The organism is Microbacterium sp. NPDC064584 (genome assembly GCF_040687315.1).
Classification (GTDB): Bacteria; Actinomycetota; Actinomycetes; order Actinomycetales; family Microbacteriaceae; genus Microbacterium; species Microbacterium lacus.
In genome coordinates this window covers 57,672-113,171 of record NZ_JBFBMZ010000011.1, presented here as the reverse complement: position 1 = coordinate 113,171, position 55,500 = coordinate 57,672, and the positions used below count along the sequence as shown (strand labels likewise).

At 69.7% G+C, this 55,500-nt stretch carries 61 protein-coding genes and 1 tRNA gene (2 of these 62 running past the window's edge); 43 read left to right on the top strand and 19 right to left on the bottom strand.

Going from position 1 to position 55,500, the window contains the following annotated elements; translation table 11 throughout:
• From AB0P18_RS15175 to AB0P18_RS15110, 14 genes are all read left to right on the top strand, one after another.
• Positions 1–176: the end of a MazG family protein gene (locus AB0P18_RS15175; RefSeq protein ID WP_363360715.1), read on the top strand. 478 nt of this gene lie to the left of the window's left edge; the window shows 176 of its 654 coding nt (coding positions 479–654); the start codon falls outside the window, past its left edge; the stop codon is at positions 174–176.
• Between the two features lie 31 nt (positions 177–207).
• A complete protein-coding gene (gene hisS / locus AB0P18_RS15170) occupies positions 208–1,458 on the top strand; it encodes a histidine--tRNA ligase (RefSeq protein ID WP_363360726.1) in 1,251 nt (416 codons plus the stop codon).
• A 146-nt stretch (positions 1,459–1,604) separates the two neighbouring features.
• The gene (locus AB0P18_RS15165; protein ID WP_363360714.1) at positions 1,605–2,303 is read left to right on the top strand and encodes an O-methyltransferase; all 699 of its coding nucleotides are present in this window, start codon (positions 1,605–1,607) and stop codon (positions 2,301–2,303) included.
• A 52-nt stretch (positions 2,304–2,355) separates the two neighbouring features.
• Positions 2,356–3,636 carry a phosphopyruvate hydratase gene (gene eno / locus AB0P18_RS15160; RefSeq protein ID WP_363360713.1) on the top strand — a complete coding sequence of 427 codons (1,281 nt, stop codon included), beginning with the start codon at positions 2,356–2,358 and terminating at the stop codon, positions 3,634–3,636.
• Positions 3,637–3,678: 42 nt separating this feature from the next.
• Complete coding sequence (locus AB0P18_RS15155) at positions 3,679–4,212, top strand: septum formation initiator family protein (RefSeq protein WP_363360712.1); 534 nt, start codon at positions 3,679–3,681, stop codon at positions 4,210–4,212.
• A gap of 35 nt (positions 4,213–4,247) precedes the next feature.
• Positions 4,248–4,763 (top strand): DUF501 domain-containing protein, encoded by a 516-nt coding sequence (locus AB0P18_RS15150; RefSeq protein ID WP_363360711.1) that lies wholly within the window; start codon positions 4,248–4,250, stop codon positions 4,761–4,763.
• A complete protein-coding gene (locus AB0P18_RS15145; protein WP_363360710.1) occupies positions 4,760–6,028 on the top strand; it encodes a S8 family serine peptidase in 1,269 nt (422 codons plus the stop codon). Before AB0P18_RS15150 ends, AB0P18_RS15145 begins: the two co-directional genes overlap by 4 nt.
• A gap of 52 nt (positions 6,029–6,080) precedes the next feature.
• A complete protein-coding gene (locus tag AB0P18_RS15140) occupies positions 6,081–7,475 on the top strand; it encodes an NAD(P)/FAD-dependent oxidoreductase (RefSeq protein WP_344055846.1) in 1,395 nt (464 codons plus the stop codon).
• Positions 7,476–7,507: 32 nt separating this feature from the next.
• Positions 7,508–7,581, top strand: a tRNA-Leu gene (locus tag AB0P18_RS15135).
• A gap of 63 nt (positions 7,582–7,644) precedes the next feature.
• On the top strand, positions 7,645–8,880 hold the full coding sequence (locus AB0P18_RS15130; protein ID WP_363360709.1) for an alanine racemase: 1,236 nt from the start codon (positions 7,645–7,647) through the stop codon (positions 8,878–8,880).
• On the top strand, positions 8,877–10,190 hold the full coding sequence (locus tag AB0P18_RS15125) for a D-arabinono-1,4-lactone oxidase (RefSeq protein ID WP_363360708.1): 1,314 nt from the start codon (positions 8,877–8,879) through the stop codon (positions 10,188–10,190). The genes AB0P18_RS15130 and AB0P18_RS15125 overlap by 4 nt, the downstream gene beginning before the upstream one ends.
• An 81-nt stretch (positions 10,191–10,271) precedes the next feature.
• Complete coding sequence (locus tag AB0P18_RS15120) at positions 10,272–10,841, top strand: LemA family protein (protein WP_344055845.1); 570 nt, start codon at positions 10,272–10,274, stop codon at positions 10,839–10,841.
• 56 nt (positions 10,842–10,897) lie between these two features.
• A complete protein-coding gene (locus AB0P18_RS15115) occupies positions 10,898–11,743 on the top strand; it encodes a M48 family metallopeptidase (protein WP_363360725.1) in 846 nt (281 codons plus the stop codon).
• A gap of 46 nt (positions 11,744–11,789) precedes the next feature.
• Positions 11,790–12,845 (top strand): crosslink repair DNA glycosylase YcaQ family protein, encoded by a 1,056-nt coding sequence (locus tag AB0P18_RS15110; protein ID WP_363360707.1) that lies wholly within the window; start codon positions 11,790–11,792, stop codon positions 12,843–12,845.
• 3 nt (positions 12,846–12,848) lie between these two features.
• Here AB0P18_RS15110 and AB0P18_RS15105 read toward each other — a convergent pair whose 3' ends face one another.
• Positions 12,849–14,087, bottom strand: coding sequence for a crosslink repair DNA glycosylase YcaQ family protein (locus tag AB0P18_RS15105; protein ID WP_363360706.1), 1,239 nt, complete (start codon positions 14,085–14,087; stop codon positions 12,849–12,851).
• A 51-nt stretch (positions 14,088–14,138) separates the two neighbouring features.
• On the opposite strand from AB0P18_RS15105, the gene AB0P18_RS15100 reads away from it, so the two are divergent.
• The gene (locus tag AB0P18_RS15100) at positions 14,139–15,332 is read left to right on the top strand and encodes an AI-2E family transporter (protein WP_363360705.1); all 1,194 of its coding nucleotides are present in this window, start codon (positions 14,139–14,141) and stop codon (positions 15,330–15,332) included.
• Positions 15,329–16,555 (top strand): threonine ammonia-lyase, encoded by a 1,227-nt coding sequence (gene ilvA / locus AB0P18_RS15095; RefSeq protein ID WP_344054533.1) that lies wholly within the window; start codon positions 15,329–15,331, stop codon positions 16,553–16,555. Before AB0P18_RS15100 ends, ilvA begins: the two co-directional genes overlap by 4 nt.
• Before the next feature lie 22 nt (positions 16,556–16,577).
• Here ilvA and greA read toward each other — a convergent pair whose 3' ends face one another.
• Both greA and AB0P18_RS15085 read right to left on the bottom strand, forming a co-directional pair.
• A complete protein-coding gene (gene greA / locus AB0P18_RS15090; RefSeq protein ID WP_344054531.1) occupies positions 16,578–17,069 on the bottom strand; it encodes a transcription elongation factor GreA in 492 nt (163 codons plus the stop codon).
• A 110-nt stretch (positions 17,070–17,179) separates the two neighbouring features.
• Positions 17,180–17,584: a DUF4307 domain-containing protein gene (locus tag AB0P18_RS15085; protein WP_363360704.1), complete on the bottom strand. Its 405-nt coding sequence runs from the start codon at positions 17,582–17,584 to the stop codon at positions 17,180–17,182.
• A gap of 111 nt (positions 17,585–17,695) precedes the next feature.
• Between AB0P18_RS15085 and AB0P18_RS15080 the strand changes: the two genes are divergently transcribed.
• Positions 17,696–18,001, top strand: coding sequence for a hypothetical protein (locus AB0P18_RS15080; RefSeq protein WP_363360703.1), 306 nt, complete (start codon positions 17,696–17,698; stop codon positions 17,999–18,001).
• A gap of 4 nt (positions 18,002–18,005) precedes the next feature.
• Here AB0P18_RS15080 and AB0P18_RS15075 read toward each other — a convergent pair whose 3' ends face one another.
• Positions 18,006–18,758, bottom strand: a complete 753-nt coding sequence (locus AB0P18_RS15075) for a hemolysin III family protein (RefSeq protein WP_363360724.1) — start codon at positions 18,756–18,758, stop codon at positions 18,006–18,008.
• Between the two features lie 83 nt (positions 18,759–18,841).
• Here AB0P18_RS15075 and AB0P18_RS15070 point away from each other — a divergent pair, with 83 nt between their 5' ends.
• The 3 genes from AB0P18_RS15070 to AB0P18_RS15060 all read left to right on the top strand — a co-directional run bounded on the left by AB0P18_RS15070 (position 18,842) and on the right by AB0P18_RS15060 (position 22,023).
• A complete protein-coding gene (locus AB0P18_RS15070) occupies positions 18,842–19,621 on the top strand; it encodes an isoprenyl transferase (RefSeq protein WP_363360702.1) in 780 nt (259 codons plus the stop codon).
• A gap of 187 nt (positions 19,622–19,808) precedes the next feature.
• Positions 19,809–21,158: a PhoH family protein gene (locus AB0P18_RS15065; protein WP_363360701.1), complete on the top strand. Its 1,350-nt coding sequence runs from the start codon at positions 19,809–19,811 to the stop codon at positions 21,156–21,158.
• Positions 21,159–21,315: 157 nt separating this feature from the next.
• Positions 21,316–22,023: a hypothetical protein gene (locus AB0P18_RS15060; RefSeq protein ID WP_363360700.1), complete on the top strand. Its 708-nt coding sequence runs from the start codon at positions 21,316–21,318 to the stop codon at positions 22,021–22,023.
• A gap of 91 nt (positions 22,024–22,114) precedes the next feature.
• On the opposite strand, the gene AB0P18_RS15055 is transcribed toward AB0P18_RS15060, so the two are convergent.
• The 7 genes from AB0P18_RS15055 to xseA form a co-directional block, all read right to left on the bottom strand.
• Entirely contained in the window at positions 22,115–22,771 is a 657-nt protein-coding gene (locus tag AB0P18_RS15055) for a response regulator transcription factor (RefSeq protein WP_363360699.1), read from the bottom strand.
• A complete protein-coding gene (locus AB0P18_RS15050; protein ID WP_363360698.1) occupies positions 22,768–24,276 on the bottom strand; it encodes a HAMP domain-containing sensor histidine kinase in 1,509 nt (502 codons plus the stop codon). The genes AB0P18_RS15055 and AB0P18_RS15050 overlap by 4 nt, the downstream gene beginning before the upstream one ends.
• 42 nt (positions 24,277–24,318) lie before the next feature.
• The gene (locus AB0P18_RS15045) at positions 24,319–25,713 is read right to left on the bottom strand and encodes a class II fumarate hydratase (RefSeq protein WP_344054514.1); all 1,395 of its coding nucleotides are present in this window, start codon (positions 25,711–25,713) and stop codon (positions 24,319–24,321) included.
• Between the two features lie 58 nt (positions 25,714–25,771).
• Positions 25,772–26,377, bottom strand: coding sequence for a carbonic anhydrase (locus tag AB0P18_RS15040; protein WP_344055843.1), 606 nt, complete (start codon positions 26,375–26,377; stop codon positions 25,772–25,774).
• A gap of 38 nt (positions 26,378–26,415) precedes the next feature.
• Positions 26,416–27,066 (bottom strand): DUF4245 family protein, encoded by a 651-nt coding sequence (locus AB0P18_RS15035; protein ID WP_344054512.1) that lies wholly within the window; start codon positions 27,064–27,066, stop codon positions 26,416–26,418.
• Positions 27,066–27,299 carry an exodeoxyribonuclease VII small subunit gene (locus tag AB0P18_RS15030; protein WP_363360697.1) on the bottom strand — a complete coding sequence of 78 codons (234 nt, stop codon included), beginning with the start codon at positions 27,297–27,299 and terminating at the stop codon, positions 27,066–27,068. Before AB0P18_RS15030 ends, AB0P18_RS15035 begins: the two co-directional genes overlap by 1 nt.
• A gap of 61 nt (positions 27,300–27,360) precedes the next feature.
• Positions 27,361–28,635, bottom strand: coding sequence for an exodeoxyribonuclease VII large subunit (gene xseA, locus AB0P18_RS15025; protein ID WP_363360696.1), 1,275 nt, complete (start codon positions 28,633–28,635; stop codon positions 27,361–27,363).
• Between the two features lie 75 nt (positions 28,636–28,710).
• Between xseA and AB0P18_RS15020 the strand changes: the two genes are divergently transcribed.
• Genes AB0P18_RS15020 through AB0P18_RS15010 form a run of 3 tightly spaced genes read left to right on the top strand, consistent with a single transcriptional unit; the run spans position 28,711 to position 30,880 of the window.
• Positions 28,711–29,769: a 4-hydroxy-3-methylbut-2-enyl diphosphate reductase gene (locus AB0P18_RS15020; protein WP_344054506.1), complete on the top strand. Its 1,059-nt coding sequence runs from the start codon at positions 28,711–28,713 to the stop codon at positions 29,767–29,769.
• Positions 29,766–30,329, top strand: a complete 564-nt coding sequence (locus AB0P18_RS15015) for a DUF6264 family protein (RefSeq protein ID WP_344054504.1) — start codon at positions 29,766–29,768, stop codon at positions 30,327–30,329. Before AB0P18_RS15020 ends, AB0P18_RS15015 begins: the two co-directional genes overlap by 4 nt.
• Positions 30,299–30,880: an MOSC domain-containing protein gene (locus AB0P18_RS15010; RefSeq protein ID WP_363360695.1), complete on the top strand. Its 582-nt coding sequence runs from the start codon at positions 30,299–30,301 to the stop codon at positions 30,878–30,880. Before AB0P18_RS15015 ends, AB0P18_RS15010 begins: the two co-directional genes overlap by 31 nt.
• 5 nt (positions 30,881–30,885) lie before the next feature.
• On the opposite strand, the gene AB0P18_RS15005 is transcribed toward AB0P18_RS15010, so the two are convergent.
• Positions 30,886–31,695, bottom strand: coding sequence for an aldolase/citrate lyase family protein (locus AB0P18_RS15005; protein ID WP_363360694.1), 810 nt, complete (start codon positions 31,693–31,695; stop codon positions 30,886–30,888).
• 149 nt (positions 31,696–31,844) lie between these two features.
• On the bottom strand, positions 31,845–32,873 hold the full coding sequence (gene fbaA / locus AB0P18_RS15000) for a class II fructose-bisphosphate aldolase (protein WP_344054497.1): 1,029 nt from the start codon (positions 32,871–32,873) through the stop codon (positions 31,845–31,847).
• Positions 32,874–32,976: 103 nt separating this feature from the next.
• Here fbaA and AB0P18_RS14995 point away from each other — a divergent pair, with 103 nt between their 5' ends.
• The 6 genes from AB0P18_RS14995 (at position 32,977) to AB0P18_RS14970 (ending at position 39,052) form a co-directional block, all read left to right on the top strand.
• Complete coding sequence (locus tag AB0P18_RS14995; RefSeq protein WP_363360693.1) at positions 32,977–33,684, top strand: FCD domain-containing protein; 708 nt, start codon at positions 32,977–32,979, stop codon at positions 33,682–33,684.
• 95 nt (positions 33,685–33,779) lie between these two features.
• Positions 33,780–35,222: a four-carbon acid sugar kinase family protein gene (locus AB0P18_RS14990; protein ID WP_363360692.1), complete on the top strand. Its 1,443-nt coding sequence runs from the start codon at positions 33,780–33,782 to the stop codon at positions 35,220–35,222.
• A gap of 17 nt (positions 35,223–35,239) precedes the next feature.
• Positions 35,240–36,139: an NAD(P)-dependent oxidoreductase gene (locus AB0P18_RS14985; RefSeq protein WP_363360723.1), complete on the top strand. Its 900-nt coding sequence runs from the start codon at positions 35,240–35,242 to the stop codon at positions 36,137–36,139.
• Positions 36,140–36,177: 38 nt separating this feature from the next.
• A complete protein-coding gene (locus AB0P18_RS14980; RefSeq protein ID WP_363360691.1) occupies positions 36,178–37,632 on the top strand; it encodes a GntP family transporter in 1,455 nt (484 codons plus the stop codon).
• Between the two features lie 106 nt (positions 37,633–37,738).
• Entirely contained in the window at positions 37,739–38,728 is a 990-nt protein-coding gene (glpX, locus tag AB0P18_RS14975) for a class II fructose-bisphosphatase (RefSeq protein ID WP_344054488.1), read from the top strand.
• Positions 38,729–38,842: 114 nt separating this feature from the next.
• Positions 38,843–39,052: a UDP-N-acetylmuramyl pentapeptide phosphotransferase gene (locus tag AB0P18_RS14970; RefSeq protein ID WP_344054486.1), complete on the top strand. Its 210-nt coding sequence runs from the start codon at positions 38,843–38,845 to the stop codon at positions 39,050–39,052.
• 31 nt (positions 39,053–39,083) lie between these two features.
• Here AB0P18_RS14970 and AB0P18_RS14965 read toward each other — a convergent pair whose 3' ends face one another.
• Positions 39,084–40,403 (bottom strand): DNA recombination protein RmuC, encoded by a 1,320-nt coding sequence (locus AB0P18_RS14965; protein WP_363360690.1) that lies wholly within the window; start codon positions 40,401–40,403, stop codon positions 39,084–39,086.
• A 50-nt stretch (positions 40,404–40,453) separates the two neighbouring features.
• On the opposite strand from AB0P18_RS14965, the gene AB0P18_RS14960 reads away from it, so the two are divergent.
• A complete protein-coding gene (locus AB0P18_RS14960) occupies positions 40,454–40,894 on the top strand; it encodes a helix-turn-helix transcriptional regulator (RefSeq protein ID WP_344054482.1) in 441 nt (146 codons plus the stop codon).
• 9 nt (positions 40,895–40,903) lie between these two features.
• Positions 40,904–41,314, top strand: a complete 411-nt coding sequence (locus tag AB0P18_RS14955) for a VOC family protein (protein WP_363360689.1) — start codon at positions 40,904–40,906, stop codon at positions 41,312–41,314.
• A gap of 3 nt (positions 41,315–41,317) precedes the next feature.
• Here the strand turns inward: AB0P18_RS14955 and AB0P18_RS14950 are convergent, their stop codons facing one another.
• Positions 41,318–41,926, bottom strand: a complete 609-nt coding sequence (locus tag AB0P18_RS14950; RefSeq protein ID WP_363360688.1) for a 3'-5' exonuclease — start codon at positions 41,924–41,926, stop codon at positions 41,318–41,320.
• A 72-nt stretch (positions 41,927–41,998) separates the two neighbouring features.
• Here AB0P18_RS14950 and AB0P18_RS14945 point away from each other — a divergent pair, with 72 nt between their 5' ends.
• From AB0P18_RS14945 to AB0P18_RS14930, 4 genes are all read left to right on the top strand, one after another.
• Positions 41,999–42,748 carry a class I SAM-dependent methyltransferase gene (locus tag AB0P18_RS14945; protein ID WP_363360687.1) on the top strand — a complete coding sequence of 250 codons (750 nt, stop codon included), beginning with the start codon at positions 41,999–42,001 and terminating at the stop codon, positions 42,746–42,748.
• Positions 42,749–42,842: 94 nt separating this feature from the next.
• On the top strand, positions 42,843–43,916 hold the full coding sequence (gene ychF, locus AB0P18_RS14940) for a redox-regulated ATPase YchF (protein WP_363360685.1): 1,074 nt from the start codon (positions 42,843–42,845) through the stop codon (positions 43,914–43,916).
• A 163-nt stretch (positions 43,917–44,079) separates the two neighbouring features.
• Positions 44,080–44,289, top strand: a complete 210-nt coding sequence (locus AB0P18_RS14935) for a hypothetical protein (RefSeq protein WP_344054444.1) — start codon at positions 44,080–44,082, stop codon at positions 44,287–44,289.
• Positions 44,290–44,422: 133 nt separating this feature from the next.
• Positions 44,423–44,983, top strand: a complete 561-nt coding sequence (locus AB0P18_RS14930) for an alpha/beta hydrolase (RefSeq protein WP_363360684.1) — start codon at positions 44,423–44,425, stop codon at positions 44,981–44,983.
• Positions 44,984–44,994: 11 nt separating this feature from the next.
• On the opposite strand, the gene AB0P18_RS14925 is transcribed toward AB0P18_RS14930, so the two are convergent.
• Together AB0P18_RS14925 and AB0P18_RS14920 are read right to left on the bottom strand one after the other, a co-directional pair.
• Positions 44,995–45,339, bottom strand: a complete 345-nt coding sequence (locus AB0P18_RS14925) for a hypothetical protein (protein ID WP_363360683.1) — start codon at positions 45,337–45,339, stop codon at positions 44,995–44,997.
• A 3-nt stretch (positions 45,340–45,342) separates the two neighbouring features.
• Positions 45,343–45,687 carry a LysR family transcriptional regulator gene (locus AB0P18_RS14920; protein ID WP_344054438.1) on the bottom strand — a complete coding sequence of 115 codons (345 nt, stop codon included), beginning with the start codon at positions 45,685–45,687 and terminating at the stop codon, positions 45,343–45,345.
• A gap of 96 nt (positions 45,688–45,783) precedes the next feature.
• On the opposite strand from AB0P18_RS14920, the gene AB0P18_RS14915 reads away from it, so the two are divergent.
• On the top strand, positions 45,784–46,278 hold the full coding sequence (locus AB0P18_RS14915) for a YfcE family phosphodiesterase (protein ID WP_363360682.1): 495 nt from the start codon (positions 45,784–45,786) through the stop codon (positions 46,276–46,278).
• Between the two features lie 14 nt (positions 46,279–46,292).
• Here the strand turns inward: AB0P18_RS14915 and AB0P18_RS14910 are convergent, their stop codons facing one another.
• Positions 46,293–46,940 (bottom strand): class I SAM-dependent methyltransferase, encoded by a 648-nt coding sequence (locus AB0P18_RS14910; RefSeq protein WP_363360681.1) that lies wholly within the window; start codon positions 46,938–46,940, stop codon positions 46,293–46,295.
• Between the two features lie 122 nt (positions 46,941–47,062).
• On the opposite strand from AB0P18_RS14910, the gene AB0P18_RS14905 reads away from it, so the two are divergent.
• The 6 genes from AB0P18_RS14905 to AB0P18_RS14880 all read left to right on the top strand — a co-directional run bounded on the left by AB0P18_RS14905 (position 47,063) and on the right by AB0P18_RS14880 (position 53,427).
• The gene (locus tag AB0P18_RS14905) at positions 47,063–48,469 is read left to right on the top strand and encodes an MBL fold metallo-hydrolase (protein ID WP_363360680.1); all 1,407 of its coding nucleotides are present in this window, start codon (positions 47,063–47,065) and stop codon (positions 48,467–48,469) included.
• Between the two features lie 30 nt (positions 48,470–48,499).
• The gene (locus AB0P18_RS14900; RefSeq protein WP_363360679.1) at positions 48,500–49,393 is read left to right on the top strand and encodes a pyruvate, water dikinase regulatory protein; all 894 of its coding nucleotides are present in this window, start codon (positions 48,500–48,502) and stop codon (positions 49,391–49,393) included.
• 23 nt (positions 49,394–49,416) lie between these two features.
• Positions 49,417–51,807, top strand: coding sequence for a phosphoenolpyruvate synthase (ppsA, locus tag AB0P18_RS14895; protein WP_363360678.1), 2,391 nt, complete (start codon positions 49,417–49,419; stop codon positions 51,805–51,807).
• Positions 51,808–51,840: 33 nt separating this feature from the next.
• Positions 51,841–52,701 carry a DNA-formamidopyrimidine glycosylase family protein gene (locus AB0P18_RS14890; protein ID WP_363360677.1) on the top strand — a complete coding sequence of 287 codons (861 nt, stop codon included), beginning with the start codon at positions 51,841–51,843 and terminating at the stop codon, positions 52,699–52,701.
• A 35-nt stretch (positions 52,702–52,736) separates the two neighbouring features.
• Complete coding sequence (locus AB0P18_RS14885; protein ID WP_344054423.1) at positions 52,737–52,859, top strand: hypothetical protein; 123 nt, start codon at positions 52,737–52,739, stop codon at positions 52,857–52,859.
• 106 nt (positions 52,860–52,965) lie between these two features.
• Complete coding sequence (locus AB0P18_RS14880) at positions 52,966–53,427, top strand: hypothetical protein (RefSeq protein WP_363360676.1); 462 nt, start codon at positions 52,966–52,968, stop codon at positions 53,425–53,427.
• Positions 53,428–53,464: 37 nt separating this feature from the next.
• Here AB0P18_RS14880 and AB0P18_RS14875 read toward each other — a convergent pair whose 3' ends face one another.
• The gene (locus AB0P18_RS14875; RefSeq protein ID WP_363360722.1) at positions 53,465–55,048 is read right to left on the bottom strand and encodes an MDR family MFS transporter; all 1,584 of its coding nucleotides are present in this window, start codon (positions 55,046–55,048) and stop codon (positions 53,465–53,467) included.
• A 68-nt stretch (positions 55,049–55,116) separates the two neighbouring features.
• Here AB0P18_RS14875 and AB0P18_RS14870 point away from each other — a divergent pair, with 68 nt between their 5' ends.
• Positions 55,117–55,500, top strand: the 5' portion of a protein-coding gene (locus tag AB0P18_RS14870) for a DUF1345 domain-containing protein (RefSeq protein ID WP_363360675.1). 258 nt of this gene lie beyond the right edge of the window; the window shows 384 of its 642 coding nt (coding positions 1–384); the start codon lies at positions 55,117–55,119; its stop codon lies off the right edge, out of view.

Here is a 55,500-nt window from a genome sequence, read left to right as displayed (position 1 = left end):
GGCTCGGTGCCGCCCCGGTCGACGCGCCGTCGTCGGAGGCGGAGCTCGGGGAGGCGCTCCTCGGGCTCGTCGCGCTCGCCCGCGAGAACGGGTGGGATGCCGAGCGGGCGCTCCGGGAACGTCTTCGTGGGCTCTCGGCGGGGATTCGGGAGGCGGAGGCCGGGCTGAGAGACTAGTCCGGTGGCATCAGTGACCCCGCCGCGCGGCATGCGCGACTTCCTTCCCGCAGACAAGGCCCGGCGCGAGCGCGTGCTCGCCGTCATCCGCGAGCGCTACCGCGCGCACGGATTCGATGAGATCGAGACGCCGGTCATGGAGGAGTACGCGCGTCTGCACGCCGGCATCGGCGGCGACAACGAGAAGCTCGCGTACAACGTGCTCAAGCGCGGGCTGGATGCCGAGGCGATCCGCGCGGCAGCCGAGGACCCGTCCGCGCTCACCGATCTCGGCCTGCGCTACGACCTCACCGTTCCGCTCGCCCGCTTCTACGCCACGAACCGGGGTCAGCTGCCCTCGGTCTTCCGGTCGATCCAGATCGCGCCCGTGTGGCGCGCCGAGCGTCCGCAGAAGGGGCGGTACCGGCAGTTCGTCCAGTGCGACATCGACATCATCGGCGACGCCTCGGGGCGTGCCGAAGCGGAGCTCGCCGTCGCGACGCTGGACACGCTGGACGCGCTCGGGCTCACCGGCGGCAGCATCCGGATCAACGATCGGCGGATCCTCGATGCGATGCTCGAAGGCTTCGGCTTCGCGCCCGATGAGCGTCCGGGGGTGCTCATCACGATCGACAAGCTCGACAAGGTCGGACCCGCCGGCGTGATCGCCGAGCTCACCGGCCGCGGCGCGGATCCTGCGGCCGTCCGTGCGCTGGGGGCGTTCCTGGAGCGTCCGCAGACGCGCGAGCACATCCCGTTCGGATCCGCGCACATCCGCCGCGCGCTGCCGGACGGCATCCCCGATCAGCCGGTCGACGATCTCGCCGCCATCGGCGATGCGGTCGCCGCCTCGCGCGCCGAGCGGGACGTGCCGCTCGTCTTCGACCCGTTCCTCGTGCGCGGCATGGGGTACTACACCGGCACGATCATGGAGCTCGCCCACCCCTCGGTGGACTACTCGCTCGGCGGCGGAGGCCGGTACGACGGCATGATCGGGCGTTTCCTCGGGCAGGACGTCCCGGCGGTCGGGTTCTCGATCGGATTCGAGCGGATCGTGGACCTCGTCGGCGAGCAGACCGCTTCGGCCGCCCCCGCGGTCGTCCTCGTGCATGATCGGGATGCCGATCTCGGCGCGCTGCTGGCGCTCAAGTCCCGCCTCGTGGCCGAGGGCTCCCGCGTGCGGCTCGAGCAGCGCACGAAGAACCTCAAGGCCCTGCTCGAGCGCGCCGCGAACGACGGGTACACCGCCTTCGCTCTGGTCGGCACCGACGCGTCAGATCTCGAGGTCAAGCCCCTCGGCTGACCCCCCGTCCGCCGCTCTCTTCGTGTCGGCTGCACTTCCCTGCGATGGCCCCACGAAACCTGTGTGGCCATCGCAGGTTGGTGCCGCCATCGTGCTGGGGGAGGTGCGGGGTTGACGGGGGCACGGCGGGCGGGTTGGCTGGCCGCATGGCCGACCCCACACCCGAGTCCTGGCGTCGCGTGGACGCTTATCTGACCGACACGCTCGTCGGCCACGACCCCGTGCTGGATGACGCGGTCCACTCGCAGCAGGAGGCGGGACTGCCGGCGATCGAGGTGGCTCCGGTGTCCGGGAAACTCCTGAATCTGCTCGTGCGCATCTCGGGTGCACGGCGGGTGCTCGAGATCGGCACGCTCGGCGCGTACTCGACGATCTGGATGGCCCGCGCGGTCGGCGCGGACGGCCGGGTCGTCACGGTCGAGGCCGAAGAGCGCAACGCCGTCGTCGCCCGGACGAACCTCGAGAGGGCGGGTGTCTCCGACCGTGTCGAGATCCGGATCGGCCGCGCCGCGGACGTGCTGCCCTCCCTCGTGGGCGCCGAGCCGTTCGATCTCGTCTTCATCGACGCGGACAAGGAATCGAACACGATCTACCTCGACTGGGCGGCACGCCTCGGGCGCCCGGGAACGGTCGTCGTCCTGGACAACATCGGACGCGGGGGAGAAGTGGCCAACCCCGCGACGACGTCGGCCCAGGTGATCGGCACGCAGCGAGGTCTGGAGATGCTCCGGCGCGATGCGCGCTTCGATGCCACCGCGCTGCAGACGCTCGACCGCAAGGGCTGGGACGGCGTGGCGATCGCGCTCGTGACGGATCACGTGACGGATGCCGCGTCGCTAGACTGACGGCGGACCGACGACGCTCCCGATCCACCCTCCACCACTCAAGGAGTCCTCTGTGGCACTAATCGAGGCTGTCAACGCGCGCGAGATCTTGGATTCGCGCGGAAACCCGACCGTCGAAGTGGAGGTTCTGCTCGACGACGGCATCGTCCAGCGCGCGGCGGTCCCCTCCGGCGCATCGACGGGCGCCTTCGAGGCGTACGAGCTGCGCGACGGCGACAAGACGCGCTACAGCGGCAAGGGCGTGCTCAAGGCCGTCGCCGCCGTGGTCGACGAGCTGGGTCCGGCGATCGAAGGCGTCGAGGCCAGCGAGCAGCGCATCGTCGACGAGATCCTGAACGAGGTCGACGGCACCGAGAACAAGAAGCGCGTCGGCGCGAACGCGATCCTCGGCGTGAGCCTCGCCGTCGCGAAGGCCGCTGCCGACAGCGCGGACCTCCCGCTGTTCCGCTACCTCGGCGGACCGAACGCGCACGTGCTGCCCGTACCGCTGTTCAACGTCATCAATGGCGGCGAGCACGCCGACAACGGCATCGACTTCCAGGAGTACTTCCTCGCGCCGATCGGTGCGGACACGTACGCCGAGTCGCTGCGGTGGGGCACCGAGATCTACCACGTCCTCAAGGGCGAGCTGAAGGCCGCGGGCTTCAACACGGCGCTCGGCGACGAGGGCGGCTTCGCCCCCGACCTGCCCAGCAACCGCGAGGGCCTGGACTTCCTCATCAAGGCGATCGAGAAGGCCGGGTTCGCGCCCGGAACCGACATCGCCGTCGGCCTGGACGTCGCGGCGACCGAGTTCTTCAAGGACAGCGTCTACACCGTCGAGGGCAAGACCTGGTCGGCCGAGCAGCTCACCGACTACTTCGCCGACCTCGTCGCGAACTACCCGATCGTCACGATCGAGGACGCGCTCGCCGAAGACGACTGGGACGCGTGGAAGGCGCTCACCGACAAGATCGGCACCAAGGTGCAGCTCGTCGGCGACGACCTCTTCGTCACGAACCCGGTCCGACTTCAGCGCGGCATCGACCTCGGCGTCGCGAACGCGCTGCTGGTGAAGGTGAACCAGATCGGCACGCTGTCCGAGACCCTCGACGCGATCTCGCTCGCGACCCAGAACGGCTACCGCTCGATGCTGTCGCACCGCTCCGGTGAGACGGAGGACACGACGATCGCCGACCTCGCCGTCGCCGTGAACGCGGGTCAGATCAAGACCGGTGCGCCTGCTCGCAGCGAACGTGTCGCGAAATACAATCAGCTTCTGCGCATCGAGGAAGAACTCGGCGACGCGGCGGAATTCGCCGGTCGCGGAGCGTTCCCGAGGTACCGCGCGTAGAGCAGACATCCGGGCCGAATGAGGTCCACGTGAGGGGGAGCCGTGCCGAACACGACGGCTCCCCCTTCGCGTGCCCGGCCGATCCGTCGGCCGGCGCGCGGACCCGTCGACGTCCGGGGCTGGCTGGGCGGAATCCGTCTGTCCGGCTTCATGGTGATCATGATGGGACTGGTCGTCCTCGCCGCGTTCGTGCTCGTGCCGACGATCGGCACCTACGTCGATCAGCGCCAGCAGATCGCGGCGCTGCAGGCAGCGGTCGAAGTGAGCCGCGAGGATGTCGCCGACCTCGAGGCGCAGCGGGAACGCTTCACAGATCCCGCGTACATCACGACCCAGGCACGCGAGCGGCTGTACTACGTCAAGCCCGGCGAGGTCGTCTACCTCGTGGACGACGACCTGCCCGCAGCGCTCGTGCCGCAGGAACAGGCGCCCGTGAGCGACGAGGTGGAGCGCACCCGCACCGACTGGATGTCCCAGTTCGTCCGTTCGGTCGTGCAGGCCGGGCTCGCGCAGACGGTGAAGGCCCCGGCGATCGGTGTGCCAGACCCCGCGTCCACCGAGAGTCCCGCGCCCTGAGGGCTCCATTCAGGGCCGGAAGGTACCCTGGCGCGGTGAGCACTCCGCCGTATGCCCCCGTGAGCGATGCCGACCTCGCCGTGCTGCGGGAGCAGCTGGGGCGGCCCGCTCGCGGTGTCGTGGGGATCGCGGCCCGGTGCGTGTGCGGCAACCCGACGGTGGCGGTGACCGCCCCCCGGCTGGACGACGGGACGCCTTTCCCGACGTTCTACTACCTGACCCACCCGGGCGCGACCTCCGCGATGTCGCAGCTGGAGGCGACGCAGGTGATGCGCACGCTCGGCGACGAGCTGGACGACCCCGAGGTGGCCGCGGCCTACCGACGTGCGCACGAGGCCTATCTCGCCGACCGCGTGCAGTTCGGCGTCGTCGAGGAGATCGACGGAATCTCGGCGGGAGGGATGCCGACACGCGTGAAGTGCCTGCATGCCCTGGCCGCACACGCGCTGGCCGCGGGTCCGGGCGTCAACCCGATCGGGGACCGCGCCCTCGCGCTGTCGACGTGGTCGCCCGAGCGCTGCGTGTGCGCGCAGCCGGGAGCGGCCGGATGAGGATCCGGGCGGGGCTCGCCGCGCTCGTCGCCGCCGCGACCGTGCTGCTGGCGGGGTCCACGGCGACCCCGTCCCCGGCGTCGTCGGACCCGGTGCGCGCGGCGGAGTACTGGCTCGACGAGTACGGGGTCACGCAGGCCTGGACGACGACCCGCGGTGAAGGGGTGCGCATCGCGATCATCGACACCGGTGTCGGGCGCGGTCCTGTCGAGTTCGAGGGGGCGGTCGTCGCCGGCACCGACGTGTCGGGGATCGGGTCGCCGGACGGACGGACGCCCGTGGGTGCCGTGGACGCGAACCACGGCAGCTGGGTGGCCTCGCTCGCCGCGTCGCGGGGGACCGGGGCGAACACGGGCATGATCGGCGTGGCCCCGGCCTCGGAGATCCTGTCCGTGTCGGTGGGCTTCGGGTCCTCCGCGACCGTGCCGTTCACGCAGCAGATCGCCGAGGCGATCCGCTGGTCGGTCGACAACGGCGCCGACATCATCAACCTCTCGCTGACCACGAACACCCCGGATTGGGACCGGAGCTGGGACGACGCGTTCCTCTACGCGTACGACAACGACGTCGTCGTCGTCGTCGCAGCCGGGAACCGGGGGAGCGGGACGTCGCGCGTCGGGGCCCCGGCCACGATTCCGGGTGTGCTGACCGTCGGCGGCGTCGACCCGCAGGGTCGGGCGAGCCTCGAGGCCTCGACCCAGGGCATCACGATCGGCGTGTCGGCCCCCAGCGAGAACCTGCTCGGAGTCTCGGCCGATGGCCGCCTCGTGCTCTGGAACGGCACGAGCGGCGCAGCCCCGATCGTCGCCGGCATCGCCGCCCTCGTGCGCGCCGCGCACCCCGAGCTGGACGCCGCCAACGTGATCAACCGGATCATCCGCACCGCCGACCCCGCCGCGGCCGCCACCGACGTCCCCGATCCGCTGTACGGATACGGGCTCGTGGACGCCGCCGCCGCCGTGGCGGCCAGCGTGCCGCTGGTGTCCGAGAATCCGATGGGGAGCCTGAAGGACTGGATCCGGCTGTATCGCCGCGCGGACACCGGGCCCGCGCCGATCCCCACCGCGGATCCGGTGCAGATCCCCGCGCTGCCGCCCGCGGACGCGGCATCCCGTCCCGCCTCGCCGCTGCTGCCGTCGTCCGAGACGCTGCTGTACGGGACGCTTCCGCTGATGGCCGGTTCGGCGGCCGCTATACTGGTGGCGCTCGGCGTCATCGCAGCTGTCCGACGAATCCGATTGGCGTCCCGGACGCCGAGCCGCTGACACCCCAGGAGTACTCCCCACCGTGAGCAACATTGCGTCCGCGAAGAACCGCGTGCCCAGGATCCTGATCGTCGGCGGCGGCTACGCGGGGTTCTACACCGCGTGGAAGCTCGAGAAGCAGCTGCGCAAGGGTGAGGCAGAGGTCACGATCGTCGACCCGCTTCCCTACATGACGTACCAGCCGTTCCTCCCCGAGGTCGCGGCGGGCTCGATCGAGGCCCGCCACTCGGTCGTGGCGCTGCGTCGTCACCTGAAGAAGACGAAGATCGTCGCGGCGAAGGTCACCGGCATCTCGCACGCCGGCAAGGTCGCCACGATCACCCCGATCGTCGGTGAGCCGTACGAGCTCGAGTACGACCAGATCGTCGTGACCGCCGGTGCCGTCTCGCGCACCTTCCCGATCCCGGGCATCGCCGACAACGCGATCGGTCTGAAGACGATCGAGGAGGCCGTCGCGATCCGCGACCGCCTGATGTCCAATTTCGACAAGGCCTCCGTGCTGCCTCCCGGCCCCGAGCGGGATCGCCTGCTCACCGTCGTCGTCATCGGCGGCGGCTTCGCCGGGATCGAGGTGTTCGCCGAGCTCCGCGACTTCGCGTCGGCGCTGGTGGGCAAGTACCCCGAAGTGACCTTCGACGACACGCACTTCCACCTGATCGAGGCGATGGGGCGCATCATGCCCGAGGTCTCGCTCAAGACGAGCGAGTGGGTGCTGAAGGACCTCGCCAAGCGGGGCGCTTCGGTGCACCTGGACACCCAGGTGACGGGCGCGGTCGACGGCAACATCGAACTGTCCACCGGTGAGGTGATCCCGAGCGACCTGATCATCTGGACTGCCGGTGTGATGGCCAACCCGACCGTCGTCCGAGGCGGCGACCTGCCGGTCGAAGAGCGCGGCCGCATCCGCACGCGCGCCGACCTCCGCGTCGGCACCGAAGACGAGATCGTCGAGGGCGCGTGGGCTGCAGGTGACGTCTCGGCGGTCCCCGACCTGAGTGGTGGCGGCGTCGGCGGGTACTGCGTCCCGAACGCCCAGCACGCCGTGCGTCAGGCGAAGCTCCTTGCGAAGAACCTGGTGGCTGTCCTGCGCGGCGAGGAGCCGCGCGACTACTTCCACAAGAATCTCGGCGCGGTGGCCGGGCTCGGCCTCTACAACGGCGTCTTCCAGTCCGGCAAGATCGCTCTGAAGGGCTTCGTCGCCTGGGTCGCGCACCGCGGATACCACGGTCTCGCGATGCCCTCGTGGGAGCGCAAGTTCCGCGTCGTGTGGGGCTGGTGGAACAACTTCTGGCTCGGTCGCGACCTCGTGAACCTGCAGGCTGTGCAGGACCCTCGGTATGTCTTCGAGGAGTTCGCCGCGCGCCCGCGTCCGCCGCAGCCCGCCGAGGCGGCACCGGCGAAGGCTCCGAAGGCCGCGCCGGCCGAGAAGGTCGCCGCCGGCAGCTGAGCGGTACCGTGGTAGCGCCCGCTTCGGCGTGCGCCCCCGTAGCCCAATCGGCAGAGGCAGGCGACTTAAAATCGCCCAAGTGTCAGTTCGAACCTGACCGGGGGTACGGTCCGGGCTCCCGTCGTAGGCTGGTGCCCATGTGTGCCCCGACGCCTTCGAGCGTGATGCCATGACGATCGATCTGCTCGCCGCGAGCGATGCACCGCAGCGCACGCCATGGGCCGATCCGGACTCGTACTGGGGTGCGATGACGGATGCCGTTGCCGGCGTGCCCGCTCCGGCGGCGGCGCTTCATCTGGACGCGCTGCGCTACAACGCGCTGGACATGCTCGTCCGCGCCGCCGGAGTTCCGATCCGCGTCGCGAGCAAGTCGGTGCGCGTGCGCGAGGTCCTGGATGCCGTGCTCCGCCTTCCCGGATATCGCGGCATCCTCGCCTTCACGCTGCCGGAGGCGCTCTGGCTCGCCGAGACCCATGGCGACATCGTCCTGGGCTACCCGAGCGTGGACCGCGCGGCGCTGCGGGTGCTGGCCTCCGACGAACGGGCGGCGTCGCGGATCACGGTCATGGTCGATGACCTCGCTCAGCTGGACGCGTTGGATGCGGTCGCCCCGCCGACCGGGCGACCCGAGATCCGTGTCGCGATCGACGCCGACGCGTCCTGGCGGGCTCCCGGGCTCGGACACGTCGGTGTGCGCCGTTCCCCCGTGCACGAGGCGGCAGAGGTCGCGGCTCTGGCCCGGGCGATCGCCCGGCGACCCGGCGTGCGCGTGGTCGGGCTCATGATGTACGAAGCGCAGATCGCCGGTCAGGGCGACGCGACGGGGGCGGGCGATCCCGTCATCCGGTGGATGCAGCGCCGCTCCGCGCAGGAGCTGCGAGACCGTCGCGCGGCGATCGTCGACGCCGTCCGCGCGATCGCGCCGTTGGAGTTCGTCAACGGCGGCGGCACCGGCTCCCTCGAGCTGACGGCCGCCGACCAGTCCGTGACCGAGCTCACGGCGGGGAGCGGTCTGCTCGCCGGGCACCTCTTCGACGGGTACCAGGCCTTCGACCCGGCACCCGCGGCTGCGTTCGCCCTCGACGTCGTGCGCCGGCCCGCTCCCGACATCGTCACCGTCCTCGGCGGCGGGTGGATCGCGTCCGGACCCCCGGTCGCGTCGCGTCAGCCGCAGCCGGTGTGGCCGCACGGGCTGCGGACTCTCGCGCGGGAGGGAGCCGGTGAGGTGCAGACGCCGCTGCAGGGTCGTGCGGCAGCCGGCCTCGCGCTCGGGGACCGGGTGTGGTTCCGCCACGCGAAGAGCGGCGAGCTCGCCGAGCGTGTCGACGCGTACCACCTCGTCGGCGCCGGGGCGCCGGCGGGGACGGCGCCGACCTATCGCGGCGAAGGGAAGGCGTTCCTGTGACGCGCCCGGGCGACCGCTGGCAGAACTGGGGCCGCTCGGCGAGCGTCCGCCCGCAGCTGGTCGAGTTCCCTGCCTCCACGGCCGCGGTGCAGCGCTCCGTGCGCGCGGCAGCGGCGCGCGGGATGCGTGTGAAGGCGATCGGCGCGGGCCACAGCTTCACCGGCATCGCCGTCGCCCCGGGCGTCCTGCTGGATCTCAGCGACCTCACCGGTCTCGTCGGAGCCGACCGGCGAACCGGACGGGTGACGCTGCGCGCCGGCACGCGCCTGCATCAGATCCCGAGACTCCTCGCCCCGTACGGCCTCGCGATGCCCAACCTCGGCGACATCGACCGCCAGTCGATCGCCGGAGCGCTCTCCACCGGAACCCACGGCACCGGCGCGCGATTCGGCGGCATCGCGACGCAGGTCGTCGGTGTCACGCTCGTCACCGCCGACGGGGAGCTCCTGCGCGTCGACGACGAGCACGACGCCGATCTGCTGCCCGCCGTCGCTCTCGGTCTCGGCGCGCTCGGCATCCTCGTCGAGGTGACGCTGCAGTGCGTTCCGGCCTTCCTCCTTCACGCGGTGGAAGCGCCGGAAGCCCTGGACGAGGTGCTGGACGGTCTCGAGGACCGTGTTGCCGCCGCAGACCACTTCGAGTTCTACTGGTTCGCGCACACCGACCGGGCCATGACGAAGACGAACACCCGGCTGCCCGAGAGCGCGGTGCGCCGGCCGCTGCCGCGGATCGGCAAGTGGGTCGACGACGTCGTGATCGGCAACGGACTGCACCAGATCGCGTGCAGCGTCGCCCGGACGGTGCCCGCCACGATTCCGGCGATCAACCGCGCGTCGGTGCGGCTGTGGGGCGACCGCGAATTCACGGATCTCTCGCACCGCGTGTTCGCGACCGAGCGGTCGGTGCGCTTCCGCGAGATGGAGTACGCGCTGCCCGCGGAGAACGTGCGCGCCGCCTTCGACGCCCTCCGTGCGCTCGTGGCGGACCGCGGCTGGCGTATCTCGTTCCCGGTGGAGGTGCGCTTCGCGGCTGCCGACGACCTCTGGCTGTCCACCGCCTCCGGGCGCGCGTCCGCATACATCGCGGTGCACCGGTACTGGCGCGAGGATCCGACGGAGTACTTCCACGCCGTCGAGCAGATCATGCTGGGCTTCGGAGGTCGCCCCCACTGGGGCAAGATGCACACTCTGGATGCCGCGGCCCTGCGCGACCGCTACCCCCGGTTCGGCGACTTCGTCGCCCTGCGGGACCGTCTCGACCCCGCGCGGATGTTCGCCAATCGGCATCTGGACCGCATCCTCGGTGAGTAAGCCCTGTGAGCGGGCGGACGGCCCTCATCCGGGAGTCCGCCGGTGGTTAGGATGAGTCAAACCTTGAACGGAGTCACCGGCATGTGGGAATGGCTGATCCCGGTACTGATCGTCGTGGCGCTTCTCGTCATCGCCGGCATCTACCTGTGGGCGACGTACAACTCGCTCGTCGCACTGAACGTGCGCGTCGACGAGGCGTGGAGCGACATCACGGTGCAGCTCAAACGCCGTGCCGACCTTCTGCCGAACCTCATCGAGGCGGTGAAGGGCTATGCGGCGCATGAGAAGGCGGTCTTCGAGAACGTGACGCGGGCCAGAGCCGAGACGCTGACCGCCGGCGGGCCCGCCGAAGCCGGAGTCGCCGAGGGCCACATGCAGCAGGCGCTGAAGTCTCTGTTCGCCGTCGCCGAGGCATATCCGCAGCTGCAGGCGAGTCAGAACTTCCTCCAGCTGCAGCAGTCGATCGTCGACACCGAGGACAAGATCCAGGCGTCGCGCCGCTTCTACAACGGGGGCGTGCGCGAGCTGAACACCAAGATCAAGGTGTTCCCGAACAACCTCTTCGCCCGCAACCTCGGCTTCACCGAGCGCGAGTTCTTCGAGGTCGTGGATGGCGCGGCCATCAGCGAGCCGCCCAGGGTCCAGTTCTGATCTGACGTCTTCGCATGTACAGCGCCATCGCGCGCAACTAGCGCAACACCTGGTTCATCCTGGGCGCGTTCATCCTGCTGCTCGGTGCTGTCGGAGTGCTCGCGGGATGGCTCGCGGGCAACAACTGGTGGATCACCGCGTTCATCCTGGTCTTCGCCGCCGGTTACGCGACGTTCCAGTACTTCTTCGCCGACCGCGAAGCGATCGCGATGGCCGGCGCGACGCCGGTCTCGCAGACGGACGCACCTCGCTACTACCGGCTGGTGGAGAACCTGTGCATCGCGACCGGGACTCCGATGCCGCGTCTGTACGTCGTGGAGGACCCCGCGCCCAACGCCTTCGCCACCGGTCGGAAGCCCGAGGAAGCGTCGATCACGGTCACGACGGGGCTGTTCGAGCTCATGTCGGATCGTGAACTCGAGGGCGTCCTCGGGCACGAGCTCGGTCATATCCGCAACTACGACATCCGGGTTTCGCTCATCGTCTTCGGTCTCGTCGTCGCCGTCGGCATCCTCGCCGACATATTCCTGCGCTTCGCGTTCTTCGGCGGCGGGCGCCGCGGCGGGAACGCCCAGGCGCAGCTCCTCTTCGTGCTGTTCGGCGTGGTCGCCGCGATCGTCGCCCCTCTCCTCGCGGGAGCCGTGCAGGCGGCGATCTCCCGCCAGCGCGAGTACCTCGCGGACGCGACGAGTGCGATGACCACACGCGACCCGGACGGACTCGCCTCGGCGCTCGGCAAGCTCGCGGAGTTCGGCGCGCCGTTGCGCAAGGCGAACACGTCCATGGCGCACTTGTGGATCGCCGACCCCCTCAAGCCGAATGCACTGGCGCGGATGTTCGCCACCCACCCGCCGCTCGCGGAGCGCATCGAGCGGCTCCACACCATGGGCGGGCAGTTCTGAGGACTCCGTGCACGAGTTGACGAGAAAGCAGGCGCGCCGGATCGCCGTGACTGCGCAGGCGCTGACAGCCGAACGCCCCGGCGGCATCGTCGAGACCGTCGACGCTCTCTCCGTGGTCAACATCGATCCGACCGCGGCGATCGCACCCAGCGCCGACCACATCCTGTGGAGCAGGATCGGCTGGCCCTACCGCCCCGCCGATCTCACCCGCGCCGTCGAGGTCGACCGGGCGATCTTCGAATGGGCGGGCTTCTACCGCCCGATGACCGACCTTGCGCTGTACCTGCCGGTCATGCGGGCGTGGCCGGTGTACCGCGATCAGCGGGACTGGATGGAGGCGAATGCGCGCTTCGCGGACGACGTGATCGCTCAGCTGCGGGCGTCGGGTCCACTCCGCACCGGCGAGATCCCCGACACGAGTCAGGTGTCCTGGAAGTCGTCCGGATGGACGAACGAGCGCAATGTCACCCAGATGCTCGAGTTCCTCGTCCTCCGCGGCGACGTGGCGATCGCGGGACGAGAGGGCAAGGAGCGCGTCTGGGACGTCGCCGAGCGGGTGTACGCGCTCTCCTCTCCGGAGCTCGGCGACGAGGACGCCGCGCGGGGACGTGCCGAGCGTCGGCTCGGCTCCCTCGGGATCGCGCGGGTGAAGTCGGTGAAGCAGCCCGTCGAGCCGATCGACGTGGGTGAGATCGGCGAGCCCGCGCGCGTCGAGGGCGTCCGCGGCGTGTGGCGGGTCGATCCCGTGGTCCTGCGGGCTGCGGAGTCGTTCACCCCGCGCACGGCCCTGCTCTCGCCGTTCGACCGTCTCGTGTTCGACCGCACGCGCGCCCAGGAGATCTTCGACTTCGAGTACATCGTGGAGATGTACAAGCCTGCGGGGCGGCGGCGGTGGGGCTACTTCGCGCTCCCGATCCTGTACGCCGACCGCCTCGTCGGGAAGCTCGACGCGGCCGCCGACCGCAAGGCGGGACTCCTCCGCGTGCACGCCGTCCACGAGGACGAGCCGTTCACCGCCGAAGTGCACGATGCGGTGCGGGCCGAGATCCGCGAACTCGCGTCCTGGCTCGGACTCGAGGTGGTCGGCATCCCCGCGGAGTGAGCCTCACCGCCGCGTGAGGTCGTGCCTTCTCGCCTCAGGGAGCGTGTCCGCCAGGTCGTCCGTCGCGTCGCCCCAGTGCGACACCGAGAGCGAGGACAGCCCCTGCCAGGAGGCGGCGAGCCGGATCTCGTCCGCAAGCCGTGCGGCGGCATCCGCACCCACGCCGTGTTCCCACCAGGCGGACTGCACGAGGAGCGTCGAGGACGCGCGGTCGGCCTTGAGGTCCACGCGGCCGACGATGTCGTCGCCGATGAGCACGGGCAGGCTGTAGTAGCCGAACCGGCGTTTGGGAGCGGGCGTGTAGATCTCGATCCGGTAGTCGAAGTCGAAGAGGCGCGCGGCGCGGTCTCGGAACCACACCACCGGGTCGAACGGCGTGAGGATCGCTGCCGTGTCGATCCGGCGCGGGAGAGTGGCGTCGCGGTGCAGCCAGGCCTGTGCGGGGCGTCCCGCGACGCTCCAGCCGGCCACGGTGACCGGGCGCAGCTCGCCCGCATCGACGAGGTCGTGCAGCGATGAGAGAACTGCGGCGCGATCCTTGATCCGCCAGTAGTCCGCAATATCGGACGCCGTCGCGACGCCCGACGCCCGGGCGGCCCGGCGGACGAGTTCGCGGATCGCCTCCGCTCGGGGAACCGGCCGGTCGAGCACGTCGGCGGGCAGGACCTGCTCGGCGAGAGCGTAGCGTCGCTCGAAACCGCGTCGGCCGGCGATCGCCACCTCGCCGAAGAGGAACAGGTGCTCGAGCGCGTTCTTGACGACGTCCCAGTCCCACCACGGCCCGCGCCGGGCCCGCTTCGCATCGTGGTCGATCTCGGCCGGACGCAGCGGCCCGCGCCGGGCGAGCTCTGCGAGCACCCATGCGGCGATGTCGCGGTGGCCGTCGAACCAACTCCCCGGTTTGGCGTATTGAGCGCGAAGGTCGTCGCGTCGGAACTGGAACAGGCTCCAGTCGGCCGCGGGGATGAATGCCGCCACGTGCGCCCAGGATTCGACGTACGCCGGACGGCGGGAGAACAGCAGGCGATCCAGGGTCGCCGTGTCGTACGCGCCGAGCCGCGAGAACAGCGGCACGTAGTGCGAGCGCGCGAAGACGTTGACGGAGTCGATCTGCAGCGTCCCCATCCGGGCCATCGCGAGGTTGAGCTGCCGGGTGCCGGGAGCGCTCGGACGCGGTTGCCCGAATCCCTGGGCGGCCAGCGTGACGCGCCGTGCCTCGGGAATGCTCAGGGTGTCTTTCACGGCGTGAGCCTATCGGCGGACCGCGACATCGCCCGCCCGTAGAATGGCCGGATGAGCACACCCGAGGGCCGGCCGAAAGGCTCGTTCCTCGACGCCCTCCGTGACCGCGGTCGCGTGGTGTCCACCGATGTGTCCGGTGCCGTCCCCCGAGGGCTCAAGCTCGCCACCGCCTACTCGTGGCGGTTGCTCGTCGTCGCCGCGGCGATCGGCGTGGGCATCTGGATCGTCATCCAGTTGAAGCTGCTCGTCATCCCGCTGCTCGTGGCGATCCTCATCACGGCGCTGCTGTGGCCTGCGTTCAGCTGGATGCTGCGTCACCGCGTGCCGCGGTGGCTGGCGATCACGATCTCGGTTGTCGGGACGATCGCGATCGTGGCGGGGCTCATCTGGCTCGTCGTGTGGCAGGTCTCGCGGCAGTGGGCCTCGGTGCAGACGCGGACGATCGCTGCCGTCGAGCAGTTCCGTCAGTATCTGATCGACGGCCCGCTGCACCTGACGACCGGACAGATCGACGACCTCCTCTCCCAGGGGCTGACGCTCCTCCAGGAGCAGGCGCAGCTGCTGCTGTCCGGAGCGCTCGCGATCGGCACGACCCTCGGGCACGTCGGCGTCGGTGCCCTCCTCGCCCTCTTCATCCTGCTGTGCCTCCTCGCCGACGGCGGCGGGATCTGGCGGTGGACGACGCGGCTCTTCCCGAAGGCGGCGCGGCCGGCCGTCGACGGCTCGGCAAGGGCCGGCTGGGTCATGGTCGTGAACTACGCGCGCACCCAGCTCATGGTCGCGACGATCGACGCGGTCGGCATCGGCCTGGGCGCGTTCCTCCTCGGTGTGCCGCTCGCGATCCCGGTTGCCGTCCTGGTCTTCCTCGGCGCGTTCATCCCGATCGTCGGGGCCGTCGTGACCGGAACGGTCGCGGTCTTCCTCGCCCTCGTCTACAACGGCCCCTGGATCGCGCTGTGGATGCTCGTCGTCGTCCTCGGCGTCCAGCAGATCGAGGGCCACGTCCTCCAGCCGCTTCTGATGGGGTCCGCGGTGAAGGTTCATCCGCTCGCCGTCGTGCTCGTCGTCGCGGGCGGTGCGATGATCGCCGGCATCCCCGGTGCCCTCTTCGCCGTCCCGCTGGCGGCATTCGTGAACGTCGTGGCGGTCTACATCGGCGACAAGGCCTGGCAGTCCGGCGCGCCGCCTTCATCCGTCGACCTGATCTGGACGACCGTGCCGCGCCCCAGGAGGGTCCGTTCGTGAGCATTCCCACTCTGGCGGAGTTCGAGGACGCCGCCGCATCGCTGCAGGGCGTCATCACGCGGACGCCGCTGGATGAGTCCCAGCACCTGAGCGAACTCCTCGGCGTCCCCGTGCACCTCAAACTCGAGAACCTCCAGCGCACGGGATCCTTCAAGATCCGGGGTGCCACCTACCGGCTGTCCCGGCTGACGCCGGAAGAGCGCGCGCGGGGTGTGGTCGCCGCTTCCGCGGGCAATCACGCCCAGGGAGTGGCGCTGGCTGCGCAGGCGCTCGGCATCTCGGCCACGATCTTCATGCCGCTCGGGGTCCCCGTCCCCAAGCTCCTGGCCACGCGCGGGTACGGCGCAGAGGTGATCCTGGAGGGCGCGACGGTCGAGACGCCGCTGCGTCTCGCGGCCGAGTTCGCCGAGCGCACCGGTGCGGTGCTGATCCCCCCGTTCGATCATCGCGACATCATCATCGGCCAGGGGACGCTCGGCCTCGAGCTGTTCGACGCGGTGCCGGACCTCGACACGGTGCTGGTCGGCATCGGCGGCGGCGGTCTGATCGCGGGCGTGGCCGCCGCGGTGAAGGCGCGCGCCGCCGCCGTGGGTCGCCGTGTCCGTGTGATCGGCATCCAGGCGGAGAACTCCGCCGCCTATCCCTCGTCGCTCGCAGCGGGCAGACCACTTGTGGTGGACACGCTGCCGACGATCGCCGACGGCATCGCGGTGGCCCGCCCGGGTGACGTGCCGTTCGCGATCATCAGCGAGCTCGTCGACGAGGTCGTCACGGTGACCGACGACGACATCGCACGGGCGCTGCTGATGCTCCTCGAACGCGCCAAGCAGGTCGTCGAACCTGCCGGCGCCGTCGGCGTGGCGGCGATCCTCGCGGGCAAGATCACCGCGACCGGCCCCACCGTATCGGTGCTCTCGGGGGGGAACATCGACCCGTTGCTGCTGCAGCGCGTCGTTTCACACGGTCTCGCGGCCTCGGGGCGCTACATGACGTTGCGGATCCCGCTCCCGGACCGGCCCGGTCAGCTCGCGCGCGTGTCCGAACTGCTCGCGCACGCGGGGGCGAACGTGATCGAGGTCATGCACACCCGGCACGGCCAGGGCCTGCAGATCAGCGAAGTGATCCTGCAGCTGAGCGTGGAGACCCGGGGAGAGGAGCACCGTGCGCACGTGATCCAGACGCTGCGCGACGCCGGCTTCCTGCCGACGGTCGTGCCCGACTGATCTCGTCAGCGACGCGGGGCGTTCACTGGCCCGAGTAGGTCTCGACCTTCACGATCTCCACGGCGATCGCGCGACCGTTGGGGGCGGTGTACGAGGTCTTCTCGCCTTCGCTCAGCCCGAGGATCGCCGCGCCCAGGGGCGAGGCCTCGCTGTAGACGTCCAGTTCGGAGTCCGCGGCGATCTCGCGATTGCCCAGGAGGAAGATCTCTTCGCCTCCCGCCACGATCGCCGTCACGACGGTTCCGGGCTCGACGACGCCGGTGCTCTCGGGCGCTTCGCTGACCGTCGCGTTCTTGAGGAGGTGCTGCAGCGTGCGGATGCGGGCCTCCTGCTTGCCCTGCTCGTCCTTGGCCGCGTGATATCCGCCGTTCTCCTTCAGGTCGCCTTCTTCGCGCGCGGCTTCGATTCGCTTCGCGATCTCCTCGCGGCCCGTCGTGGACAGGCGCTCGAGTTCGGCCGCCAGGCGGTCGTAGGCGTCCTGGGTCAGGAACGTCACCGGGGCATCATTGGACACGAGGTCTCCTTCGGTCGCGGCGAGGGTGTGAGCATCCACAGTCCCGACTGCTCGGATGCCAAAACGCCCCGGCTCCCGCCAGGGCGTCTGTCGACTGTGCTGCGGCCAGACTACGTCACCCAGCACGCGTTGACCAAACCTGTCGTCGCCTCTGCCGTCGTCGGGATCGTCTCGCGGAACGCCCGTGCGTGGGTCTGAGATGCGGGCAATTCCACGACCTTCCAGCCGACCACGCCGTGATCTTCGTCCTGCGCTTCCAGGACGCACGCCACCGCGCGACCGACGGGAGCGGTCACCTGGAACGAGAGAGTCACCGACCGCGCGTCGTCCACGGTGAACCCGGTCGTGTCCGCGGAGACGTCATCGAGGGCGTTCGCGATCGTCATCCAGGCGAACAGACCCGCGATGACGACGCCCGCCGCGATGATGAGCCCGATCGTCCATCTTCTGCGCGGGGTGCTCGTGCGCCCGTAGCGCTCGTCGAGCATGTCCTGTGTCGTCGTGGGGGTCGTCATCGTCGCGGATTCGTCCCTACCGGGTGCTGGGGCGGGGGCGGAGGCTCCGCCCGCGTGGAAGTTAGGCTGGTATCTCCAGGCTAGGCGCTTGCGCGCGGAACGAGGACATCCATGCACGACGCGTTCGGCGTGATCGCACACGCCGCCCTGACGGTGTTCACGGGCACGATGACGCCCACACCCGAGGAGACCGTCGATCCCGTCCTGGTCACACCGGGACCGGCCGGCTTCGTGGTGATCGCCCTGCTCTCGCTCGCCGTCGTCGCGCTCGTCTGGGACATGATGCGCCGCATCCGTCGCGGCCGCGTGCGCGCCGACATCAACGAGGAGCTGGATGCGCAGGAGCGGGCGGATGCCGAGGCGGCGGCCCAGCCGCCGACCGAGGAGCCCGAGGGCGACACGCCTTCGCGCGCCTGACTGCTCAGCCGGGGACGCCGAGCGACGGCGAGAGGGGCTGGAGGGCGATCAGCGCGCATGCGGTCCAATGGCAGAGGAAGGCCAGCACCGTGCACACGTGGAAGATCTCGTGGAAGCCGAAATGCCCGGGCCACGGGTTCGGCTTCTTCATCGCGTAGACGACCGCACCCAGGGTGTACAGCAGGCCGCCGATGATGACGAGGATCATCATGGCGGCGTTCGCCTGGAAGAGATCGACGATGTACATGATCGCCGCCCATCCGAGCACCAGATAGAGGGCCACGTAGAGCCAGCGGGGGGCGCCGATCCAGAAGACGCGGAACAGGATGCCGATCAACGCCCCGGACCAGACCAGGGACAGCAGCAGCACCCCCTTCTCGGGCGGCAGGGCGAGCGTCGCGAGCGGCGTGTACGTGCCCGCGATCAGCAGGAAGATGTTGGCGTGGTCGATGCGCTTGAGCACCGCTTTGGTCTTCGGCCCCCAGGTGAAGCGGTGGTAGACCGCGGAGGCCCCGAACAGCAGCATCGAGGTCACCATGAACACGGCCGCAGCCCATTTCGCGACCGATCCCTGGGCGATCGCGATCAGGACGATGCCCGCGGCGATCGCGATCGGGAACGTGCCGGCGTGCAGCCAGCCGCGCCACGTCGGCTTGATGTCGACGTGGGCGGTGTCCTCCGCCTCTTCCATGAGCGGAAGCTGGATCCGGTCGACGCCTTCGTCTGCAGGCTCGTCCGCTCGCGCGTCGGAACTCATGCGGGAAGCCACGCATCGAGCCTACGCTTCGGCGTATGCCGACGGGCGCACGCGCAGTGAGGGAGCGAGGGTAGCGTAGGCGTGTGAGTGCGTCGAGCGGAGGCAGAGGGCCCCTCTACCGGCTGTACATCAACCGGCTCCGCCGTCAGATCGAGCCGTCGGCGGTGCCGCATCACGTCGCGATGATGATCGACGGCAATCGCCGCTGGGCCCGTCAGCTCGGCTACGACTCCGCTGCCCACGGTCATCGGGCCGGCGCGGCGAAGATGCGCGAGTTCCTGGAGTGGTGCGACGACGTGGGCGTCAAGGTCGTCTCCCTGTATCTGCTCTCGAACGACAATCTCGTCAAGCGCGAATCGCGGGAGCTCGCGGACCTCATCGAGATCATCGCGGAGCTCGCCGTGGAGCTGTCGACCGAGCGCGATTGGCGCGTCCGGCACATGGGCCGCGCGCACCTGCTGCCTCCCGAACTCGCGCGCGTTCTCCGCGACGCCGAGGAGCGCACCCGCGACCACACAGGTCTGCACGTCAACCTCGCGGTCGGCTACGGCGGACGCGGCGAGATCGTCGATGCCGTGCGCAGCATCATCGCCACCCACGATCGGGAGGGCGGTTCGCTCGAAGAGCTCGCGGCGAGCCTGACTCCGGAGCAGATCGGCGAGCACCTGTACACGACAGGACAGCCGGACCCGGACCTGGTGATCCGCACGTCGGGGGAGCAGCGGTTGAGCGACTTCCTGCTGTGGCAGTCCGCACACAGCGAGTTCTACTTCGTCGAGGCGCTCGGCCCGGACCTCCGGGAAGTGGACTTCCTGCGGGCGATCCGCGACTACGCGAGCCGCGATCGGCGCTACGGCAGCTGAGCGCGTTCGCGCGGAATTCACCCGCCCGTAACATCGCTCAGCGTGTCGGTGACGCTGACGTCACACGGCGGTCGTAGCGTCAACTCATCGGGCAAGGCGCCCGGTCGAGTCGGCCGTGAAGGATCACGACTCGTGGCCCTGGTCGACTCGAGACTGCCGGGTGGAACACCCGGGTCGGGAGTGGGTTGTGACCACACGAGCACCACAGCAGCGTCAGCACATCGACGGGGTCGGGGAACCGGAGACGGACCTGCGCACCTATGTCCTGGACACCTCCGTCCTGCTGAGCGATCCGCGGGCATTCTTCCGCTTCGCCGAGCACAACGTCGTGATCCCCGTCGTGGTGATCACCGAGCTCGAGGGCAAGCGACACGATCCCGAGATCGGGTATTTCGCCCGTCAGGCGCTGCGCCACCTCGACGAACTGCGCGTGGAGCACGGCCGGCTCGACTTCCCGGTGCAGGTGGGCGAGGGCGGAACCCTGCGGGTCGAGCTGAACAACACCGAGGCAGGCGTCCTCCCTTCCGGAATGCGACTCGGGGACAATGACAGCCGGATCCTCGCAGTGGCGATGCACCTCGCTCAAGACGGCCAGGAGGTCACCGTCGTCTCGAAGGATCTGCCGATGCGCGTCAAGGCGGCATCCCTCGGCATCACCGCCGAGGAGTATCTCGCCGAGCAGGCGGTCGACTCCGGGTGGACCGGCATCGCGACGATCAACGTCTCGGGCGATGACATCAGCGACCTGTACGAAACCGAGATCGCGACGGGCGACGAAGCGCGGGGGCTGCCGGTGAACACCGGGCTCATCATCCACTCCGAGCGGGGATCCGCGCTCGGCCGGGTCACCGGCGACGGCCAGTACCGACTCGTCCGCGGCGACCGCGAGGTCTTCGGACTGCACGGACGCTCGGCCGAGCAGCGTATCGCGATCGACCTCCTGCTGGACCCGGACGTCGGCATCGTCTCCCTCGGTGGTCGCGCCGGAACGGGCAAGTCCGCGCTCGCGCTGTGCGCCGGACTCGAGTCGGTTCTCGAACGTCAGCAGCAGCGCAAGGTCATCGTGTTCCGACCGCTGTACGCCGTGGGTGGTCAGGAGCTCGGGTACCTGCCCGGAGATCAGGGCGAAAAGATGAACCCGTGGGGACAGGCGGTGTTCGACACGCTCGGATCCGTGGTGAGCGGCAACGTCGTCGAGGAGGTCGTCGCCCGCGGTCTGCTCGAGGTCATGCCCCTCACTCACATCCGCGGCCGCTCGCTGCACGACGCATTCGTGATCGTCGATGAGGCCCAGTCTCTCGAGCGGAACGTCCTGCTCACCGTCCTCAGCCGCATGGGTCAGAATTCGCGCATCGTCCTGACGCACGACGTCGGGCAGCGGGACAACCTCCGCGTCGGCCGTCACGACGGAGTCGCCTCGGTGATCGAGACGCTCAAGGGCCACGATCTGTTCGGTCACGTCACGCTCGCCCGCTCCGAGCGCTCGGCGATCGCCGCGCTCGTGACGGACCTGCTGGAGGCCGGCGAACTGGCCTGAGTCCCCTCCTCGCGCCATCGCGGCGCATGAGAAGAGTCTCATGCGCCGCGGGGGCGGCGGGCGGGCACGGTCTGCCACGATGGGGGAAGCGCACGTCGTGCGCGGAACCGGAGGATCATTCGTGGAGGGCCGGACGCGACTGGCGGTGGGTGGTGGCGTGGCAATGGCCGCAAGCATCGCGGTCGTCTGCGCGGTGGCACTCACGACGTCGGCATCCCTCGCCGACACCCCCGGGGCGACCGCGTACGCGGGGGGAGTGGTCGTGCCTGCCGCCCCGACGCCGTCACCGCCCTCCGAAAGAGTTCTGACGCCGGCGCCTGCCCCCGTCGACGTGGTGGAGTCGCCCGAGCTTCCGGCCGACGAGCCCGAGACCGTGCCTGCGCCCGCACCGGTCGATCTCGCCGCGGATGCCGACCGCGGAGGCGCTGCGACCTCCGATGCGCCGGGCCCGACAGACGAGGAGCAGGTGCTCGCCGACGCAGTCCGCTCCGGTGACTGGGACACCGCGTACGCCTGGGCGCTCGGACAGGGCTGGAGTGCGGGTCGGCTGCAGTCCTGGCTCGCGCGTCTGGAATCCTTGCGCGCCGATCAGTTCATTGCACCGGCTGAGATCGAGTCCTCCTCTTCTTCCCACCGGGTTGCGGAGATCGCCGCGGGGTCTTCGAGCGCCTCCTCGAAGCTCCTGCCCGAGCAGCCGGTGACACCGGGTCCGCAAGCGCAGTCGGAGCGGCGCGGCACGGAGGGCTCACCGCCCGTCGAGCCGGCACACGACCGTCCCGCCGAGAGGACGGATCATGCGTCCGAGCACGTCCCTTCTGGGCTGCCCGGGCCGATGAGAGAGCGATCGCAGGTCCCCCCAGACTGAGCGATCGCCGCGGCCGGCTTCCCCGAGCCCGGCCCCTCCCAGCCCCCGGTGTTTCCCCCACACCGGGGGCTTCTCCGTGGGCGCCGCCGCTTCACTCCCAGCGGTAGCCCGCTCCGCGAACGGTGATGATGTGCTCGGCGCCGAGCTTGCCGCGCAGGTAGCGCACGTAGACGTCCACGACATTGGATCCCGGGTCGAAGTCCAGACCCCATACGCGGCTCAGCAGGTGCTCGCGGCTGAGCACGCGTCCGGGACTACGCAGGAACTGCTCGGCCAGCGCGAACTCGCGCGCCGAGAGCTCCACATCGCGGCCGTCCACGCTGGCCCGCCGAGCGAGGATGTCGAGCGTGACCCCGCCGTGGGTGACCGAGACGTCGGGGGTGGCGGTGCTCTCGCGAAGGCGTGAACGGATGCGGGCGAGCAGCTCCTCGAACGTGAAGGGCTTGCGCACGTAGTCGTTCGCGCCGAGATCGAGGCCCTGCACCGTGTCCTTCGTGCTGGTCCGCGCGGTCAGCATGATGACGGGAACCGGCGAGCCGTGACTGCGGATGGCGCGCAGCACTTCGAAGCCGTCCATGCTCGGAAGCCCCACATCCAGCAGCACGAGGTCGACATCCGCGCGCAGCGCCCTTTGCAGGCCCTCGGCGCCGTCGCCGATCACGACCGTCGAGTAGCCGGCGGCATCCAGGCCGCGGCGAACGAACGCGGCGATGCGCGGCTCGTCCTCGATGAGCAGGATCGTGGTCATCCGGTCGCGTCCCTCTGCAGCACGACGTCGCCGGCCCGGACCGGTGCCGGCACCTCCGCCGCCGAGAGCGGGATGCGGACCGTGAACGTCGCACCGCCGCCTGGAGTCTCGGTGACGGTACAGGTGCCGCCGTGTCCCTTCGCGATCGCATCGACGATCGCCAGGCCCAGACCGGAGCCACCCACGGCTCGGGTTCCCTGAGCGCGGTCGAACCGGCGGAAGATGCGGTGTCGCAGAGCCGGTGGGATGCCGGGGCCGTGATCGGCGACCCAGAGGAACGCGGCGGCGTCTGTCACCGCACTGCCCAGCTCGATCTCGCTTCCGGCGGGCGAGTACTTCGCGGCGTTCTCGGCCAGCTGCAGCCATGCCTGGAGCAGGCGGTCGGAGTCGCCCAGGATCTGCCCGTCGGCGACGCCCACGACCGTCCACGTGTGACCCGGGATCACCGCGACGAGTTCGCCGATGCGCGCCGTGAGTGCGCCGAGGTCGACGTCGGTCATCGCGTAGGCGTCTCCCTCGACGGTGGCGAGGAGGTCGATGTCGTCCACGAGCCTGGTCATCCGGTCGAGTTCGGCCATTCCGATCTCGCGTGTGACCGCCACGTCTCGGGCATCGCGCGGATCCATGAGCTCGAGGTGACCTCGCACGATCGTGATGGGTGTCTTCAGTTCGTGGCGGACGTCGTCCAGGAGCTGGCGCTGCACGTCGACGGAGCCTTCGAGCCGATCGAGCATCGAGTTCATGGTGCGGGTCAGATCGGAGATGTCGTCGTCGCCGCGCGCGGGCAGGCGCGGGGACAGGTCATCCAGGGTCACCGCATCCGCCGCCTCCCGGAGGCGCCGGATGGGGGAGAGCAGTCGGCCCGCGACGAACCAGCCCACGAAGCCGATCGTCACGAGCATCACGACCGCGGCTGCGGAGTAGGTGGCGATCGCCGCCGTCACGGGACTGAGCTCGGCGCCGAGATCCACCGCGCGGACGTAGACGCCCTTCTGCGGGTCTCCGGGCATCGATACCGGGATCGCGATGTAGCGGAGCGACCCGCGCTCGGTGACAGCGGTCCCGACGACGGTCTCGCCCCCGGCCGTCTCGGCGACGACGCGGTCGATGAATTGCTGGTCCCCGGAGATGTCGAAGCCCGAAAGCGTCGCCGGACGGTAGCGGGTCTTCCCGTCGATCACGGCGACCGCGCCTTCGTTGCGGGCGGGCGAGAGCCGTGCGACGGTGCTGTAGAGGAAGTCCGAGACCGTCGTGAATTCGCTGATGTCCAGATCCTCGCTGGCGGTCGTGGGTTCCCCGGCATCCGTCTGCGGCTCCGCTCCCGCGGCGACCGTCGTCAGGCGATCGACCTGTTCACGCAGGCGGCTGTCGACCTCGGTGAGCACACGCTCGCGCTGCACGAGGAAGGTCACCCCGCCCACGAGGGCGAGTCCGATGCACGCCACCGCCAGGATCGCGCCGAGGATTCGGGCGCGCGCCGAGAGGGGCCGGTGCAGGCGGGTCACCCCCCGATTATCGCCCGCGCCCCGGCACTTCGGGAGGGGCGCTCAGCCAGCGTGCGTCATGGACAGCAGATCGAGCTTCTCGTCCAGCTGCTCGATCGTGATCTCTCCACGCTCGACGTAGCCGAGGTCGATCACCGCCTCACGGACGGTGATCCCCTTCGCGACGGAGTGCTTCGCGATCTTCGCGGCGGCCTCGTAGCCGATGAGCTTGTTGAGCGGCGTGACGATCGACGGGGACATGCCGGCGTATGCCGCCGCCCGCTCGACGTTCGCCTCGAGCCCGTCGATCGTCTTGTCGGCGAGGATGCGCATCGAGTTCGCCAGCAGCCGGATGGACTCCAGCACGGCGGTGCCCATGACCGGGATCGCGACGTTGAGCTCGAAAGCGCCGGAAGCGCCCGCCCACGCGACCGTCGCGTCATTGCCGATCACGCGGGCGCAGACCATGAGCGTCGCCTCCGGCACGACAGGGTTGACTTTGCCCGGCATGATCGAGGAGCCGGGCTGCAGGTCGGGGATGTGCAGTTCGCCGAGTCCGGTGTTGGGCCCCGAGCCCATCCAGCGGAGGTCGTTGTTGATCTTCGTGAGCGACACCGCGATCGTCCGCAGCGCACCCGAAGCTTCGACGAGACCGTCCCGGTTCGCCTGCGCCTCGAAGTGGTCCTTGGCCTCGGTGATGGGCAGCTCGGTGTCGGACGCGATGAGCGCGATGACCTTCTGCGGGAACCCGAGCGGGGTGTTGATCCCGGTGCCGACAGCGGTGCCGCCCAAAGGGACCTCGGCAACGCGCGACAGCACCGCCTGCACGCGTTCGATGCCCAGGCGCATCTGGCGGGCGTATCCACCGAACTCCTGTCCGAGTGTGACCGGTGTCGCGTCCATCAGGTGGGTGCGACCGGACTTGACGACGTCCTTCCACGCCTCGGCCTTCGCCTCGAACGCCACGGCGAGGTGATCCAGAGCCGGGATCAGGTCATCGATGAGCTCTTGAGTCACGGCGATGTGCACGGAGGTGGGGAACACGTCGTTCGAGGACTGCGAAGCGTTCACGTGGTCGTTCGGATGCACGGGCGAGCCGAGATCCTGCGACGCGAGGGTCGCGAGCACTTCGTTCATGTTCATGTTCGACGACGTACCGCTGCCGGTCTGGTAGACGTCGATAGGGAACTGGTCGGCGTGCTCGCCGGCGATGATCCGGTCCGCGGCGCGCGCGATCGCGTCCGCGATCGCGCCGTCCAGTGTCCCGAGCTCCTTGTTCGCCAGCGCGGCGGCCTTCTTGATGCGGGCGAGCGCGACGATCTGCGCCGGGTCGAGGGCATCGCCCGAGATCGGGAAGTTCTCCACGGCGCGCTGCGTCTGCGCGGCGTACAGCGCATCGCGCGGCACGCGCACCTCGCCCATCGTGTCGTGTTCGATGCGGTACTCGATGTCGGTCACGTCGTCGTTCCTCCAGAGGTCGGGGTTGTCTTCACGGCACCGTCGCGGCGCCGACGGGTCAGTCTTCGGCGCCGAGGATCACATCGGGCACGGCCGTGCCCTCGGCGAGTCGGTAGTTCGCACCCACGATCGCCAGGCGACGCTCCGCCACGGCGTCGCTGATCAGCTCGGACGAGTGCAGGAGCTCGGCCACCGTGTCGCGGAGGTGCTCGCGGCCGACGCGGTCGGCATCGATGACGGCCGGCACCGCCCCGTCGACGGTCATCTCACGCTGCACACGACGCACGGCGGGAACGATCGGCGCGATCTGCCGCCAGATGCGCGGTGGAAGCGCGGGGGCCTCGAGGGCGACGCTGTCGATCGCAGCACCGACGGCGCCGCACGCGTCGTGCCCGAGGACGACGATGAGCGGCACCTCCAGAACGGCGACCGCGTACTCGAGGCTGCCGACGACCGAGTCGGAGATGACCTGCCCGGCGTTGCGCACGACGAAGAGGTCGCCCAGGCCCTTGTCGAAGATGATCTCGGCGGACAGTCGCGAGTCAGAACACCCGAAGAGGGCAGCACGCGGACGCTGACCCGTGGCGAGCTCGGCCCGCCGATCGACATCCTGCCGCGGGTGTCGGGGTTCTCCGGCGACGAACCGCGCGTTGCCCCGCTGCATCTCCTGCCAGGCCTTCAGCGGGCTGGGTTCGGTCACGCTCACTCCTGTTCGCTCGTCTCGGCGCGCAGCGCCGCGATCTGATCCGAGACCGACGCGGCCACGAGCTCGAGCGTCGCGGCATCGGTCGATCCGTAGATCAGCACGACGTCCGACCCTGCCTGCGTGCTCAGGGCGGCCGAGACGTTGCCGGCTCGCGAGGGGTCGGGGATCGCGTACGTGTCCCACTGGATGCCGTCGATCTCAACGGTGCCGTCCGCAGAGGCGCCGCTCAGCACACGCGTCGTCCACGCCGGGTCGGCGTCGAATCCCTGAGCGAAGCGCAGGAAGCCGCTCGTCTCGTCCGGCACGTACACGATCGTCCACGCGGGGATCGCATCGCCTTCGATCGACGCCCGGTTCACCAGCCATTCGGTCGGCACGCCGGGGACGAGCACCGTGCGCCCCTCAGCCTGCGAGATCGACTCCGCGACCGCGGCGACATCGATGGGTTCGCGCGGCGGGGGCGTGCCCCGCGGCACCGCGAACACGATCACGAGGACCACGCCCAGGGTGACCAGGAGAGCCGCGATCAGATTGCGGGTGTTCTGGCTCGCCCGGTAGATGCGCGAAGACTCCGCCTTGCGATCGGCGGCTTCGTCGGGCGTCTCCGGTCGGCCGAGCTCGGCGACGATACGCGGGTCACGAGCCATCAGGCGTCCGCGCTTCCGCCGCCGGAGCGGGCCTCGTCGAGCCGACGCTTCGCGCCGAGCAGCCATTCCTCACATCGCGCCGCGAGTGCCTCGCCGCGTTCCCACAGTTCGAGCGAATGCTCCAGCGTCGGGGCGCCCTGCTCGAGTTCGGCGACGACGCGCACGAGCTCGTCCCGAGCCTGTTCGAACGAGAGGCCCGCGACGTCGGCCACGCCTTCGGTCGGTGCGCTCATGAGATTCATTCTAGAGACGTCCGCGCCGCGCACCCGCTCGGCTGCGCGTTCTCGAGCAGGGTCATCGCTCGCCGACCTCGCCCTCGGAGCGGGCCGCGAACGAGCCGCGGCCGACGGTCACGACGACGCTCGCGCCCGCCTCGGCCTCGCTCGCATCGCGCACGATCGCTCCGCTCGGCAGGTGGGCGATCGCATAGCCGCGGGCGAGGGTCGACGCGGGGGAGAGGGTGCGCAGCGCCGCCCGCAGCTCCGCGGCGCGCCGCGCCTGCGCTTCGAGCCGCCGGTCGATCACGTCCCGCCCGCGGGAGAGCAGCAGCCACTGCTGCTGCGAGCGCGCGTCGATCATCGTCTCGGGTGTCCGCAGGACGGGCCGCGAGCGGAGCTGCTCGAGTTGGGCGATGTCGTGCGCGACCCGCTGGGACAGTCTCATCGACAGGCGTGAGCGGAGCTGGGCGACCAGCGCGCGCTGCTCGAGGACGTCCGGGACGATCCGCTTGGCCGCGTCCGTGGGGGTCGACGCGCGGAGGTCCGCGACGTCGTCCAGCAGGGGGTGGTCGTTCTCGTGCCCGATCGCGCTGACGACGGGAGTGGATGCCGCTGCCACGGCGCGCAGGAGGCGCTCGTCGCTGAACCCCAGGAGGTGCTGCGGGTCGCCGCCGCCGCGGGCGATGACGATCACGTCGACCGAGGGATCGGCATCCAGTGCCCGAAGCGCGCCGATCGTCTCGGGGACGCAGCGGTCTCCCTGGACCGCGGCGTACGCGGTGCGGAAGCGCACCTGCGGCCAGCGCAGCTCGGCGTTGTGCCGGACGTCCTTCTCGGCGTCGGACTTCTCGCCCGTGATGAGTCCGACCACGTGGGGCAGGAACGGGATCGGCTTCTTTCGGGCCGGGTCGAAAAGTCCTTCGCCGCGGAGTTTCGCGCGCAGACGCTCGAGCTTCTCGAGCTGGTCGCCGAGCCCGACGTGGCGCATCGCCGAGACGGAGAAGCTGAAGTCGCCCGACTTCACGAAGTAGTCCGCCTTGACGCAGGCGATGACGTGATCGCCGACGGAAAGATCCGCCGGGAGTCGCTGACGCGTGCTCGACCAGATGCGGAACGAGATGGTCGCATCGGTGCCGAGGTCCTTCATCCGGCCGAACACATTGCCGGTGCGGACGTTCCACGACGTGATCTCGCCCTCGACCCACACGGACCCCCAGGTTTCGACGAACCCGCGGATCGTGTCGTTGAGGCGGGCGACCGAGGTGGGGGAGTCGGATGTGGAGTCCCGCGGGCGCACGGCATCCGGCGGCGGGGCCTCCCCGGCGACGGGGTCAGCGCGGAACGTCGTCATCCGATCCTCTCGTGGTGGCGGCACGGCGGCCCGATCGCACGGCCGTCGCCCAGGGCGCCCCCGTAGACTTGAGCTGTGAGCACCTCGGCCGTCCGTCTGCCCGTCCCCCGCATTCCGCGGCAGCGCGAGCGCCTTCAGGATATCCCGGTGCAGGGACACAAGAAGGTGCTGCTGGCGGCACCGCGCGGCTACTGCGCGGGTGTGGATCGTGCGGTGATCGCGGTGGAGAAGGCTCTCGAGCGCTACGGTGCGCCGGTCTACGTCCGCAAGCAGATCGTGCACAACATCCACGTCGTGACCGAGCTCGAGGCCGCCGGCGCGGTGTTCGTCGAGGAGGTCGACGAGGTCCCCGAAGGCGCACACGTCGTCTTCAGCGCGCACGGCGTCTCGCCCGCCGTCGTCTCGGCGGCATCGGAGCGGCACCTGCAGGCGATCGACGCGACCTGCCCGCTGGTGACGAAAGTGCATCGCGAGGCCGTGCGCTTCGCCCGGGACGACTTCGAGATCCTGCTCATCGGCCACGAGGGTCATGAAGAGGTCGAGGGCACCGCCGGCGAGGCGCCCGAGCACGTCACGATCGTGAATTCGCCCGAGCACGCGGACACGGTGGAGGTGCGCGACCCGTCTAAGGTCGTGTGGCTGTCGCAGACGACGCTGTCGGTGGACGAGACGATGGAGACCGTGCGGCGACTGCGCGAGCGGTTCCCGCAGCTGCAGGATCCGCCGTCGGACGACATCTGCTACGCGACGCAGAATCGTCAGGTCGCGATCAAGAAGGTCGCGAAGGATGCCGATCTGGTGATCGTGGTCGGCTCCGCGAACTCGTCCAACAGCGTGCGCCTGGTCGAAGTCGCCCTCGAGTACGGCGCGAAGGCGGCGTACCGCGTCGATTACGCGCACGAGCTCAAGCAGGAGTGGCTGGACGGCGTCGAGACCGTGGGTGTGACCAGCGGAGCTTCCGTCCCCGAAGTCCTCGTGCAGGAGGTCCTGGCCGATCTCGCCGACGCCGGCTACGGCACGATCGAGGAGGTCAAGACCGCGCAGGAAGACCTGATGTTCTCGCTTCCGAAGGAGCTGCGGCAGGACGCCTCGGGTCGCCGGGACGAGCGCGCTCTCGGCGGACGTACGACGTGAGCGATCCGGACCCGTCGCGCCCCCGGCCGCAGTACGGCGAGTACGCGACGCCGGAAGAACAGCGGGCCCGCATCAAGCAGCCCGAGATGACCTGGCTGCTGGAGACCGGACAGGATCCCGACGCGCTTGCGGGCGCGGCGCCTGCCGACGCACCGGCTTCACAGGCCCAGCCTGTCGCCCCGCCGAAGAGCCGCTTCGCCGACCGCGTCGCCACGATCGCGCTGCTGGCCTATGGTCTGGTCAACGTGGCGACCGGCATCCCCAGCATCGTGGATTACGGCGCGTACGTGTCGACCGTGATGGGCATGGCGGGAGTCGACGCGCAGCTCGCGGACGTTTCGGCGGGCAGACCGTGGGCGATCGCGGCGGCGGTGATCCTGGCTGTCGGCTGGCTGGCGACCGCGCTCATCTCGTGGCGCAGCATGTCGAAGGGGAGACTCACCTGGTGGATTCCGCTGACAGCGGGAGTGGTCTTCACGTTCGTCATCGGCATCCTGCTGATGGTGCCGATCGTGTCGGATCCGACGCTGTGGAACGCGATCCTGAACAGCGCCCGGTGATGCCGCGCCTGGTCGCGGTGTGCGCCGTGTCCGCCCTGCGGCCGGACGGCGGCAGGGATCGCGTCACCGCGATCGACAAGCGTCCTCTCGAGGGTCGCGTACGCATCGGTCGCTACGGCGTGGGTGCGGATGTCCAGGCCGATCGCAAGCATCACGGCGGTCTCGACAAGGCGCTGTACGCCTACGCCGCGGAGGACGCCGCCTTCTGGGAGGAGGAGCTCGGACGGTCGCTGCCGCCGGGGTTCTTCGGTGAGAACCTGCGGACCGAGGGTCTCGATGTGAATGCGAGCGTGATCGGCGAGGTGTGGCGGATCGGAGAGGTCTGCACGGTGGAGGTCACGATGCCGCGCACTCCGTGCCAGACGTTCGCGCGGTGGGTGGGTGGTGCCGAGCAGCGGGGCTGGGTGAAGCGCTTCTCGTCCGAACGCCGCCTCGGTCCGTACCTGAGAGTCCTCCGCAACGGTTCGGTGCAGGCGGGTGACCCCATCGAGGTCATCTCACGTCCCGAAGGCGCTCCGGGACTTCTCGTCGGCTATCGCGACCCCGCCTGACGGTCTCAGCGCGCGGCGGCGAGTCCGAACGCGGCGGCGCGCTCGAGGAGGAGTTCGGCGCGGGCGCGAGCGGGAGCATACGAGCCGTCACCGTGAACGGGGCCGTCGAGGATCCGGATGGCGTCCCGGATGGCATCCGTCGTCGGCGAGAGACCCTCGTGCAGCGGCGCGAGGTGGTCATCCCGCAGGACGAGCTTGCCGGTCATCCCCATCGCCAGCGCGTGACGCGCAGCGGCCAGGGCGTCGGTGGGCGACCCGAGGCACGGTCCGTCGATCGGAGCGGGGATGCCGGCGGCGGCACTGGCTACCACGAGTCGGGCGCGGGGCCACGACAGCACCACGGGGTCGTCGGCCATTCCGGTGTCGCGACGGAAATCGCCGCTGCCGAACGCGAGACGGAAGGTCGCCGGGTGCGACGCGATCGACAGCGCACGCTCCAGCCCGATGGCCGATTCGATCAGCGCGACGATCCTCGTTCCCGCGGGGACTCGCTCCGCGGTCGCCTCCACCTGGGCGGCGGAGGCGGTCTCCGCGAGGACGATGCCCTGCAGCCCCGCTGCCGAGCCCACGGCACGCAGATCGGCATCCCAGGCTGGAGTGCCGTGTCCGCTCACGCGCACCCACGCCTCCCGCCGCCCGAGCACGGCGGCGGCTGCCTCACGCCCTTCGTCCTTGAGCTCGGGCGCCAGCCCGTCCTCGAGGTCCAGGACGAGCGCGTCCGGGGTGACCGCGTCCGATGGCGCGAGCGGCGAGCGCAGCATCCAGGATCTCGCCCGATCGGCGCTGATCCGCGGGCGGGTCGAAGTCTCGGTCATCGGTTCTCCACGTTCTGCGCGCACGGCCGATGTGCGCACGTGTCGATCCTGTGCGGGGTCGATGCGGTCGTCGACTTTCGGTCGTAATGGTCCCCGAACGGCGCGATGCCCCGGTCCAGCCGGACCGGGGCATCGCGGAGTACGGGGGTTCAGCTCTGGGAGTGTCCCGCGGAGCCGAGCTGCTGCGTGGCCTGCACGACGCGGGCGGCCATCGCCGACTCGGCGATCTTGCCCCACGCACGCGGGTCGTAGGCCTTCTTGTTGCCGACCTCGCCGTCGACCTTCAGCACGCCGTCGTAGTTCTGGAACATGAAGCCGGCCACCGCGCGCGTGAACGCGTACTGGGTGTCGGTATCGATGTTCATCTTGATGACGCCGTTCGCGACCGCGAGCGCGATCTCCTCATCGGTGGAGCCGGAACCGCCGTGGAAGACCAGGTCGAGGGGCTTGGGGCCGGTGCCGAACTTCGCGGCGATGCCCTCCTGGATCTCGCCGAGAAGCTCGGGGCGCAGCTTGACGTTGCCGGGCTTGTACACGCCGTGGACGTTGCCGAACGTGAGCGCGGCGATCCAGCGGCCGTTCTCACCGAGTCCCAGACCCTCGACGGCCTTGGTCACATCGGCGACCGTCGTGTAGAGCGCCTCGTTGGAGCCCTCGTGCTTGACGCCGTCCTCTTCGCCGCCGACGACGCCGATCTCGACCTCGAGGATCGCGTTGATCGCCTTCAGGCGCGGCAGAAGCTCCTGGGCGATCTCGATGTTCTCATCGAGCGGCACCGCCGAGCCGTCCCACATGTGCGACTGGAAGATCGGCTGTCCGCCGTCGGCGACGACCTTCTCGGACTCCGCGATCAGCGGCAGGACGAAGTCCTCGAGCGCGGGCTTGGGGCAGTGGTCGGTGTGCAGGGCGACCGTGACGGGGTAGCTCTTGGCCACTTCGTGGACGTACTTCGCGAATGCCAGGGCACCGGTCGCGCGGGCCTTGACGGTGTGGCCGGCGAAGTAGTCGGCGCCGCCGGTCGTGACCTGGATGATGCCGTCGGATCCCGCTTCGGTCAGGCCCTGCAGGATCGCGTTCACGCTCTGCGAACTCGACGCGTTGAACGCGGGGTAGGCGAACCCGCCCGCCTTCGCGCGGTCCAGCATCTCGGCGTACTGCTCGGGGGTGGCGACGGGCATGACGGCTCCTTGGTCGTGTGCAGGGTTTCACCGTCACTCTAGCGAAGGGCGCCCCGCCGCGACCGTTAGGCTACCCACGACACCACGCGGGGAAGGAGCCCGGATGCCTCGCAAATCCCTCGTCTCGGTCGTGGCCGACGCGCTCCTGGACCGCATCGTCTCGGGCGACCTCGATGTCGGGGCACCACTGCCGAGCGAAGCCGAGATCGGCGAGGCGTACGACGTCAGCCGTGTGACGGTGCGCGAAGCGCTCCGCGTCCTGACGACGCAGGGCATCGTCCGCGTGACGTCGGGGATCGGCTCGGTCGTCACACCGCTGGAGGACTGGCAATCGCTCGCGGCGATCCTCCGTTATCGGTCGGCGCGAGGCAACGACGGCGAGGTGGCGACGCAGCTCATCGCGGTGCGGCGGATGTTCGAGGCAGAGGCGGCCGCGCTCGCCGCGCCGCGTCTGAACGGTGCGGCGCTGGATGAGCTCGCGTCGTGCGTCGAGCGGATGCGGGGGGCAAGCGGCGCGGGCGACGTCGATGCGTTCGTCGAAGCGGACCTCCGGTTCCACGATCTGATCCTGCGCGGCTCGGGGAACGTGTTCCTCGCCGCGCTGTTCGAGCCGCTCACCCGCGTGCTGGCCGAGCGTCGCGCGCAGACCTCGCGCGTCCCCGAAATCCAGCGGCACGCGATCGACGAGCATGCCGCCGTTCTCGCCGCGCTTCGGGAAGGGGACGCCGTGCGCGCGCGTGCCTCGATGGAGCACCACATGCAGCAGACCCTCCAGGACCTGCACACGTACGTGCTCGCCGAGAGCGACTGAGCGCCTCCTATTGACACCACGCGTCGCATCTGTCAACCTGTATGACACCTGACAGCAGGTACCTAACGAAGACGTTGATCGACGATGGAGTTGTCATGAAGCTGGATGCGCTGTTGAGCCCGTACCCGGTGTCGCAGCCGGTGAACCCCGCGGTGATCGCCGACCGCGTGCGCCACTCGCGTCGCGTTCACATCGTTCTCGACGACGACCCCACCGGAACGCAGTCGGTCGCCGATCTGCCGGTGCTCACCCAGTGGGCGGTCGAGGACCTCGACTGGGCTCTGGACACCGGCGCGCCGGCGGTCTACGTGCTGACGAACACCCGCAGCTTCGACGCCGAGACGGCTGCCCGCATCAACCGTGAGGTCGTGACGGCTGCGGTGGCCGCGACGCGTGCCCGCGGCATCCGCCCCGTCTTCACCAGCCGGAGCGACTCGACCCTCCGCGGACACTTCCCCCTCGAGCCCGACGTCATCGTCGCGACGCTCGACGGGCTCGGTGAGCCCGCCGTCGACGGTGTCGTGCTCGTCCCCGCGTTCCCCGATGCCGGCCGGATCACGATCGGCGGCGTGCACGGGATGACCGACGGCGTCGAGTTCACACCGATCGGGCAGACGGAATTCGCGCAAGACTCCACCTTCGGATACCGTTCCTCGCGGCTCGCGGACTGGGTCGAAGAGAAGAGCCGGGGCGGGATCGCCGCGGCGCAGGTCGTCGAACTCACGCTCGACACGATCAGGGCCGGAGCCGAGCGCATCGCCGAGGCGCTGTGTTCGGCCGCCCCCGGCTCGGTGTTCGCCGCCGACGTCGTGGTGGAAGACGACATGCGACAGCTCGCGCTCGGCCTCGAACTCGCCGAAGCGGGCGGACGCAGCTTCGTCTACCGTGTCGGCCCGCCCTTCGTGCGGGCGCGCATCGGACAGCCCCAGCGCACCCCGCTCGAGATCGACGACGCGGATGCCGCTGAATCGACGACCCGCGGGGGACTCATCGTCGTCGGATCCCACGTGGGTCTCACGAGTCGCCAGCTCGCCGATCTCACGGCGCGCCGGCCCGATGCCGCCGTCGTCGAGCTCGACGTACCGTCCATCCTCGACGATTCGACCGTCGCCGCGACGCTCGAGGCCGCCGTCGACCGGGTCGTCTCGTCCCTCGCGGACGGTGATGTCATCGTGCACTCCAGTCGCACCCTCATCCGGACGGAGGATCCCGACGAGAGCCTCGCGATCTCGCGCCGTGTCTCGGATGCCCTCGTCGCCGTCGTGAGCCGCACGCTCGCCGCGCGTCCGCCACGTTTCGTGATCGCGAAAGGCGGCATCACCTCGAGTGACGTCGCGAGTCGCGGTCTGTCCATCCGCCGCGCGATCGTCCGCGGATCGCTCTTCCCGGGAATCGTCTCGGTGTGGGAGCCCGCCGAGGGACCCGCCACGGGCATCCCGTACGTCGTCTTCGCCGGCAACGTCGGTTCCGACACCACGCTCACCGAAGCAGTCGAGAAGCTCTCCGCCCCCGCATCCCACTCGGCCGCTCAGCGCTGAGCAAAACGAAAGGCACCCTGATGACCACTCCGACCGTCGCCGTCCTCGGGCTCGGCGCCATGGGTCTTCCCATGGCCACCCGGCTCGCCGAAGACCTGCCCGTCCGCGGGTTCGACATCAACCCCTCCCGGCTCGACCTCGCCGAGGGAGCCGGCATCGTGCGCTGCGCGTCCGCCGTCGAGGCCGTCTCCGCGGCGGACGCGGTGCTTCTCGCCGTGCGGGACTCCGCCCAGCTCTCCGACGTGCTGTTCGGTGAGAACGGCATCGCGCCGAGCCTGGCGCGGGGATCGATCGTCATTCTCACCAGCACGGTCGGGACGGACGGGCTCGCCGACGTCGTCGCGCGCCTGGGGGAGTCCGACATCGAGCTCGTCGACGCTCCGCTCAGCGGCGGGCCGGCGCGCGCCGGTGCGGGCGATCTGCTGATCGTCGTGGGGGCCACCCCGGCGGCGCGAGCGAAGGCCGCGCCGATCCTGGAGCGGCTGGCTTCGACGCTCACCGTCGTGGGCGACCGTCCCGGCGACGGCCAGGCGCTCAAGACGGTGAACCAGCTGCTGTGCGGCGTGCACATCGCCGCGGCGGCCGAGGCGCTCGCTCTCGCCGATGCACTGGGCCTGGACACCGAGCGCACCTTGGAGGCGCTGGGAGCGGGAGCGGCCGCGTCCTTCATGCTGGCCAATCGCGGACCCCGTGCGCTGCAGGCCTACGACGCCGATGGCGCGGAGGTGCTCAGCCGCCTCGACATCTTCGTCAAGGACATGGGGATCGTCACGAAGGCGGCCCGCGCAGCCCACCTCGCGACCCCGCTCGCAGCCGCGGCCGAGCAGCTCTACCTGATCGGCGAAGCGCAGGGCCTCGCCGCCCACGACGACTCGGCTGTCATCAAGGTGATCGCCCCCACCCGTCGCAACGCCTGACACCCCCCACCACGAAACACGTCGAAGGAGACACGTTCATGTCCACTCCCGTCCTGCTCGCCATCGGAGTCGGAGGCATCCTGCTTCTGCTCCTGCTGATCGTCAAACTGAAGGTCAACGCCTTCCTCGCTCTGCTGATCACGAGCATCCTCGTCGGCCTCGCCGCCGGCATCCCGCTCGCGACGATCCCCGCGACAGAGGACACTCCGGAGAAGCTCGGCATCATCCCGGCGATCATCGCGGGTATGGGCGGCACGCTCGGATCGGTCGCGATCCTGGTGGCGCTCGGCTCGATGCTCGGCCGGATCATCGAGCTCTCCGGGGGAGCCACGAGCCTCTCGGGCCGGTTCACCAAGCTCCTGGGTCCGCGCCGCGTCTCGGGTGCGCTCACCGCAGCGGCACTCGTGCTGGCGATCCCGGTCTTCTTCGACGTCGGGTTCATCATCCTCGTGCCGATCATCTACGGCTTCAGCCACGCGGCGGGACTCAATCCGGTCAAGTTCGGCCTGCCGATCGCCGGTGTGATGCTCGCGGTGCACGTCGCCGTGCCGCCGCACCCCGGCATCGTGGGCGGTGCATCGCTGCTCGGCGCCGACGTGGGCATGCTGACCCTTCTCGGCATCGCGATCGCCATTCCGCTGGGCGTCCTCTCGCACTTCGTCTCGAAGTGGATCAATCGGCGCGAGTTCCCGATGCTGGCCTCCACGAAGGTCATGTTCGAGGACTTCGGCGGCGGCGATGACACCGGCATCGGCGGCGTCGGCCCCGGCACGACCATGACCGGAACGCTCACCCGCACCGAGGCCCCGCCGTCGGCCGCGATGATCCTGACGCTGATCCTGACCCCGCTGGTGATGATCGGCCTCGGCACGACGGCGGCGACCGTCCTTCCGGTGGGATCCCCCGCGCGCGACGTCCTCGGGTTCATCGGCGCCCCGATCTTCGCGCTACTGGTCACCGTCCTGCTCGCCGGCTTCTTCCTCGGCGTCCGGCGCGGCTGGTCGAGCGCCCACATCTCCGAGGTCTTCGAGTCGGCCCTCCCGCCCGCGGCGATCGTGATCCTCGTGACCGGAGCGGGCGGCGCGTTCGCCCGCATCCTCACCGAGTCGGGGATCGGCAAGGCGCTCGCCGACACCCTCCTGACCACGGGGCTTCCGATCATCGTCCTGGCGTTCCTCGTGTCCCTCGCGCTGCGCGCCGCCCAGGGCTCGGCGACGGTCGCGATCCTCACCACTGCCGGTCTCCTCTCCGAGGCCGTCCTCTCGGGCGGATACAGCCCGATCCAGGTGGTCGTGATCACGCTGGCCATCGCCTTCGGCGCCCTCGGTCTGTCCCACGTCAACGACTCGGGGTTCTGGGTGGTCACGCGCTATCTCGGCCTGAGCGTCGCGGATGGTCTGCGGAGCTGGACGGTGCTGACGACGATCCTCGGCATCGTCGGATTCCTCCTCACATTCCTCGTCTGGGCGCTCGTCGGCGGTGTGTCCGCGTGACGCTCGACCTGCTCGAGGATGCCGCTGCGTCAAGAAACGCGAATCCTTCGCTCCGCCGGCCGGGCGTTTCCCGGTCGGCGGGGCGGCCCGTGGCTAGGCTGACCTCATGGTGAGCCTTACCGCCGACATGAGTCCGCTGCATCCCGACCGAAACCTCGCGCTGGAGCTCGTCCGTGCGACCGAGGCCGCGGCCATCCGGGCGGTGCCATTCATCGGTCGAGGCGACAAGCTCGCCGCCGATGGCGCCGCGGTCGACGCGATGCGGGCGTTCTTCAACACGGTGAACTTCGACGGCACGATCGTGATCGGCGAGGGCGAGAAGGACGAAGCGCCCATGCTGTTCAACGGAGAGAAGGTCGGCAACGGCCGGGGTCCGCAGTGCGACGTCGCCGTCGACCCGATCGACGGCACCTCGCTCACGGCGGCGGGCCGCCAGAACGCGCTGTCGGTGATCGCCGTGTCCGACCGTGGCAGCATGCTGGACGCATCCACCGTCTTCTACATGGACAAGCTGGTCACCGGACCCGCCGGAGTCGGCGTCGTGGACATCCGCCTGCCGATCGGCGAGAACATCCGGCTTCTCGCGAAAGCGCTGGGCAAGCCGATCGACGAGATGGTCGTCTCGGTCCTGAACCGTCCGCGCCACGAACAGCTCATCGCCGAGATCCGCGAAGCGGGAGCGGGCACCCGACTCATGTCCGACGGCGACGTCGCCGGCGGAATCAACGCCGCGCGGCACAACGCCCGGACCGACATGTGCGTCGGCATCGGCGGGAGCCCGGAGGGCATCGTCACCGCGTGCGCGATCAAGGCGCTCGGCGGTCACATCCAGGGCGTGCTCTGGCCGCGCAACGACGACGAGAAGCAGAAGGGCGCGGATCACGGCCTGAAGACCGACGGGCACGTCTACGAAGCCGACGAGCTGGTCACGGGACAGAACACGATCTTCGTCGCGACCGGCGTGACGGACGGTCAGCTCGTCGCCGGCGTGCGCCGAGAGGGCGACTTCATCTACAGCGAGAGCGTCGTGCTGCGCGGGCGCTCAGGCACCCTCCGCCGCATCGTCTCGGAGCACCTCACCTCGAAGTGGCTGTAGCGGCGCGGCGCGCAGGGTGACCGAATCGTCACACGGTTCGGCGACGTTCTCTGGCAGAATCGAACCTGTGTCGATGGGGATGCGCGATTGTCTCCGTACCCGAAGGGTCTCCCGATGTCCGCACAAGCCAGTGGTGCCCGGCCGCAGACCGGCGCGATCGCGGTGGTCGCCGACGCGACCGACCCGGCCCGGCGTCCCGACGTCCTCTTCCGCGTCCGCCGCGACGAGGACCATCAGGTCTCGGCGTGGTGGATGGTGGGTGCGTTCGTCGGCGTGTCCGTCGCCGTGGTCGCCCTCCTGAGCTTCGTTCCCGGGGGCGCCTGAGCCGCCACGCGGCTCACGTCACGCTCGTGGATCACTCGCGGGTCGACAGCCGATCGCGGACGTCGCCGAGGTCCGCGATGACCCTCGGCTCGGATGCCGCATCCGTGGTGTGCGGCGCGTTCACCGCGGCAGGCTCGACGAATTCGGGAGCCGTGAGTCGACGCGGCGCGCGCTCGATGCCGGCCGGCTCGCTCAGCGCGTCAAGTTTCGTCTGATCGATTCCGGGGAACCGGCGCGCGGACACCAGGACGCGCGTCTCGAGGGAGCCGGCGAACCTGTTGTAGCTGTCGACCGTCCGCTCGATCGCGCGTCGGAGGTCGTCGGCGTGCCCGGCGAGGGTTCCGAGCCGCTCGTACAGTTCGTTGCCCAGATCGAACAGCGCGCGGGCCTCCTGGGAGACGTCCTGCTGGGTCCACGTGTACGCCACGGTCTTCAGGACCGCCCACAGGTTGACGGGGGAGGCGAGCGCGACACGCTTGCCGAACGCATAGTCCAGCAGCGCGGGGTCCTGTTCGAGGGCGGCCGAGAGCAGGGATTCGCTCGGCACGAAGCACACGACGAATTCCGGGCTCGTCTCCAAGCCGGCCCAGTACGCCTTCTTCGCGAGGGCGTCGATGTGCGCGCGGACCGCTCGGACGTGCTTGTCGAGCAGCGTGGAGCGGCGCGCCCCTTCGGCACCCTGCGCCGACGGAGCGATCGCACTCGCCTCGAGGTAGGCATCGAGCGGCACCTTCGCGTCGACGGCGATGGCCTTGCCCCCGGGCAGGCGGATGACCATGTCGGGCCGACCGGCCCCGGCATCCGAGGTGATCGAGATCTGCGTATCGAAGTCGATGTAGCGGGTCAGGCCGGCGGCCTCGACGACGCGGCGCAGCTGCGTCTCACCCCACACCCCTCGGGTGCTGCCCGAACGCAGCGCGCTGGCGAGCGACTCGGTCGTCGCGCGCAGTGCCTCGTCGGACAGCTGAGCCTGCCGCAGCTGCTCGGCGAGCGTGCCGAACTGCGCGTGACGGTCGCGTTCGAGGTCGTCGACCTTGTTCTGCATGTTCTGGAGCGTCTCGTGCACGGGTGCGAGGGCGCGGAGGACCGACTGCTCCCGTCGCTCGCGCTCTTCGCGCAGCGCCTGATCGGTGCGCGCCTGCGCGGCCAGCTCGCGATAGAGCACCTGCTGATGCTCGAGCTGCGCCTGGACCCCCGCCCGCGTCGCCTGCTCGGCCGCCAGTCGCGTCTGCGCCGCGGTGAGCGCCCCGTTCGCGCGCGTGGAAGCGCGCGCGGCGCCGGCCGCCCAGCCGGCGAGCAGACCGGCTGCGAGAGCGCCGATCGCCACCACGGAGAGAGTGAGTGCGTCCATTCCTCAAGGATGGCCTGGGGGTGCGACACCGGCCGGTGTACCGTCGGAGCATGTCGCCGGAGGAGATCGAGAACCTCGCGCATCTGCGCCGGGCTCGCGACCTGATCGACCGGGACTACGCGCGACCGCTCGACGTGCCGACGATGGCTGCGAAGGCGCTCATGTCGCCCGCGCATTTCTCGCGACGCTTCCGCGCCGCATACGGCGAGACGCCCTACGGCTACCTCATGACGCGGCGGATCGAACGCGCGATGGCGCTTCTGCGCGACGGTGCCACGGTGACCGACGCCTGCATGGAGGTCGGCTGCACGTCACTGGGTTCGTTCAGTGCGAGCTTCACGCAGATCGTCGGGATGACGCCGAGCGAGTATCGCCGACAGGAGCACGACGCGCTCCGGGCCATGCCGTCGTGCGTCGTCAGGGCCCGTGCCCGTCCGGAGCGCGCGGGTCGGAGCAGGATCGGAGAAGCGCGGGGCGGTTCGGCGGCGTAGCGTCCTGGCATGGACATCGCACTGCAGTACACGAACGTGACCGTCACCGACGTGGACGAATCGATCGGCTTCTATCGCGACGCCCTCGGGCTCGACGTGCTGAACGACGTGGCGTCGGGGGAGCACCGCTGGATCACTCTGGGCACACCCACGCAACCCGGTCTGGGCATCGTGCTGTCCGAGCCGCACGCCGGTCGATCGGAGCGCGACGGGGACGCGATGCAGGAGCTGCTGACGAAGGGCGTCCTTCCGATGCTGGTCTTCCGCACAGACGATCTGGACGCGCTTTTCGAAAGGGTGCGGGCGTACGGCGCCGAGGTGCTCCAGGAGCCGATCGATATGGGCTGGGGTCAGCGCGACTGCGCGTTCCGTGATCCGTCGGGCAACATGGTGCGGATCGCCCAGGCACCTGCTGTCTGATCGTCAGACGAACAGCAGGGCGGGCTGAACCGTCACCGGGACCGCCCCCTCGAGTCGAGACACGCGGACGGATGCCGCGGCGGCGAGCCCCGCGACGTCCTTCGCTCCGACCAGTTCGGCGGCGTGGATCATGATGTGCGCGCACGCGAGCGCGTCGGCGGTGGCGTCGTGATGCGCGAAGTCGATGAATCCGGCGGCCGCCGCCACCGACGGGAGCCGATAGGACTCGAGGTCGTAGAGCTTGCGGGCGACCTGCAGGCTGCAGACGTACTCGAACGGCGGGTGCACGTCGCCGGTCGCTTCGCACGCGCGCCGGAGGACCGTCATGTCGAAGCCCGCGTTGTGGGCGACCAGCACGTCGGAGCCGGCGAAGTCGGTGAGATCGCCCAGCTGCTCGCTCCACGTCTTTGCGTCGGCGACGTGCTCGGGTTCGATGCCGTGGATACGGACGTTGATCTCGAAGAAGCGGTCGTGTCCGGGTGGCGGCTGGATGAGCCACCCGGCCGTGGCCACCACGCGCCCGTCGCGCACCCGTGCCATCCCGACCGCGCACGCCGACGCGTTGCTGGAGTTCGCCGTCTCGAAGTCGATCGCGGTGAAGTCGAGGGGCACGCGTCCAGGCTCGCCCCGGGCAGCCCGCGCAGGGGGGAGGCGCGCCGCGGGAGCCGGGCATGGGCTCGCGGCATGAGTGGTGACGAGAGGCTGGCGCGCTCTTTCGGCGCCGAAGCCCACACGTACGAGACCGGTCGCCCCGACTATCCGATTCAGGCCGTGGACTGGCTGCTTCAGCCGGTCGCGGGCGGCGAGCGCCGCATCCGGGTCGCCGATGTGGGGGCGGGGACGGGGAAGCTGACGCGGGTCGTGCAGGAGCTGGGTGCCGAGGTCGTCGCGATCGACCCGGATCCGCAGATGCTCGCCACGTTGCGCGAGAGCGTGCACGCCGTCCCGACGTTCGTCGGGACCGCCGAGCGGATGCCGCTCCCCGACGACAGCGTCGACGCGGTGGTCCTCGGCCAGGCATGGCACTGGGTCGATCCGACTGCTGCCGCGGCGGAGGCGGGCCGGGTTCTGCGGCCCGGCGGAGTGCTCGGACTCGTCTGGAACCTGCGCGACGACGATGTGGACTGGGTCGCCCGGATGACGGCGGTCATGCACGGCAGTCACGCCGAGGAAGTCCTCGCCGCGGGGCCGCCGCAGGTGGGTGAGCCGTTCGGCGAACTCGAGAGCGCCGAATGGTGGTGGACGAGGCCCATGAATCGTGCGACCTTCCTCGCGATGGCCCGCTCGCGCAGCTACGTCATCACCGCGCCGGCGGACGAACGCGCGCGTATCGAGGCGGGACTTGTCGGGGTGCTCGATGACATCGGTGCGATCGGGGACCACGTGGTCGATCTGCCGTACGTGACGCGCGCGTTCCGAGCGCTGCGGCGGTGACCGGGGAGCGGCATCCGGTGGTCTTCGCCGTCCGCGCCGTCGACGCGTCCGTCGACGCGGGGGCGGCGGCCACCCGCACGTAGACTGGATGCCCGTGGCTCTCACTATCGGTATCGTCGGTCTGCCCAATGTCGGCAAGTCCACCCTCTTCAACGCACTGACCAAGAACGACGTGCTCGCGGCGAACTATCCCTTCGCGACGATCGAGCCGAACGTGGGCGTCGTGTCGTTGCCCGATCCGCGGCTCGGCAAGCTCGCCGAGGTGTTCCACTCCGAGCGCATCCTGCCCGCCACGGTGTCGTTCGTCGACATCGCCGGCATCGTCCGGGGCGCGAGCGAGGGTGAGGGCCTGGGCAACCAGTTCCTCGCGAACATCCGCGAGGCCGACGCGATCGCGCAGGTCGTCCGCGGATTCACCGACGACGACGTCGTGCACGTCGAGGGCGGCGTGAACCCGAAGAACGACCTCGAGACGATCAACGCGGAGCTGCAGCTCGCCGACCTGCAGACGCTGGAGAAGGCGATCCCGCGCATCGAGAAGGAGGTCAAGGGCAAGAAGACCGACCCCGCTGCCCTCGAGGCCGCGGTCGCGGCGAAGGACGCCCTCGAGCGCGGTCAGCTGCTTTCGCACTCCGGCATCGACCTCGCCCCGATCAAGGAGCTCGGACTTCTCACCGCGAAGCCGTACATCTATGTCTTCAACGTCGATGAGGCGATCCTGACGGATGCGGCGGCCAAAGCCGCCCTCGAAGAACTCGTCGCCCCGGCCCACGCGGTCTTCCTGGACGCGAAGATCGAGTCCGAGCTCATCGACCTCGACCCGGAGGATGCGGCGGAGCTGCTCGCCTCGACCGGCCAGGAGGAATCGGGACTCGACCAGCTCGCCCGCATCGGCTTCGACACGCTGGGCCTGCAGACCTACCTCACCGCGGGGCCGAAGGAAGCGCGGGCGTGGACGATCGGCAAGGGCTGGAAGGCTCCGCAGGCCGCGGGCGTCATCCACACGGACTTCGAGAAGGGCTTCATCAAAGCCGAGGTCATCTCGTTCGACGACCTCATCGCGACCGGCTCGATCGCCGCTGCGCGCGCCGCAGGCAAGGCGCGCCTGGAGGGCAAGGACTACGTCATGCAGGACGGCGACGTCGTCGAGTTCCGCTTCAACGTCTGAGTTCCTCGACGTCGGCGCTTCCTTCCTGCGACGGCGCCTGATGTTTCGGTGGGCCATCGCAGGGAAGAGGCGCCCACAGGTCGGTACACGCCCGTCGCACTCCGGAAACACGCGGTGCGTATCCTCGGGTCTGGGAGAAGCTCCGAGGACGAGGTGGAGTGGCATGTCGGTACCCGGGTATGAGGCGAGCGTGTGGGAGCGCTACGCGACCGAGCTCGATCTCGCCTTCGCCGACACGGTGACCCGCATCCGTGCCGTGCGTGCCGCGTATTTCGAGCACGATTTCGACATCGACCTGATCATCCGACTGAGCGGCTTCCCCGCCTGGCGGATCCGGCAGGCGGTCATGGACGGCCCGCTTCCGACGGACTGAGCCCGACGGATCGGTCGCGCTCGGTGGTGGTCGGCTCGGGAACCGGGCCGGCATGGACGTTTGCTACCGTCGATGGGGCGCTCCGCCCCACGCGTCGACCGCACTCCGCCCCGCCCGAGAGGACTCACCCCCCATGACCGATACGCAGACTCTCGAGAACGCCGGCCGTCAGGTGGAGTACGCCGTGGAGGGCGACGGCCCGGTCGGGCTGGTGCTGATCCCGGATGCCGGGCTCGACTCCGCTGCGCTCGCCGTGGTCGGGCATTACCTCGCTGAGGAGGCGGGCTTCCACGTCGTGCGCGTGGGGACGGCGAAGGACGCCTCGCCCGCGGAGCGCGCCGAAGACGTCCTCGCGGTGATCGACCGGGTGGGACTCGAACACACCTGGATCGGCGGTCACGCCTCGGGCGGCACTGTTGCGCGGGTGTTCGCCGCCGCGCACGTCGACCGCGTGAACGGACTGCTGCTGCTCGGCGTCGAAGAGACCGACGTCGCCCTGGCCCCGACGATCCCCGTCCTCATCGTGCAGGGGACGGACGACGAGAGCACCCCTCCCGAGAACGGCGAGCGGCTGCAGTCGACGGCGCCCGAGCGCGCGAGCATCAAGACGATCAGCGGGGCGGGTCACCTGTTCCCCATGACGCACCCGATCGCCACCGCCGTCATCATCGAGGAGTACCTCGACTGGGACTGACGCTCCCGCGATCAGTGCCCGGCGGCGAGTTCGTCCAGAACGTAACGGGCGAGGGCGCGCTGCGCCCGTTGCTCGTTCGTGAGCATGATCAGGGCCTTCCACACCGCCCATCCGCGTCCGCGGGCCCAGGTGGCCTCACCGACGGCGAGATCGGCCACGAACGCGGGCGCGTAGCCCGGTGCGCTGGGCAGTCGCACCACGAGCTCCCCGCCGAGCCGGAACATCCGGTGGTCGTTGCCGCCGTTGCGGACCGGTCGCAGCGGCAGATGCGCCCACTCCGGTAACTGATCCCGGATCAGGGTCGCGACGAGGGCGGCGTCGATCCGGGACGCGTCGACGTGTGTCGAGGGAGCCACTGCCTAACGGCCTTGGCGCTTTTTGTAGGGCTTGGGCTGCCCCTTCACGACGGGCGCGCGACCCTTTCCCTTCGAGGCCTTCGCCTTGCCACCGGCGGGAGCGGATGCCGCTCCCGCCGCCGGAGCAGCCGCGATGCGCTCCCGCGCTTCGGTCACAAGGAGGGCGCCGGCCGGGCTCAGACGCGTCGGCTGGGCGTGCGGCACGAACAGCGGCTGACCGGTCTCCTGCTCCAGTCGATCGATCGACGAGTACAGCGCCGGCAGCGGGATCCCGAGGGTCTCTGCGGCGCGCGGGAAGTGCAGCACGTCCGCGGCGACCACGAAGCGGCGAAGGTCGGTGATCTTCATGGCATCCTTCCGCTGTCGGCGCCGATCGAGGCGGTCGACTGCCCAGCATAGGCCGAGCCCTGCTCGACCACCCGCCTCATCGCGTAGCGTCGGCCCATGACCACGCGCCTGCTGCTGATCTCCGACACGCACATCCCCGGGCGTGCCCGAGCGCTGCCGAGCGCGCTCCTGCGCGCTGCCGACGCGGCCGATCTGATCATCCACGCGGGCGACTGGGTGGCGGCATCCGTGCTCGACGAGCTGACCGACCACGGCGAGGTACTCGGCGTGTTCGGCAACAACGACGGCCCTGACCTGCGGTCGCGTCTGCCCGAGATCGCCCACCGCGAGATCGAGGGGCTGCGGTTCGCCGTGGTCCACGAAACGGGGCCGAAGACAGGTCGCGAGACGCGGATGGAAGCGGCGCACCCGGACGTCGACGTGCTGGTCTTCGGACACAGCCACATCCCGTGGGACACGGTGTCCGCTCGCGGGATGCGGCTGCTCAATCCCGGCTCACCGACCGATCGGCGCCGCCAACCCGTGTGCTCGATGATGAGGGTCCTCGTCGCCGACCGGGCGGTGAGGAGCGTCGAACTCGTCGCGCTCTGATGCGACAGGTGGGCTCATACCGCGCGGGCCATCACAAACCCCTGCGGAAGCCTCTCCTCGCGTCGCGGGCCTCGATCCATCCGCACCTCGACGACGAATCGCGCAGCGGTCAAGGCCGAGCTGACCGCGGCTGTGTCGTGCAGATACGCGTGCAGTTCGATGTCATGACCGTAGGCGCCCGAACGGCGACGTTCCCCGAATCCTGACTGGAACCCGAGGAGGACGAGACCCCCCGGACGCAGCACCCGCCGGAACTCGCTCAGGACCTCCGGGAGATCGGCGGGCGACGTGTGGATGACGGAGTACCACGCGAGGATGCCGTCCGCCGACTCGCCGGGGAGGGACATGCGCTGGAGAGGGGCTTCGACCAGCTCGACGTCGGGATGCGCGGCCCGCGCGTGGGCGAGCATCGCGGGCGAGAGGTCGACGCCGATGGGGCGGACGGAGGCCGAGAGCGAGCGCAGATGGCCGATCATCCGGCCCGTTCCGCATCCGGCGTCCACGATGTTCACGCGCTCGCCGTGCGCGAGTTGATCGACGAAGTCCGCGATGAGGGACAGCTCGAGCGCGCCCTCGAACCCGACGTCCGCCACGAGGAGGGCGTACGTGTCGGCGACCGTCTCGTAGAACGCCCGTGTCCGAGGAACATCCGACGCGACCATGTCATGACCGTATTCCCGAGGCGCGCTCCGCGCCGTAGGACCTCCGGCCCTGTCGTGCATTCCGTGCGCGACCGAGAGTGGGGGTGGATCGCCGACGATCGCCTTCCGGGAAGGAGTGCATGATGTCGACGACAGGCACGCTGCAATTCCTCGGGGCGGCGGACACGGTCACCGGGTCCCGCTATCTGATCGAGCACGGGTCTACGCGCGTTCTCGTGGACTGCGGGCTGTTCCAGGGACTCAAAGTGATCCGCGAACGCAACCGCGCGCCGTTTCCGGTGCCGCCCGCATCGATCGACGCCGTCGTCGTGACGCACGCGCACCTCGATCACACCGGATACCTGCCCGCCCTCGTCCGGGACGGATTCCGCGGGCGGATCCACGCGACGCCCGCGACGGCCGAACTGCTCGGCGTGCTGCTCCCCGACAGCGCGCACCTGCTCGAGGAGGAAGCCCGACACGCGGCATCCCACCACTGGTCGTCCCACGCTCACCCCGAGCCGCTCTACACGACCGCGGATGCCGAGCACGCGCTCGACCTCGTTCATCCGGTGGACTTCGGCCGGCCGACCCGCGTCGCGGACGGCGTGGAGGTGACGTTCACGCCGGCCGGGCACATCCTCGGTGCCGCCGGTGTGCACGCGGTCGTCGGCGCGGGAGCAGCTCGCACCTCCATCCACTTCAGCGGGGACCTGGGACGCGCAGCGGATCCGGTCATGCGCGGGCCCGCTCCGCTGGAACCCTGCGACGTCCTGGTCGTCGAATCCACGTACGGAGATCGCGCACACGCGGCGGTGGACGCCGGGGGCGTCCTGGCCGACGTCATCGCGAGGACGACTCGCAAGGGCGGGGTCGTGATGATCCCGGCGTTCGCGGTGGGGCGGACGGAGTCCGTGCTCCTGCAGCTCGCCGAGCTCCGACAGGCGGGCAGGCTTGCGGATGTTCCGATCTTCCTGAACAGCCCGATGGCGATCGAGGTCGCCGACATCTACCACCGTCATCCGGACGAGCACCGGCTCGGTGCGGCCGAGATCGACCTGATGTACGGCCTCGCGACTCCCGTGCGCACGGTCGACGAGTCGAAGCTCCTGAACCTCCGCGGTGGCCCGATGGTCATCGTCTCCGCGAGCGGCATGCTCACGGGCGGCCGCATCCTGCACCACCTCAGCGCCTACGCGGATGATCCGCGCAACGCGATCGTGCTCACCGGTTATCAGGCGGCGGGCACACGCGGCGCGGCTCTCCTGAACGGGGCGCAGACGCTGCGCATCTTCGGTCGGGACGTGCCCATCCGGGCGGAGGTCGTGCGCCTGGACAGCCTGTCGGCGCACGCCGACGCGGGTGAGCTCATGGACTGGATGGGCCGGGTGCCGGTGCCGCCGGCATCCGTCTACGTCACACACGGCGAGCCCAGTGCGGCCGACACCCTGCGGCGTCGCATCAAGCAGGAGCTGCACTGGAGCGCGCGGGTGCCCGAGCCCCTCGAGCGGGTCGGGCTGGTCACCTCGCCGCGCGTAACGAATTCGTAAAATCGGCAATTCCTTCGCGGTGATCTGGTCATGGAAAGCAACGTACTTTCTCTAGTCTCGGATCACACGCCCCCCGGATCGAGGAGAACGACCATCGACATCCCCGTCCCCGCACGACCCCTGCGCGAGGCGTACTTCGTCTCCGACAGCACCGGCATCACGGCGGAGACCCTGGGCTCGGCACTGCTGGCGAACTTCCCCGGCGTGCACTTCCGTCGGCACACGATCCCGTTCGTGGACACACCGGAAGGGGCTCGCAACGTCGTCCACGACCTGCACGAGGCGATCCGCAGCGGTGCGGATCCGATCGTGTTCGCCACGGTGAAGTCTCCCGAGATCATCGGCGAGCTCGCCGCCTCGGGTGCGGTCGTGATCGACCTCCTGGGCGGACATCTGCGCGAACTCGAAGCGGCACTCGGGAGCACGGCGTCGGAGCAGCTCGGGCAGTATCACGGCGTCGGCGACATCGAGCGCTACTTCGCCCGCATGCGTGCCGTCGAGTACGCGATCGAGCACGACGACGGACAGAGCATGCGGGCGCTCGACATCGCGGACGTCATCATCATCGCCCCCTCCCGGTGCGGCAAGACGCCCACGACGATGTACCTCGCCCTGCAGTACGGCCTGCTCGTCGCGAACTATCCCCTCACAGACGACGACTTCCCGTCCGACGGGCTTCCCGCCACCGTGGCTCCGTACGCGAACCGCTGCTTCGGGCTCACCACGACGCCGCTGCGCCTCAGTCAGGTGCGGCACGAGCGCCGGCCCAGCTCGACCTACGCGAGCCTCGCGCAGTGCACCCTCGAGCTGCGGCGCGCCGAGGACCTCTACCGCCGCAACCGCGTCCCGTTCCTGAACTCCTCGACCAAGTCGGTCGAGGAGATGTCCGCCGTGATCATGCAGTCCATGCGACTGCGCAGCTGAAACCCACACAACAGGAGAGTCACATGACGAACATCCTCTGGTTCACCGAGATGGGCATGAACGACGTGCACCAGGTCGGCGGCAAGAACGCCTCGCTCGGCGAGATGGTCTCCAACCTGTCGCACCTCGGTGTGAGCGTCCCGGGCGGCTTCGCCACGACCGCCGACGCGTACCGCGACTTCCTCGCCGCGGACGGGCTGTACGAGCGCATCAAGACGGTTGTCGAGGCGCTCGACGTCTCAGACGTCGCCGAGCTCGCGCGTGTCGGGGCGAACGTGCGCGAATGGATCGAACAGCAGCCGCTCCCGGCCCAGCTGGACGCCGACATCCGCGCCGCGTACGCGCACCTGATCGAGAAGGATCCCGAGCCGGAGGCGGTGTCGTGGGCGGTGCGCTCGAGCGCGACCGCGGAGGACCTGCCCGACGCATCGTTCGCGGGGCAGCAGGAGACCTTCCTCAACATCAGCGGGATCGACAACATTCTGGCGGCGATCCGCAGCGTCTTCGCCTCGCTGTACAACGACCGCGCGATCGCCTACCGCGTGCACAACGGCTTCGACCACCACGATGTCGCGCTGTCCGCGGGCGTGCAGCGCATGGTCCGCTCGGACGTCGGAGCGTCGGGGGTCATGTTCACCGTCGACACCGAGTCCGGCTTCGACCGGGCGGTGTTCATCACGAGCTCGTACGGTCTCGGCGAAGCCGTCGTCCAGGGTGCGGTGAACCCCGACGAGTTCTACGCCTACAAGCCCGCCCTCCGCGCGCGCCGCCCTGCGATCCTCAAGCGCTCCGTGGGGGAGAAGGCCGTGAAGATGGTCTACGCCGACGGCACCCACGTCGGAGGGAGCACCGTCTTCGTGGACGTCCCGCAGAACGAGCGGGCGCTGTTCAGCATCACGGATGCCGAGGTCGAAGAGCTCGGACGCCAGGCGCTCACGATCGAGGAGCACTACGGCCGCCCGATGGACATCGAGTGGGGCAAGGACGGTGTGGACGGCAAGCTCTACATCCTGCAGGCGCGGCCCGAGACGGTCGTCTCGCGCGTGGACGGCAACGTCACCCGCCGGTTCGTGCTGGCTGAGCGCGGAACGGTGGCGACGGTCGGCCGGGCGATCGGGCAGAAGATCGGCGCCGGGCCGGTGCGTGTGATGCGCACGCTCGCGCAGATGGAGGAGTTCCGCACCGGAGACGTTCTGGTCGCCGACATGACCGATCCCGACTGGGAGCCCATCATGAAGCAGGCATCGGCGATCGTGACGAACCGCGGAGGACGGACGTGCCACGCGGCGATCATCGCGCGCGAGCTCGGGATCCCCGCGGTCGTCGGCACCGGCGATGCGACGATCTCGCTCCACGACGGGCAGGAGGTGACCGTCTCGTGCGCCGAAGGTGACAACGGCTTCGTCTACGAAGGGCTGCTGCCGTTCGAGGAGGTCGTCACCAAGCTCGACGACATGCCCGAGAGCCCGACGAAGATCATGCTGAACGTCGGCACGCCCGACCAGGCCTTCGCGTTCTCGAAGCTGCCGAACAAGGGCGTCGGCCTGGCCCGCCTGGAGTTCGTCATCAACCGGCAGATCGGCATCCACCCGCGTGCCCTGCTGGACTTCGACACGCTCGCGGCACCGTTGAAGGACGACATCGCGGAGCGCATCGCCGCGTACCCGTCGCCCCGCGAGTACTTCGTGCGGCGCGTGGCGGAGGGCGTCTCGATGATCGCCGCCGCGTTCGCGCCGGAACCGGTCATCGTCCGCCTCAGCGACTTCAAGTCGAACGAGTATGCCAACCTCGTCGGCGGGGATGTCTACGAACCGCACGAGGAGAACCCGATGCTCGGCTACCGCGGCGCCGCGCGGTACATCTCGGAGGACTTCCGCGCGTGCTTCGACATGGAGTGCGAGGCGCTGAAGTTCGTGCGCGACGAGATGGGGCTCACGAACGTCGAGATCATGGTGCCGTTCGTGCGGACGGTGGGGGAGGCGCACGCCGTGATCGAACTGCTGGGTGAGAACGGGCTTCGGCGGGGCGAGAACGGGCTGCGGGTCATCATGATGTGCGAGCTGCCCTCGAACGCCGTGCTCGCCGACGAATTCCTGCAGTACTTCGACGGCTTCTCGATCGGCTCGAACGACATGACGCAGCTGACCCTGGGACTGGACCGCGACTCGTCACTGGTCGCGGCGACATTCGACGAACGGGACCCGGCGGTGCTGAAGATGCTGTCGATGGCGATCGAGGCGTGTCTGCGGGCGGGCAAGTACGTCGGTATCTGCGGCCAGGGCCCGAGCGATCACCCGGATCTGGCGGAGTGGCTCGTGGGTCAGGGGATCGGATCGATGTCGCTGAACCCGGACACCGTCGTGGAGACGTGGCTGCGACTGGCCGGACCGCAGCGCGCCGCTGTCAACGCCTGAGTCGGCTGCGCGCCCGCGTGCGATCATGAGGCCATGCCGGAGTCGCCGGAGGTCGAAGAGCTCGCGTCGTTCCTGAACGAGCGCACGCGCGGACTGCGTGTGCGCTCGTTCGACGTGATGCTGCCGAAAGCCCTGAAGTCGCCGGTGGCGGGGGTCGAGGAGATCGTCGGATCGACCGTGACGGGGGTGACCCGTCACGCGAAGATGATCGATCTGGCGATGACGACGGATGCCGGTGCACCGCGGCACGTGATCGTGCACTTCGGGCACGACGGGTGGGTGCTCTGGCACGACAGCAGTCCCGAGGGTCGCTCGCGGGTGGGTGAGGCGACGCTCATGGCGCGTCTGCGCTTCGGATCCGATGCGGCTCCGGGGGCGGGCGTGGATCTGACGGATGCCGGGCAGTGGAAGTCGCTGACGGTCCACATCGTCTCGCGTCCCGACGAGGTGCCGGCCGTCGCGAAGCTCGGACCGGATCCCCTCGCGGGTGAGGTGGACACGGCGACATTCGCCGCGTTGCTCGCGGGTCGGCGGAAGCAGATCAAATCGCTCCTGCAGGATCAGGCGGCGCTCGCCGGGATCGGCAACGCCTATTCCGACGAGATCCTGCACGCGGCGCGCGTGTCGCCCGTCGCGCACGCCGCGAACCTCACATCCGACGAGGTCGGTCGTCTGTACGCGGCGACCGTGCAGGTCCTCGCCGCCGCGCGGGATGCGCGCCGCGGCGTCGCGCCGGCCGATCTGAAGGCCGCGAAGCACGCGGCGTTGACGGTGCATCGCAAAGCGGGAAGGGCATGTCCGGTGTGCGGGTACGAGATCCGCACGTTCACGTTCTCCGGCGCCGCCGCTCAGTACTGCGCGACCTGCCAGACCGCGGGTGAGTCGCTCGGGTGAGCCCGGAGGACGACGAGGTGATTACGATGGAACCCATGACCGACCAGCAGCAGTCCGCGCCTGTGACCCTTCTCCCCGTCCTCGACGAGACGAAGAACCTCCTGGGTGGTCAGGCCTCCTCCTGCTGCGGTGGATCGGCCTGCGGCACCTCCGACTGACCCTCGGTCCGCAATCCGCGGCGCCCTCTGGCAGGCTTGTCGGGGAGGTCCGGGAATGACGGATGAGAAGATTCTGGGCACGACGCCTCGCGTGACGAGGATCCTCATGTCCGAGGAAGCGGTCTACGGGCTCATCCTCGTGTCGGGGATGATCGTGGTCAGCTACACGGCGACCGGGACGTCGCTCAGCGCGCTCGTGACGGTCATCGTGACCGTGCTGGTGTTCTTCGCCGCGCACGTGTACGCGGGGACGCTCGCGCGCCTCGCGGCCAGTGACGGAAGGGCGACCCTCCCCGAAAGCCTGCGCGCGGCGGGACGTCACTCTCTGGGGATGCTGTTGATCTCGCTGCTGCCGATCGCGGTCCTGTTCCTCGGCGTCTCGCGTTTCATCGACGACGACTACGCCGTGTGGGCTGCGCTCTCTGTGGACGCGCTCGCGCTCGGCGTCCTCGGGTGGCTCGCGGTCGCGAAATGGACGAGCCACTTCTGGCTGCGGCTGGGCAGTGCCCTGACCACCGCCGCGTTCGGCGGAGTGATCATCCTGCTGAAGGCGTTCATCCACCACTGAGTGGCGTCCCGAAGCGCGGCGCGACAGGCAGCCGGGGTCAGTGCACCGGCGTCCCCGCCGGGGACGGCTGGTCCGCCGGCTTGCGGATGAGGAAGGCGCCGACGATGAGCGGAAGTGAGAGGATCGCCGCGATGCGGAACGCTGCGTGCGCGCCCTCCGCGCCGGCGGCGAACTCATCCAGCCCGGTACCGGCCGCCGCGGCGCCGACCGAGGCGAACACGGTCACCATGAGCGCGATCCCGGCGGCACCGGCCACCTGCTGCACCGTGCCGACGATCGCGGAGCCGTACGAGTAGAAGCGCGGCTGGAGCGACGCGAGCGACGCGGTGAACAGCGGCGTGAACGACAGGGCGAGGCCCACCGACAGGATGGTCTGCGCGACGGCGACCACCCAGACAGGCGTGTTCTGATCGAACGTCGTGAACGTCCAGAGCAGCGCGCTGACCACGACGGCGCCCGGCACGAGCAGGACGCGCGTGCCGAAGCGGTCGTAGATGCGACCGATCACGGGTCCGGCGAAGCCCATCGCGAGGGCTCCGGGCAGGACGACGAGACCCGTCACGAGCGCCGAGACGTCGAGCACGGTCTGCATGTAGAGCGGGATGACGGTGATCGCACCGAAGAACGCGAGCGACATGACCGCCATCTGCGTGATTGCGAGACTGAAGTTCAGCGAGCGGAAGACGCGGAGGTCCAGAAGTGCGCGGTCTCTGCGCTGCAGGCGCACCTGCCGCCAGATGAACAGCGCCAGGGCGACGCCGCCGATGGCGAACGATGCGATCAGGGTGGTCGTCGACATCGCGGCGGCGGATGCGGCATCCGCCCCGCTTCCGCCGTGGCCGCCTCCGCCGATCTGGCTGAGACCGAAGACGAGGCCGCCGAAACCGAGAGCGGACAGGATCACCGAGAGCACATCGATCGGTGCGTCCGACGTCTCGCCGAGGTTGTGGATCCACCGCGCACCCACCGCGAGGGCGAGCAGCGCGAGCGGCAGGATGATGCCGAAGATCCAGCGCCAGCCGACGGTGTCCAGCAGCAGGCCGGACATGCTCGGGCCGATCGCCGGTGCCAGTGAGATCACGACGCTGACCCGACCCATCATGCGGCCGCGGATCTGCGGCGGCACGGTGTTCATGATCGTCGTCATCAGCAGCGGCATCATGATCGCCGTGCCGGAGGCCTGTACGACGCGTGCCACGACCAGGAGGGGGAAGCCGGGGGAGACGAACGCGATCAGGGTGCCGAGCGAGAACAGGCTCATGGCGGCGATGAACATCGCCCGCGTCGTGAATCTCTGCAGGAGGAAGCCCGAGATCGGGATCACGACCGCCATCGTGAGCATGAAGGCCGTGGTCAGCCACTGCGCGGCGACCGCCGTGATGTCGAGATCATCGATGAGGTGCGGGATCGCGACACCCATGGTCGTCTCGTTCAGGATCGCGACGAACGCGGCTCCGAGCAGGAGCCAGATGACCCGGCTGTCCGAGCGGCTGAGCGTCGGGGCCGCGCCGTCGGACACACGGACGCTCCCGGTCTGCGGCGTCACGTCGGTCGTTGCCATGGGCGTCTCCTCGGGGGTCGGCGTGCACGAGCACCGTCCCGTAGGCGGGTCACACGAAATACAACAAGCCCTCACGATAACGGCCGGGTCGGACACCGCATTCCCCGATCGCGTGGAAACATTCGCACATGGCTGTGAATCCCGTCCGTCTGGCGGCGCTCTCCCGATCCCTCGTGGCCGCCGTCATCGGCGTGATCGGGGGGCTGACGGCCGCTCCGTTCCTGGGCATCGCAGCGGGTCTCCTCGCCGGATGGTCCGGGTTCGCCGCCACGAACGTCGTGTGGCTGGCGATCCTGATCTGGCCGATGGATGCCGCGCAGACGCGCGCGCACGCCACCGGAGAGGATCCCGGCCGTTCCTTCGCCCGGCTCGTCGCCCTGATCGGCAGCGTCGCGAGCCTCGGCGCGGTCGCGATCGTCCTGATCCAGACGCAGACCACATCGGAAGTCGAGTCGTACCTGCTCGCGGCGATCGCCGTGGTCAGCGTCGCGAGCTCGTGGGCCCTCATCCAG

Coding starts and splice junctions, on each gene's coding strand:
- hisS (WP_363360726.1), top strand. CDS start 208: ATGCGCGACTTCCTTCCCGCAGACAAGGCCCGGCGCGAGCGCGTGCTC.
- AB0P18_RS15165 (WP_363360714.1), top strand. CDS start 1,605: ATGGCCGACCCCACACCCGAGTCCTGGCGTCGCGTGGACGCTTATCTG.
- AB0P18_RS15145 (WP_363360710.1), top strand. CDS start 4,760: ATGAGGATCCGGGCGGGGCTCGCCGCGCTCGTCGCCGCCGCGACCGTG.
- AB0P18_RS15130 (WP_363360709.1), top strand. CDS start 7,645: ATGACGATCGATCTGCTCGCCGCGAGCGATGCACCGCAGCGCACGCCA.
- AB0P18_RS15120 (WP_344055845.1), top strand. CDS start 10,272: ATGTGGGAATGGCTGATCCCGGTACTGATCGTCGTGGCGCTTCTCGTC.
- AB0P18_RS15100 (WP_363360705.1), top strand. CDS start 14,139: ATGAGCACACCCGAGGGCCGGCCGAAAGGCTCGTTCCTCGACGCCCTC.
- AB0P18_RS15085 (WP_363360704.1), bottom strand. CDS start 17,584: ATGACGACCCCCACGACGACACAGGACATGCTCGACGAGCGCTACGGG.
- AB0P18_RS15080 (WP_363360703.1), top strand. CDS start 17,696: ATGCACGACGCGTTCGGCGTGATCGCACACGCCGCCCTGACGGTGTTC.
- AB0P18_RS15075 (WP_363360724.1), bottom strand. CDS start 18,758: ATGAGTTCCGACGCGCGAGCGGACGAGCCTGCAGACGAAGGCGTCGAC.
- AB0P18_RS15055 (WP_363360699.1), bottom strand. CDS start 22,771: ATGACCACGATCCTGCTCATCGAGGACGAGCCGCGCATCGCCGCGTTC.
- AB0P18_RS15040 (WP_344055843.1), bottom strand. CDS start 26,377: ATGCAGCGGGGCAACGCGCGGTTCGTCGCCGGAGAACCCCGACACCCG.
- AB0P18_RS15035 (WP_344054512.1), bottom strand. CDS start 27,066: ATGGCTCGTGACCCGCGTATCGTCGCCGAGCTCGGCCGACCGGAGACG.
- AB0P18_RS15030 (WP_363360697.1), bottom strand. CDS start 27,299: ATGAGCGCACCGACCGAAGGCGTGGCCGACGTCGCGGGCCTCTCGTTC.
- xseA (WP_363360696.1), bottom strand. CDS start 28,635: ATGACGACGTTCCGCGCTGACCCCGTCGCCGGGGAGGCCCCGCCGCCG.
- AB0P18_RS15005 (WP_363360694.1), bottom strand. CDS start 31,695: ATGACCGAGACTTCGACCCGCCCGCGGATCAGCGCCGATCGGGCGAGA.
- fbaA (WP_344054497.1), bottom strand. CDS start 32,873: ATGCCCGTCGCCACCCCCGAGCAGTACGCCGAGATGCTGGACCGCGCG.
- AB0P18_RS14995 (WP_363360693.1), top strand. CDS start 32,977: ATGCCTCGCAAATCCCTCGTCTCGGTCGTGGCCGACGCGCTCCTGGAC.
- AB0P18_RS14990 (WP_363360692.1), top strand. CDS start 33,780: ATGAAGCTGGATGCGCTGTTGAGCCCGTACCCGGTGTCGCAGCCGGTG.
- AB0P18_RS14980 (WP_363360691.1), top strand. CDS start 36,178: ATGTCCACTCCCGTCCTGCTCGCCATCGGAGTCGGAGGCATCCTGCTT.
- glpX (WP_344054488.1), top strand. CDS start 37,739: ATGGTGAGCCTTACCGCCGACATGAGTCCGCTGCATCCCGACCGAAAC.
- AB0P18_RS14970 (WP_344054486.1), top strand. CDS start 38,843: ATGTCCGCACAAGCCAGTGGTGCCCGGCCGCAGACCGGCGCGATCGCG.
- AB0P18_RS14965 (WP_363360690.1), bottom strand. CDS start 40,403: ATGGACGCACTCACTCTCTCCGTGGTGGCGATCGGCGCTCTCGCAGCC.
- AB0P18_RS14960 (WP_344054482.1), top strand. CDS start 40,454: ATGTCGCCGGAGGAGATCGAGAACCTCGCGCATCTGCGCCGGGCTCGC.
- AB0P18_RS14955 (WP_363360689.1), top strand. CDS start 40,904: ATGGACATCGCACTGCAGTACACGAACGTGACCGTCACCGACGTGGAC.
- AB0P18_RS14945 (WP_363360687.1), top strand. CDS start 41,999: ATGAGTGGTGACGAGAGGCTGGCGCGCTCTTTCGGCGCCGAAGCCCAC.
- AB0P18_RS14935 (WP_344054444.1), top strand. CDS start 44,080: ATGTCGGTACCCGGGTATGAGGCGAGCGTGTGGGAGCGCTACGCGACC.
- AB0P18_RS14930 (WP_363360684.1), top strand. CDS start 44,423: ATGACCGATACGCAGACTCTCGAGAACGCCGGCCGTCAGGTGGAGTAC.
- AB0P18_RS14920 (WP_344054438.1), bottom strand. CDS start 45,687: ATGAAGATCACCGACCTTCGCCGCTTCGTGGTCGCCGCGGACGTGCTG.
- AB0P18_RS14915 (WP_363360682.1), top strand. CDS start 45,784: ATGACCACGCGCCTGCTGCTGATCTCCGACACGCACATCCCCGGGCGT.
- AB0P18_RS14910 (WP_363360681.1), bottom strand. CDS start 46,940: ATGGTCGCGTCGGATGTTCCTCGGACACGGGCGTTCTACGAGACGGTC.
- AB0P18_RS14905 (WP_363360680.1), top strand. CDS start 47,063: ATGTCGACGACAGGCACGCTGCAATTCCTCGGGGCGGCGGACACGGTC.
- AB0P18_RS14900 (WP_363360679.1), top strand. CDS start 48,500: ATGGAAAGCAACGTACTTTCTCTAGTCTCGGATCACACGCCCCCCGGA.
- ppsA (WP_363360678.1), top strand. CDS start 49,417: ATGACGAACATCCTCTGGTTCACCGAGATGGGCATGAACGACGTGCAC.
- AB0P18_RS14890 (WP_363360677.1), top strand. CDS start 51,841: ATGCCGGAGTCGCCGGAGGTCGAAGAGCTCGCGTCGTTCCTGAACGAG.
- AB0P18_RS14885 (WP_344054423.1), top strand. CDS start 52,737: ATGACCGACCAGCAGCAGTCCGCGCCTGTGACCCTTCTCCCCGTCCTC.
- AB0P18_RS14880 (WP_363360676.1), top strand. CDS start 52,966: ATGTCCGAGGAAGCGGTCTACGGGCTCATCCTCGTGTCGGGGATGATC.